This window comes from Streptomyces sp. NPDC094032 (assembly GCF_040303965.1).
Taxonomy (GTDB): Bacteria; Actinomycetota; Actinomycetes; order Streptomycetales; family Streptomycetaceae; genus Streptomyces.
Map to the genome: position 1 here is coordinate 219870 of NZ_JBEOUE010000002.1, position 56646 is coordinate 276515.

General features: G+C 73.8%; 49 protein-coding genes and 1 pseudogene (2 of these 50 running past the window's edge). 28 read left to right on the top strand and 22 right to left on the bottom strand.

Annotation, left to right across the window (positions count from 1 at the left end; translation table 11 throughout):
* On the bottom strand, positions 1–712 hold the 5' portion of the coding sequence (locus ABTZ54_RS04015) for a GntR family transcriptional regulator (protein ID WP_351656942.1). It extends 32 nt beyond the left edge of the window; only the first 712 of its 744 coding nucleotides appear in the window; its start codon is at positions 710–712; its stop codon lies off the left edge, out of view.
* 213 nt (positions 713–925) lie between these two features.
* Here ABTZ54_RS04015 and ABTZ54_RS04020 point away from each other — a divergent pair, with 213 nt between their 5' ends.
* From ABTZ54_RS04020 to ABTZ54_RS04040, 5 genes and pseudogenes are all read left to right on the top strand, one after another.
* On the top strand, positions 926–2110 hold the full coding sequence (locus ABTZ54_RS04020; RefSeq protein WP_351656944.1) for an ABC transporter substrate-binding protein: 1185 nt from the start codon (positions 926–928) through the stop codon (positions 2108–2110).
* Positions 2107–3045, top strand: a complete 939-nt coding sequence (locus ABTZ54_RS04025; protein WP_351656946.1) for an ABC transporter permease — start codon at positions 2107–2109, stop codon at positions 3043–3045. Before ABTZ54_RS04020 ends, ABTZ54_RS04025 begins: the two co-directional genes overlap by 4 nt.
* The gene (locus tag ABTZ54_RS04030; RefSeq protein ID WP_351656948.1) at positions 3033–3875 is read left to right on the top strand and encodes an ABC transporter permease; all 843 of its coding nucleotides are present in this window, start codon (positions 3033–3035) and stop codon (positions 3873–3875) included. Before ABTZ54_RS04025 ends, ABTZ54_RS04030 begins: the two co-directional genes overlap by 13 nt.
* Positions 3872–4936: an ABC transporter ATP-binding protein gene (locus ABTZ54_RS04035; RefSeq protein ID WP_351656950.1), complete on the top strand. Its 1065-nt coding sequence runs from the start codon at positions 3872–3874 to the stop codon at positions 4934–4936. The genes ABTZ54_RS04030 and ABTZ54_RS04035 overlap by 4 nt, the downstream gene beginning before the upstream one ends.
* A gap of 76 nt (positions 4937–5012) precedes the next feature.
* A pseudogene (locus ABTZ54_RS04040) lies at positions 5013–5660 on the top strand (HAD family hydrolase); the annotation flags it as partial.
* Between the two features lie 25 nt (positions 5661–5685).
* On the opposite strand, the gene ABTZ54_RS04045 reads toward ABTZ54_RS04040, so the two are convergent.
* Positions 5686–8238: a helicase-associated domain-containing protein gene (locus tag ABTZ54_RS04045; RefSeq protein WP_351656952.1), complete on the bottom strand. Its 2553-nt coding sequence runs from the start codon at positions 8236–8238 to the stop codon at positions 5686–5688.
* Positions 8239–8279: 41 nt separating this feature from the next.
* On the opposite strand from ABTZ54_RS04045, the gene ABTZ54_RS04050 reads away from it, so the two are divergent.
* Entirely contained in the window at positions 8280–9089 is an 810-nt protein-coding gene (locus ABTZ54_RS04050) for a hypothetical protein (RefSeq protein ID WP_351656954.1), read from the top strand.
* A gap of 4 nt (positions 9090–9093) precedes the next feature.
* Here ABTZ54_RS04050 and ABTZ54_RS04055 read toward each other — a convergent pair whose 3' ends face one another.
* Genes ABTZ54_RS04055 through ABTZ54_RS04065 form a run of 3 tightly spaced genes read right to left on the bottom strand, consistent with a single transcriptional unit; the run spans position 9094 to position 11959 of the window.
* A complete protein-coding gene (locus tag ABTZ54_RS04055; RefSeq protein WP_351656955.1) occupies positions 9094–9900 on the bottom strand; it encodes an ABC transporter ATP-binding protein in 807 nt (268 codons plus the stop codon).
* Positions 9897–10961: a FecCD family ABC transporter permease gene (locus ABTZ54_RS04060; protein ID WP_351656956.1), complete on the bottom strand. Its 1065-nt coding sequence runs from the start codon at positions 10959–10961 to the stop codon at positions 9897–9899. The genes ABTZ54_RS04055 and ABTZ54_RS04060 overlap by 4 nt, the downstream gene beginning before the upstream one ends.
* A complete protein-coding gene (locus ABTZ54_RS04065) occupies positions 10958–11959 on the bottom strand; it encodes a FecCD family ABC transporter permease (RefSeq protein WP_351656958.1) in 1002 nt (333 codons plus the stop codon). Before ABTZ54_RS04065 ends, ABTZ54_RS04060 begins: the two co-directional genes overlap by 4 nt.
* Before the next feature lie 79 nt (positions 11960–12038).
* Between ABTZ54_RS04065 and ABTZ54_RS04070 the strand changes: the two genes are divergently transcribed.
* Positions 12039–12695 (top strand): HAD family hydrolase, encoded by a 657-nt coding sequence (locus ABTZ54_RS04070; RefSeq protein ID WP_351656960.1) that lies wholly within the window; start codon positions 12039–12041, stop codon positions 12693–12695.
* Here the strand turns inward: ABTZ54_RS04070 and ABTZ54_RS04075 are convergent.
* Positions 12683–12970 (bottom strand): hypothetical protein, encoded by a 288-nt coding sequence (locus ABTZ54_RS04075; protein WP_351656962.1) that lies wholly within the window; start codon positions 12968–12970, stop codon positions 12683–12685. The genes ABTZ54_RS04070 and ABTZ54_RS04075 overlap by 13 nt on opposite strands.
* 166 nt (positions 12971–13136) lie before the next feature.
* On the opposite strand from ABTZ54_RS04075, the gene ABTZ54_RS04080 reads away from it, so the two are divergent.
* Entirely contained in the window at positions 13137–13520 is a 384-nt protein-coding gene (locus ABTZ54_RS04080; RefSeq protein WP_132912020.1) for a cold-shock protein, read from the top strand.
* 7 nt (positions 13521–13527) lie between these two features.
* On the opposite strand, the gene ABTZ54_RS04085 is transcribed toward ABTZ54_RS04080, so the two are convergent.
* The 4 genes from ABTZ54_RS04085 to ABTZ54_RS04100 form a co-directional block, all read right to left on the bottom strand.
* Positions 13528–14376 (bottom strand): 1,4-dihydroxy-6-naphtoate synthase, encoded by an 849-nt coding sequence (locus ABTZ54_RS04085; protein ID WP_351656965.1) that lies wholly within the window; start codon positions 14374–14376, stop codon positions 13528–13530.
* The gene (locus ABTZ54_RS04090; RefSeq protein WP_351657726.1) at positions 14373–15134 is read right to left on the bottom strand and encodes a futalosine hydrolase; all 762 of its coding nucleotides are present in this window, start codon (positions 15132–15134) and stop codon (positions 14373–14375) included. Before ABTZ54_RS04090 ends, ABTZ54_RS04085 begins: the two co-directional genes overlap by 4 nt.
* Positions 15131–15610, bottom strand: a complete 480-nt coding sequence (locus ABTZ54_RS04095) for a DUF2771 domain-containing protein (RefSeq protein ID WP_351656966.1) — start codon at positions 15608–15610, stop codon at positions 15131–15133. Before ABTZ54_RS04095 ends, ABTZ54_RS04090 begins: the two co-directional genes overlap by 4 nt.
* 114 nt (positions 15611–15724) lie before the next feature.
* Positions 15725–17104, bottom strand: a complete 1380-nt coding sequence (locus ABTZ54_RS04100; RefSeq protein WP_351656967.1) for an MFS transporter — start codon at positions 17102–17104, stop codon at positions 15725–15727.
* A 335-nt stretch (positions 17105–17439) separates the two neighbouring features.
* Between ABTZ54_RS04100 and ABTZ54_RS04105 the strand changes: the two genes are divergently transcribed.
* Positions 17440–18363 carry a DUF3027 domain-containing protein gene (locus tag ABTZ54_RS04105; protein ID WP_351656969.1) on the top strand — a complete coding sequence of 308 codons (924 nt, stop codon included), beginning with the start codon at positions 17440–17442 and terminating at the stop codon, positions 18361–18363.
* Between the two features lie 141 nt (positions 18364–18504).
* Entirely contained in the window at positions 18505–21789 is a 3285-nt protein-coding gene (locus ABTZ54_RS04110; protein ID WP_351656971.1) for a sacsin N-terminal ATP-binding-like domain-containing protein, read from the top strand.
* Between the two features lie 23 nt (positions 21790–21812).
* Here ABTZ54_RS04110 and ABTZ54_RS04115 read toward each other — a convergent pair whose 3' ends face one another.
* The 3 genes from ABTZ54_RS04115 to ABTZ54_RS04125 form a co-directional block, all read right to left on the bottom strand.
* Positions 21813–22412 carry a hypothetical protein gene (locus ABTZ54_RS04115; RefSeq protein ID WP_351656973.1) on the bottom strand — a complete coding sequence of 200 codons (600 nt, stop codon included), beginning with the start codon at positions 22410–22412 and terminating at the stop codon, positions 21813–21815.
* Between the two features lie 124 nt (positions 22413–22536).
* Complete coding sequence (locus ABTZ54_RS04120; RefSeq protein ID WP_351656975.1) at positions 22537–24948, bottom strand: HAD-IC family P-type ATPase; 2412 nt, start codon at positions 24946–24948, stop codon at positions 22537–22539.
* A gap of 127 nt (positions 24949–25075) precedes the next feature.
* Entirely contained in the window at positions 25076–25366 is a 291-nt protein-coding gene (locus ABTZ54_RS04125) for a DUF2530 domain-containing protein (protein ID WP_351656977.1), read from the bottom strand.
* A gap of 152 nt (positions 25367–25518) precedes the next feature.
* Between ABTZ54_RS04125 and ABTZ54_RS04130 the strand changes: the two genes are divergently transcribed.
* On the top strand, positions 25519–26964 hold the full coding sequence (locus tag ABTZ54_RS04130; RefSeq protein WP_351656979.1) for an NCS2 family permease: 1446 nt from the start codon (positions 25519–25521) through the stop codon (positions 26962–26964).
* Here ABTZ54_RS04130 and ABTZ54_RS04135 read toward each other — a convergent pair.
* Positions 26934–27158 carry a ribbon-helix-helix protein, CopG family gene (locus ABTZ54_RS04135; protein WP_351656981.1) on the bottom strand — a complete coding sequence of 75 codons (225 nt, stop codon included), beginning with the start codon at positions 27156–27158 and terminating at the stop codon, positions 26934–26936. The genes ABTZ54_RS04130 and ABTZ54_RS04135 overlap by 31 nt on opposite strands.
* Before the next feature lie 132 nt (positions 27159–27290).
* On the opposite strand from ABTZ54_RS04135, the gene ABTZ54_RS04140 reads away from it, so the two are divergent.
* The gene (locus ABTZ54_RS04140) at positions 27291–27734 is read left to right on the top strand and encodes a MarR family winged helix-turn-helix transcriptional regulator (RefSeq protein WP_351656983.1); all 444 of its coding nucleotides are present in this window, start codon (positions 27291–27293) and stop codon (positions 27732–27734) included.
* 26 nt (positions 27735–27760) lie between these two features.
* Positions 27761–29098 carry an MFS transporter gene (locus tag ABTZ54_RS04145; protein WP_351656985.1) on the top strand — a complete coding sequence of 446 codons (1338 nt, stop codon included), beginning with the start codon at positions 27761–27763 and terminating at the stop codon, positions 29096–29098.
* A 524-nt stretch (positions 29099–29622) separates the two neighbouring features.
* Here the strand turns inward: ABTZ54_RS04145 and ABTZ54_RS04150 are convergent.
* Entirely contained in the window at positions 29623–30135 is a 513-nt protein-coding gene (locus tag ABTZ54_RS04150) for a GNAT family N-acetyltransferase (protein WP_351656987.1), read from the bottom strand.
* A gap of 33 nt (positions 30136–30168) precedes the next feature.
* Here ABTZ54_RS04150 and thpR point away from each other — a divergent pair, with 33 nt between their 5' ends.
* Entirely contained in the window at positions 30169–30780 is a 612-nt protein-coding gene (gene thpR, locus ABTZ54_RS04155) for an RNA 2',3'-cyclic phosphodiesterase (protein ID WP_351656989.1), read from the top strand.
* 177 nt (positions 30781–30957) lie between these two features.
* Positions 30958–31947, top strand: coding sequence for an aldo/keto reductase (locus tag ABTZ54_RS04160; RefSeq protein ID WP_351656991.1), 990 nt, complete (start codon positions 30958–30960; stop codon positions 31945–31947).
* 27 nt (positions 31948–31974) lie between these two features.
* Here the strand turns inward: ABTZ54_RS04160 and ABTZ54_RS04165 are convergent, their stop codons facing one another.
* Both ABTZ54_RS04165 and ABTZ54_RS04170 read right to left on the bottom strand, forming a co-directional pair.
* Positions 31975–32562, bottom strand: coding sequence for a Uma2 family endonuclease (locus ABTZ54_RS04165; RefSeq protein ID WP_351656993.1), 588 nt, complete (start codon positions 32560–32562; stop codon positions 31975–31977).
* A gap of 111 nt (positions 32563–32673) precedes the next feature.
* Positions 32674–33225: a MarR family winged helix-turn-helix transcriptional regulator gene (locus tag ABTZ54_RS04170; protein WP_502997177.1), complete on the bottom strand. Its 552-nt coding sequence runs from the start codon at positions 33223–33225 to the stop codon at positions 32674–32676.
* 27 nt (positions 33226–33252) lie between these two features.
* On the opposite strand from ABTZ54_RS04170, the gene ABTZ54_RS04175 reads away from it, so the two are divergent.
* Both ABTZ54_RS04175 and ABTZ54_RS04180 read left to right on the top strand, forming a co-directional pair.
* Positions 33253–33672, top strand: coding sequence for a carboxymuconolactone decarboxylase family protein (locus tag ABTZ54_RS04175; protein WP_351656999.1), 420 nt, complete (start codon positions 33253–33255; stop codon positions 33670–33672).
* Entirely contained in the window at positions 33672–34070 is a 399-nt protein-coding gene (locus tag ABTZ54_RS04180; RefSeq protein WP_351657003.1) for a RidA family protein, read from the top strand. Before ABTZ54_RS04175 ends, ABTZ54_RS04180 begins: the two co-directional genes overlap by 1 nt.
* A 79-nt stretch (positions 34071–34149) precedes the next feature.
* Here ABTZ54_RS04180 and ABTZ54_RS04185 read toward each other — a convergent pair whose 3' ends face one another.
* Positions 34150–34830, bottom strand: coding sequence for a GDSL-type esterase/lipase family protein (locus ABTZ54_RS04185; protein ID WP_351657006.1), 681 nt, complete (start codon positions 34828–34830; stop codon positions 34150–34152).
* A gap of 89 nt (positions 34831–34919) precedes the next feature.
* Here ABTZ54_RS04185 and ABTZ54_RS04190 point away from each other — a divergent pair, with 89 nt between their 5' ends.
* The gene (locus ABTZ54_RS04190; RefSeq protein WP_351657008.1) at positions 34920–35903 is read left to right on the top strand and encodes a WD40 repeat domain-containing protein; all 984 of its coding nucleotides are present in this window, start codon (positions 34920–34922) and stop codon (positions 35901–35903) included.
* A gap of 15 nt (positions 35904–35918) precedes the next feature.
* Here the strand turns inward: ABTZ54_RS04190 and ABTZ54_RS04195 are convergent, their stop codons facing one another.
* Positions 35919–36497 carry a peptidase inhibitor family I36 protein gene (locus tag ABTZ54_RS04195; protein WP_351657010.1) on the bottom strand — a complete coding sequence of 193 codons (579 nt, stop codon included), beginning with the start codon at positions 36495–36497 and terminating at the stop codon, positions 35919–35921.
* 212 nt (positions 36498–36709) lie between these two features.
* Here ABTZ54_RS04195 and ABTZ54_RS04200 point away from each other — a divergent pair, with 212 nt between their 5' ends.
* Positions 36710–37762 carry a helix-turn-helix domain-containing protein gene (locus ABTZ54_RS04200; RefSeq protein WP_351657012.1) on the top strand — a complete coding sequence of 351 codons (1053 nt, stop codon included), beginning with the start codon at positions 36710–36712 and terminating at the stop codon, positions 37760–37762.
* Here ABTZ54_RS04200 and serC read toward each other — a convergent pair.
* Positions 37741–38859, bottom strand: a complete 1119-nt coding sequence (serC, locus tag ABTZ54_RS04205) for a phosphoserine transaminase (protein ID WP_351657014.1) — start codon at positions 38857–38859, stop codon at positions 37741–37743. The genes ABTZ54_RS04200 and serC overlap by 22 nt on opposite strands.
* Before the next feature lie 51 nt (positions 38860–38910).
* Here serC and ABTZ54_RS04210 point away from each other — a divergent pair, with 51 nt between their 5' ends.
* Together ABTZ54_RS04210 and ABTZ54_RS04215 are read left to right on the top strand one after the other, a co-directional pair.
* A complete protein-coding gene (locus tag ABTZ54_RS04210; protein WP_351657016.1) occupies positions 38911–41691 on the top strand; it encodes an FAD-binding and (Fe-S)-binding domain-containing protein in 2781 nt (926 codons plus the stop codon).
* Between the two features lie 193 nt (positions 41692–41884).
* Positions 41885–43033: a DNRLRE domain-containing protein gene (locus tag ABTZ54_RS04215; RefSeq protein ID WP_351657728.1), complete on the top strand. Its 1149-nt coding sequence runs from the start codon at positions 41885–41887 to the stop codon at positions 43031–43033.
* 3 nt (positions 43034–43036) lie between these two features.
* Here ABTZ54_RS04215 and ABTZ54_RS04220 read toward each other — a convergent pair whose 3' ends face one another.
* Positions 43037–43948: a LysR family transcriptional regulator gene (locus ABTZ54_RS04220; RefSeq protein WP_351657731.1), complete on the bottom strand. Its 912-nt coding sequence runs from the start codon at positions 43946–43948 to the stop codon at positions 43037–43039.
* A 131-nt stretch (positions 43949–44079) separates the two neighbouring features.
* Between ABTZ54_RS04220 and ABTZ54_RS04225 the strand changes: the two genes are divergently transcribed.
* On the top strand, positions 44080–45021 hold the full coding sequence (locus tag ABTZ54_RS04225; protein ID WP_351657018.1) for an EamA family transporter: 942 nt from the start codon (positions 44080–44082) through the stop codon (positions 45019–45021).
* A gap of 21 nt (positions 45022–45042) precedes the next feature.
* Here ABTZ54_RS04225 and ABTZ54_RS04230 read toward each other — a convergent pair whose 3' ends face one another.
* The gene (locus ABTZ54_RS04230) at positions 45043–47628 is read right to left on the bottom strand and encodes an FtsX-like permease family protein (protein WP_351657020.1); all 2586 of its coding nucleotides are present in this window, start codon (positions 47626–47628) and stop codon (positions 45043–45045) included.
* Positions 47629–47962: 334 nt separating this feature from the next.
* Here ABTZ54_RS04230 and ABTZ54_RS04235 point away from each other — a divergent pair, with 334 nt between their 5' ends.
* The 6 genes from ABTZ54_RS04235 to ABTZ54_RS04260 all read left to right on the top strand — a co-directional run.
* Positions 47963–48784, top strand: a complete 822-nt coding sequence (locus tag ABTZ54_RS04235) for a TIGR03084 family metal-binding protein (protein ID WP_351657022.1) — start codon at positions 47963–47965, stop codon at positions 48782–48784.
* The gene (locus ABTZ54_RS04240) at positions 48781–50493 is read left to right on the top strand and encodes an acyclic terpene utilization AtuA family protein (RefSeq protein WP_351657024.1); all 1713 of its coding nucleotides are present in this window, start codon (positions 48781–48783) and stop codon (positions 50491–50493) included. Before ABTZ54_RS04235 ends, ABTZ54_RS04240 begins: the two co-directional genes overlap by 4 nt.
* A 60-nt stretch (positions 50494–50553) precedes the next feature.
* The gene (locus tag ABTZ54_RS04245) at positions 50554–52152 is read left to right on the top strand and encodes an acyl-CoA carboxylase subunit beta (protein ID WP_351657026.1); all 1599 of its coding nucleotides are present in this window, start codon (positions 50554–50556) and stop codon (positions 52150–52152) included.
* 8 nt (positions 52153–52160) lie between these two features.
* A complete protein-coding gene (locus ABTZ54_RS04250; RefSeq protein WP_351657028.1) occupies positions 52161–54293 on the top strand; it encodes an ATP-binding protein in 2133 nt (710 codons plus the stop codon).
* Complete coding sequence (locus ABTZ54_RS04255; RefSeq protein WP_351657030.1) at positions 54290–55456, top strand: acyl-CoA dehydrogenase family protein; 1167 nt, start codon at positions 54290–54292, stop codon at positions 55454–55456. Before ABTZ54_RS04250 ends, ABTZ54_RS04255 begins: the two co-directional genes overlap by 4 nt.
* A gap of 229 nt (positions 55457–55685) precedes the next feature.
* On the top strand, positions 55686–56646 hold the 5' portion of the coding sequence (locus ABTZ54_RS04260; RefSeq protein WP_351657032.1) for a 4-coumarate--CoA ligase family protein. It continues 632 nt past the right edge of the window; 961 of the gene's 1593 nt are visible here — the first part of the coding sequence; the start codon lies at positions 55686–55688; the stop codon falls past the right edge of the window.

A 56646-nucleotide genomic window follows, 5' to 3' on the forward strand; every position in this document is an offset into this window, starting at 1 on the left:
TGCCGATGGAGTTGTGGACGGTGAAGCTCACCGCGTCCGGGCGGTAGCGGTCGTCGGACCACTCGACGGGGCGGCCGTCGTGGGTGGTGGTCACGCGGCGGACGCGGAGGAGGGGGCTGGTGCGGCGGATGGCGAGGAGGGTGGCGTCGCGGGTGCCGGCGGCCAGGGCGTCGATGACGTGCTCGCCGTGGGCGAAGACCAGGCCCGTGGCCTCGTACAGGCGCTGGGTGACCGAGTCGCAGTCGGGGTCGATGGCCTCGACGGCGGGGGAGATCCAGTCGGCGTAGACGCTGCGCTCGACCAGGACGGGGTCGCCGTCCAGACCCCGGAGCCGGAGGACGTTGAGGAGGGGGGTGCCCTGGGGGAGGTGGAGGCGGGCGGCGTCCTCGGCGGTCGCGGGGCGGTACTCCTGGGCGACCACCCGGCCGGTCGCCGTGCGGCCCATGGACTGGGCCCACTGGGCGAAGCTGCGCAGCTCGGCGAAGCTCTGGCTGCGGCGGCCGGCGAGGACGACCCGGCGGGCGCCCTGGCGGGAGCCGATCAGGCCCTCGGCGGTGAGGGCGGCGAGGGCCTGCCGGACGGTGCCGCGGGAGGCGTCGTGGCGGGCGGCGAGCTCGGCCTCGGCCGGCAGCCGGCTGCCCACCGCGTACTCCTCGCGGTCGATGGCCCGCCGCAGCTCCTCGGCGATCCGCTCGTGGCGCGTGGTCGTCATGCGTTCCCCTTCGTGTGCGCTTCTCAGTGCGCAGTGAGGGCAGCGTAGTTGAGCTTTCGATGGCCGGAAAACGCCGCCAATGTGCAGGGAATGGCGGGCACCCGTTCCCTTCGCGTTCATGTTCACGACACGGACGCCGGGCGTACTGAGGCCAACTTGTTCAGACAAGTTCCTCCCTAGACGCTCCCCCTCGACGCTCCCCCTGGAGAAGCCGTGCCCGTCCCCACGCCCTCGCCCACGCCCTCGCCGAGCGTCCCGAGAACCGCCCTCCTCGGCGGCTCCCTCGCCGTCGTCGCCGCGCTCGCCCTCACCGCCTGCGGCGCGGCCCCCGAGAACGCCGCCACCACCTCCGACGGCAAGAACGCCGCCACCGCGACCTCCGCCGCCGACCTCGGCGGCATGGACGCCCTGGTGAAGGCGGCCAAGAAGGAGGGCGCGCTGCACGCCATCGCGCTGCCCCGCGACTGGGCCAACTACGGCGCCCTCATCGACGGCTTCCAGCAGAAGTACGGCATCAAGGTCGAGGTCGAGAACCCGGACGCCTCCAGCCAGGACGAGGTCAACGCCGTCACCTCCCGCAAGGGCCAGGACCGCGCCCCCGACGTCCTGGACCTCGGCAGCTCCTTCGCGCTCAGCGCCGCCCAGCAGGGCCTCCTCGCCCCGTACAAGGTCACCGCCTGGAACGACATCCCCGAGGGCCAGAAGGACCCGAAGGCCCGCTGGTACAACGACTACGGCGGCTACGTCTCCATCGGCTGCGACGCCAAGCGCGTCAAGACCTGCCCCACCACCTTCAAGGACCTCCTCAAGCCCGAGTACAAGGGCCAGGTCGCCCTCAACGGCAACCCCACCAAGTCCGGCTCCGCCTTCGGCGGCGTCTACGCGGCGGCCCTCGCCCAGGGCGGCTCCTTCGACGACATCCAGCCCGGCCTCGACTTCTTCGCCGCGCTCAAGAAGAACGGCAACTACACCCCCGTCGAGTCCACCCCGGCCACCGTCGAGAAGGGCGAGACGCCCATCAGCATCGACTGGGACTACCTCAACGCCGGTTACGCCCAGGAGTTCAAGACCAAGGGCCTGGACTGGAAGGTCGCCGTCCCCACCGACGGCCGCTACGCCATGTACTACTCGCAGGCGATCAACAAGGACGCCCCGCACCCCGCCGCCGCCCGCCTGTGGCAGGAGTACCTCTACAGCGCCGAGGGCCAGAACCTCTGGCTCAAGGGCTTCGCCCGGCCCGTCCTGATGCCCGCCATGGACAAGGCCGGCACCCTCGACGCGCAGGCCGCGCTCAAGCTGCCCGCCGTCTCCGGCGTCCCGTCCTTCCCGGCCGAGGCCCAGCAGGCCAAGGCCAAGGCGACCCTGGCGCAGGGCTGGGGCAAGGCCGTCTCCGGATGACGAGCACCCTCACCGGACCCGCCGCTTCCCCGAGCACGTCGGGGAAGCGGCGGGTCCGCGCCCCCGGCACCGGGCCCGCCGCCCGGCCGCGCCGCCGCCGCGCCCCCGCCTGGCTCGCCGCCGTCCCGCTGCTCGCCTTCACCGCGCTCGCCTTCGGCGTCCCCGCGCTCGCCATGCTCGGCGGCGCGTTCACCGTCGACGACCCGGCCGGCGGCCCCGCCTCGTACGGTACGGAGAACCTGGCCACCTCCCTCCAGGGCGCGTACCTCACCGCCCTGCTCGGCAGCGTGAAGCTCTCCGCGACCGCCGCCGTCCTCGCCGCCCTGCTCGGGCTGCCGCTCGCCCAGGCCGTCGTGACCTCCCGCTCCCGCGCGCTGCGCGAGGCCGTGCTCACCGCCTCCGGCGTGCTCGCCAACTTCGGCGGCGTCCCGCTCGCCTTCGCCTTCGTCGCCACCCTCGGCAACGCGGGCGTCCTCACCCGCCACTTCGGCCTCGCCGACCAGGGCTGGAGCCTCTACAGCTTCTGGGGCCTGGTCCTCGTCTACCTGTACTTCCTGATCCCCCTGATGGTGCTCACCATCACCCCCGCCCTGGACGGCCTGCGCGTCCAGTGGCGCGAGGCCGCCCGCAACAACGGCGCCACCACCGTCCAGTACTGGCGGCACGTCGCCCTGCCCGTCCTGCTGCCCAGCCTGCTCGGCGGATTCGTGCTGCTCTTCGGCAGCGCCTTCGCCGCGTACGCCACGGCCGCCGCGATGGTCGGCAGCGCCGTCCCGCTGGTCACCCTCCAGATCTCCGACGCGCTCTCCGGCAACGTCCTCGTCGGCCAGGAGAACGTGGCGCTCGCCCTCAGCCTCGACATGGTCGTCGTCGCCGGACTCGTCATGGCCGTCTACCTGCCCCTGCAACGCCGGAGCTCCCGATGGCTCGCCTGAACCCCGCACCCCACTGGCGCCGTTGGGTGCTCGGCCTCGCCGGGCTCTACTTCCTGGTGCCGCTCGCCGCCTCCGTCGTCTTCACCGTCGACGTGCCCGGGCAGGGCCTCACCCTCGACGCGTACACGAAGATCATCGGCACCGAGGGCTTCACCGGCAGCCTGCTGCTCTCGCTCGGCCTCGCCGCCGTCACCATCGCCGTCGTCCTGCTGCTCATGGTGCCCGCCATGGTCGCCCTGCGGCTCGGCGCGCCCCGGCTGCGCCCGCTCGTCGAGACGGTCTGCTCGCTGCCGCTGGTCGTGCCGCCGATCGCCTTCGTCGCGGGCCTCGGCACCGTCCTGAAGTGGGGCCCGGAGCACCTCTCCCGCACCCCCCTCTTCCAGACCTTCGTAGCCCTCCAGAACCCGGACTTCCCCGTCGTCCTGGTCCTCGCGTACGTGGTGATGGCGCTGCCCTTCACCTACCGCGCCCTCGACGCCGGGCTGCGCGCGGTCGACGTCCGCACCCTCGTCGAGGCCGCCCGCAGCTGCGGCGCGGGGCCGGTCAGGGCCCTGGTCACGGCCGTCCTGCCGAACCTGCGCGGCGCGCTGATGAACGCGGCCTTCCTCACCCTGGCCCTGGTCCTCGGCGAGTACACCGTCGCCCAGCTGCTCGGCTTCCGGCCCTTCGCCGTGTGGATCGTGAACATCTCCGGCTCCCAGGCCCAGATGTCCGTGGCCGTCTCCGTCCTCAGCCTCCTCGTCACCTGGCTGCTGCTCCTGGCCCTCGCCGGGGCCGGCGGCCGCGCGCCCGGCGCCCGCCGCACCCGTACCGCCAAGGGATCACCATGACCGCCACCACCGTCCGTACCGAGGCCGCCACCGTCGAATTCCGTTCTCTACGGCGGCAGTTCGGCCCCACGACCGCGCTCGACGGACTCGATCTGACCGTCCGCCCCGGCGAACTGCTCGCCCTGCTCGGCCCCTCCGGCTGCGGCAAGACCACCGCCCTGCGCATGCTCGCCGGCTTCGAGACCCCGGACTCCGGCGCGGTCCTCGTCGACGGCCAGGACATCACGCACGTCCCGGCCCACCGGCGCGACGCGGGCATGGTCTTCCAGTCGTACAGCCTCTTCCCGCACCTCGACTGCGTCGACAACGTGGCCTTCGGCCTGCGCATGGGCGGCACCGGCAAGGCCGAACGGCGCCGCCGGGCCGCCGAACTCCTCGACCTCGTCGGCCTCGGCGACAAGGGCGCCCGCTTCCCGCACCAGCTCTCCGGCGGCCAGCAGCAGCGCGTCGCCCTCGCCCGCGCGCTCGCGCTGCGCCCGCGCGTCCTGCTTCTCGACGAGCCGCTGTCCGCGCTCGACGCCAAGGTGCGGCTCACCCTGCGCGAGGAGATCCGCCGCATCCAGTCCGAACTCGGCATCACCACCCTCTTCGTGACGCACGATCAGGAGGAGGCGCTGTCCATGGCCGACCGGGTCGCCGTCATGCGGGCCGGCCGCCTCGAACAGTGCGCCCCGCCCGCCGAGCTGTACGGGCGGCCCGCGACCGCCTTCGTCGCCGAGTTCGTCGGCACCATGAGCCGGATCCCCGGCCGCCTCGACGGCACCACCGTCGAGGTCCTCGGCCGCCGACTCCCCGTCGACGGCGAGGCGCCCGCGACGCCCGACGTCGACGTCCTCGTACGTCCCGAGGACCTGAAGGTCACCGCGGACGGCGCCCGCTCGGCCCGGATCGTCGCCACGGCCTTCCTCGGCGCGACCACCCGCCTCACCGTCCGGCTCGCCGACGCCACCGAGGTCAAGGCCGACCTGCCCACCCACGAGGCCGCCGCCCTCGCCGCGGGCGACGCCGTGACGGTGACCCCGCGCGAACGCCCGGTCCTCGTCGCGGCCCGCGCCACCTGAGACCGCGGCCCGCGCGACAACTGGACCGGTGGCGCGGGCCGCCCCAGCCGTAGCAGTGAAAGAGAGAGCGACCAGCGTGACCACTGAACTCCCCCTCCAGGCCGTCCTGTTCGACATGGACGGCACGCTCGTCGACACCGAGGGCCTGTGGTGGGAGGCGGTGGAACAGGTCGCGGGCCGCCCGCTGACCGAGACCGACCGCCCGGACGTCCTCGGCCGCCCGGTCGAGCACACGGCGGCCTGGCTGGCGAAAACCGAGGCCCACGCCACCGCCGAAACGCTGGCGGCAGCGTTGCACCGGGAGTTCGCCGAGCGTGTACGGGCCGGGGTCGTCCCCCGCCCCGGCGCCCTGGCCCTGCTCGCCGCACTCGCCCGCGACGGAGTCCCCACCGCCCTGGTCACGGCCTCGCCCCGGGCCGTCGCCGACACCGTCCTCGACGCCCTCGCGGCCCTCGGCGCCCCGGAGTTCACGGTCTCGGTCACCGCCGACGACACCCCCCGGACCAAGCCCGAACCCGACCCGTACCTCGCCGCCTGTCACGCCCTCGGCGTCGACCCGACCCACTGCGTCGCCGTCGAGGACACCCCGACGGGCGTCGCCTCGGCCGAGGCGGCGGGCTGCGCGGTCCTGGCGGTCCCGTCGGTCGAACCGATCGAGGCGGCGCCGGGGCGGACGGTACGGGAGAGCCTCACGGGGGTGTCGCCGGAGCTGCTGTGGTCCCTCAACCCAAGGGGCTGACCCGCCCCCGCTACGCCGTCTCCCCCTCCTCCAGCTCCGCCACCCCCGTGATCCGGTGCAGCGGATACGTCCGGACCTCGTCGGCCGTGTGGTCGTACCCCGTCACGAAGCCGCCCTCGACGCGGACGGGTGCGATGACCCGCTGGCTGGCGGCGCCCTCCGCGTTGACGTAGCCGATCCACACGGCCGAGCCGGTCATGGCGGCGGCCTGGACGGTGGCCAGGGTGTCGGCGGGGGAGGTGCGGGGGAGGCGGTCCGCCGCCAGGGGCGTGGTGGGTTCCTTGCGGACCACCGTGGCGGCGCGGTCGCCCGCCCGGATCGCCCGGACCGCCGCCGTGAGCAGCGTGGCGTCCGGGGCGGGCGGGCCGTCGGGGACGGGCGCCGGGGCGGTGCGGGGCGGGGTGCGGTAGGCGTCGGCGCGGGTGATCAGGACGTCGCCCTCGGCGGACTCCGCGGCCGGGGCGTACCCCATCGACCGCAGCCCCTCCAGGAGCGCCGCCGGATCGGCCTGCGCGGCCAGCACGGTCGGCGCGAGCCGCCGCAGCCGCAGCGGGGCCGAGCGCCGGTCCGCCAGGATCTCGCCGAGCACCGAGTCGTCGTCGCAGCGCACATACGCGGAGGCCGCGCCGATCCGCAGGTGCCCGTGCTTCCGCGCCACGTCGTCGATCAGGTACGAGAGGGGCTGCGGCACCGGCGTGCGCGAGTGCGCCGTCAGGAAGTCCTGGAGGTCGGAGGCGCTGCGCCCGGCGTCGAGGGCGCGGCGCACGGACCCGGGCGTGAAGCGGTAGACGGTCGCGCCGCCCTTGGACTCCACGTCGGCGAGGACCGACAGCACCTCGGCGAGCGGGCGGCGCAGCGGCCCCGGCGCGACGGCCGTCAGGTCGGCCTGGAGCAGCACGTGGTCGACGGCCTCGGGCAGCAGCGGCGCGAGCAGGGTCGCGGCCCGCGAGGCGGCGACGGACGGCTCGCAGTCACCCGGGTGCGCGGCCTCGGGGGCGGCCTCCGCGAGCGGCAGGTTGAGCAGCGCGCGGGCGGGCGAGGCGAGCGCGCCGCGCCCGGTGACACCGAGCAGTTCGGCCTCGTCCAGGGTCCAGGCGGCGATCCGGGCGCGCAGATCGGCGGGGCCACCGGCCTCGGCCGGCGACTCGGTGCCGGGCCCGCCGGACCCGCCCCGCAGCGGCCGGTCCCAGCGCAGCCGCGCCAGCACCGACGCGCGGTCGGCGGCGGCACCGGGCGGGAGGGTCGCCTGAAGGGCGAGGACCCGGTGGCGCACCTCGGGCGCGGCCGCCCGGTCGAGCCCGGGCCCGAACGCCGAGAGTGCGCGGCCCTTGCCGTCCAGGGTGCCGACCAGGCCGGAGGTGCGGGTCGCCGCCAGCCACGGGACGACGAGCCGCACCCAGCGCTCGGCGGGCGGCAGGTCGAGCCAGTCGTCGTACGCGGGCGTCGGCGCGTACCGCTCGTCGGCCTCCCCGTCCGAGGCGAGCAGCCCCGCCCCGTGAAGCAGTTCCAGCCAGAACGCGGTGACCTGCTCGGTCATGTCGAGGGCCGCCGCGGTGCGCTTGAGGTCGCGCACCGCGAGCCCGCCCGCCCGCAGCACCTGCGGACCGCCCTGGTCCCAGGACTTCAGCAGCTCCTCGGCGGTCGCGAGCGCCGTGTACGCCTGCCCGGCCGCCGCGTTGTCCACCACCTGTGGACGGTACTCGTGGGCCGTCCCCACCACCGGCGGCACCGGCTCCGGCGCCCGGTGCGCCCGCCCGCCCCGCAGGTGCAGCGCCGCCTCCCGGGGCAGCACCACCGTCCGCGTCGACACCGGCAGCAGCAGCCCCCGGTCGCGCAGCCAGCGCACCGGCGGCGTCGGGGTCGCCGTCACTTCCCCGTACGGGGGACCCCAGACCAGCCGGTCGAGCACCGTGAGCGCCTCCGGCGGCGCGGTGTCGAGCAGCGCCGCCATCCTCGTACGGTCCGTGAAGAGACCGGTCAGCGCCGCGACCGCCGACACCGGATCGTGCGTCGCGGGCAGCCCGGCCGCCGCGATGATCTCCTGGAGCCGCCCCGGCGACATGCCCGCCGTCGCCTCCGCGACCGTCGGGCCGAGCCCGGTCGGCGAGGGGTGCTGCGCCGACGGCGCGAGCAGCTCCCGGGCCGTCCGCACCAGCCGCAGCCGCTCGTCGTCGCCCCACACCAGCGCCTGTTCGCGCAGCACCGCGACCGCGCGCGGCAGCGCCGCCTCGATCTCCGCGTCCCCGCCGTCGCCCGTCAGGAGCGAGAGGAGTACGGGGTACGGGGCGGGGTCCGGCGTCACGGCCAGCGCCTCGGCGGTCTGCAACGCGAACCGGTCCAGCCGTTCGAGCGCCCGCACGACGGAACCGCGCGTGCCGGCCCGGGTGGCCAGCTGCGTCAGGTCGTTGGGCACCGGCGCGAGCAGGTCCGGGCGGGCCCGCAGCAGCGCGGCGATCCCCCCGTCGTCACCGGCGCGCAGCGCCTCCGCGAGGGTGCGCGGAGCCGCGCCGACTCCTGTTGCCTCGGGCACGTGCGCCTCCCGGTCGAGCTCACCGATCCCCATCCGGACCACGTTAGCCCCTGCGCAGGCGCTACCGTCGTGCCGTGGGGATCGAGAACGACCAGTTGGTCTTCGACTATCTGAGCCGCGTCGGCGACCTGGCCCAGCAGCGCAGGATGCCGGCCGCCGAACGCCGCGAGCTGGTCACGGGGCTGCGCGACGAGATCGAGCGCCGCCGCACGGTGAAGGGGGAGCCCGTGCGGGGGATCCTCGGCGACCTCGGTACGCCGGACGAGGTGGTCGACGGGACGGCGCGCCGCGTCCCGGGCCCGCGCGCGGCGGCCCCGCCGTCCGAGACCCCGTCCGACGCCGCCGTACCGGCGCCGCGGGACGCGGACTGGTGGCGTAAGGACGCCACGGGCGCGGCCCCCGACGTCGTGGACGCCATGGACACACCCGTGGTCCCCGGCTTCTACGGCGGCGTCGAGATCCCCGAACTCCTGGAGCCGCCGAAGGAGGACGAGGAGGACGAGGGGGACGCCGACGAGGACCAGGAGTCTCCCGAGCCGCTCCGCCGCCGCCTCTCCCTCCGCCTCGGCAGCCCCCTCCTCCTCGTCTCCGCCCTGCTCCTCCTGGCCGGCGCCGCCGGCGGCTGGCTGCTCCCGGTCGTCGCCGGCTGGCTCCTCGCCTACGCCTCCCGCGAGCGGCGCGCCGCCGCCCTCACCCTCCCCGGGCTCGTCCTCACCGGCGGCGCCGTCTGGCTGTGGGGCCGCGTCACGGGCCGCTGGGGCGAGGCCGTCGCGCCGGGCGGCGAGGCGATGGGCGCGGCGCTCTCCGAGACCTGGCCCTGGACCGTGCGCGCCGCGGCCGTCGCCTCGGGGCTCTACCTGCTGTGGCGCTCCCGGCGGGGCTGAGGCCCTAGGCCCCGTCCGGGACCCGCGCCGCCCACGGCGCCCCCGGCACCACCAGCGGTGAGCCCGTCACCGGATCCGGCACCACCACCGACTCAAGCCCGAACACCTCCCGTACGAGCTCGGCGGTGACGACCTCGCCCGGCGCGCCCTCCGCCACCACCCGGCCCGCCTTCATCGCGACCAGGTGGTCGGCGTACCGCGCGGCCTGGTTCAGGTCGTGCAGGACGAGGACGACCGTGCGGCCGCGCACGTGGTTGAGGCGGCGGACCAGGTCCAGGACCTCGACCTGGTGGGCGATGTCGAGATAGGTGGTGGGCTCGTCGAGGAGGAGCAGGTCGGTCTCCTGGGCGAGGGCCATCGCGATCCACACGCGCTGCCGCTGCCCGCCCGAGAGCTCGTCGACCGGGCGGTCGGCGAGGGCCGCGACGTCGGTGCGCTCCATGGCGTCCACGACCGCCCGCTCGTCCTCCGCCGACCACTGCTTCCACCAGGCCTGGTGCGGCTGCCGGCCGCGCGCGACGAGGTCGCCGACGGTGATCGCCTCGGGGGCGACCGGTGTCTGCGGGAGCAGGCCGATGGACTGGGCGATCCGCTTGGTGGGGATCCTCGCGAGCTCCTCGCCGTCGAGCAGGACGGCCCCGCCCCTGGGCTTGAGGAGCCGCCCGAGCGCCCGCAGCGTGGTCGACTTGCCGCACGCGTTGGGGCCGACGATGACGGTGACCTTGCCGTCGGGGACCGCCAGGTCCAGCTCGTGGACGACGGTCCGCTCCTCGTACGCGAGGGTCAGCTCCCGCGCCGCAAGCCTGCTCACGATCTGCCTCCTACTCCACGGCTGCGCACGATCAGCCAGATCAGGTACGGGGCGCCGACCGCCGCCGTGAGGACGCCCACCGGCAGTTCGGTGGGGGAGAAGAGCCGCCGGCCGAGGAGGTCGGCGGCGACGACGACCAGCGCGCCCATGAGCGCCGAGCACAGCAGCGGGATCTGCGCGGTCCGGGTGGTCCGGCGGGCGATCTGCGGGGCGAGCAGCGCCACGAAGTCGACCGGCCCGGCGACGCCGGTGGCGACCGACGCCAGGACCACGCCCACCGCCACGAGCCCGAGCCGGACCCGCCCGAGCCGCACCCCGAGCCCGGTCGCCGTGTCGTCGTCGAGGGACACCGTCCGCTGGGCGCGGGCCGCCCACAGCACGGCCGGCAGCATCACGAGCAGCGTGATCCGCAGCGGAAGGGACTCGTCCCAGCCGCGTCCGTTGAGGGAGCCGGTCATCCAGATCTGCGCCTGCTGGGCGACCAGGTAGTCGCCCTTGGTCATGAACAGGGTGGTCAGCGAGCGCAGCGCGATGGCGAAGCCGATGCCGATGAGCACGAAGCGGGTGGCGTGCAGCCCGCCGCGCCAGGCGAAGACGTACACGAGCGCGGCGGCCAGCACCCCGCCGGCGATCGAGAGGTACGGCAGCACGGTGTACGAGGCGAGCCCGAAGGTCATCGCGGCGACGGTGACCGCGCCCGCGCCCTGGCTGATGCCGATGATGTCGGGGCTGGCGAGCGGGTTGCGGGCGACGGTCTGGATGAGCGCGCCCGCGATCCCGAAGGCGGCGCCGACCATGAGCCCGGTGGCGAGCCGGGGCAGCCGCAGGTCCTCGACGACGAACGCGGCGGGCGCCCGCTCACCGGCGAGGATCCGCAGCACCTCGCCGGGGGCGACGAACCGCTCGCCGACGCAGAGGTACGCGACGGAGACGGCCGCCAGGAGCAGCACGAGCCCGGCGGCGACCAGCGCGGACCGCCGGTGCAGGAGGAAGGACGCGCGCCCGGCGCGCACGAGCGCGTACCCGGCGGGGCGTACGGGGGAGGCGGTCGCGGTCGTCATGCCGGCACCGCCTTCCGCCGTACGAGCGTCACCAGGAACGGCACGCCGATCAGCGCCGTCATGACGCCCGCCGGGACCTCGCCCGGCGGGAAGAGGATCCGGCCCAGGACGTCCGCCACCAGCAGCATCACGGGCCCGATGAGCGCGGCCATCGGCAGCACCCAGCGGTGGTCGCTGCCGACGATCGCGCGGGCGATGTGCGGGACGGCGAGGCCGACGAAGGCGATCGGTCCGGCGGCGGCGACGGCGGCGCCGGTGAGCACGGTCGCGCCGAGGCCGCCGAGGATCCGCACGGTCGCGACGCGCTGCCCGAGCCCCTTGGCGACGTCCTCGCCGAGCGCGAGCGCGTCCAGGCCGCGGGCGACGGAGACCACGAGGACGGTGCCGAGCAGCAGGAAGGGCCAGATCTGGGCGACGATCTGGGCGTCCCGGCCGTCGAGCGAGCCGATCTGCCAGAACCGGAACTCGTCGAGGGCGGACGCCTTCGTGGTGAGGACGCCGGTCGTCACGGAGAGCAGCAGCGCGTTGATCGCGGCCCCGCCGAGCGCCAGCTTCACCGGGGTCGCGCCGCCGCGCCCGCCGGAGGCGACGGCGTACACGGCGACGGAGGCGAGCGCGGCGCCCGCGAAGGCGAACCACACGTACCCGGTGAGCGAGTGCACCCCGGCGAAGGCGATGGCGAGGACGACGCCGACCGAGGCGCCCTGGCTGATGCCGAGGATGCCGGGGTCGGCGATCGGGTTGCGGGTGATGCCCTGGAGGGCGGTCCCGGCGAGGGCGAGCGCGGCGCCGACCATGAGGCCGATCAGGGTACGGGGCACCCGCAGCTCGCGTACGACCTCGGCGTCGGGGCTCGTGGCGCCGTGCAGCAGGGCGTCGACGACGGTGGACGGGGGGATGGCGCGGGCGCCGACCGCGAGGCTCAGCAGGATCGCGAGCAGCAGCGCGGCGACGGCCGCGCCGGTCGCGACGGCGCGCCGGGTACGTGGGGCGGTCATGTACACCCATCAGAGGGACGGAGGTTCGGTAAGGCTTGGCTAAGTCTAGACAGCGGGCCTATTCGAACACCCGGGCACAATGGCCCCCATGACGACCTCGACCTCCCCGACGGACCCGCAGACCCCTCTGAGCCCCCTCACGGTCGGCTTCGACCTCGACCTGACGCTGCTCGACACCCGCCCCGGCATCAAGGCCGCCTTCGAGGCCCTGACGGCCGCCACCGGCGTCGCGGTCGACGCGGACCTGGTCGTCCGCCGGCTCGGGCCGCCGCTGGAGCAGGAGCTCGCGGAGTGGTTCCCGCAGGAGCGCGTGCCGGAGATGGCGGCCCTCTACCGGGAGTTCTACGGCGTCCACGCGATCGAGCCGACGCTCCCGATGCCGGGGGCGATGGATGCGATTCAAGCCGTTCACGAGGCCGGTGGCCGGACCATCGTCGTGACCGCGAAGAACGAGCCGCAGGCCAAGGCGCACTTCGCCCACCTCGGCATCGAGCCGGACGCGGTCGTCGGCGGACTCTTCGCCGAGGGCAAGGCGCGGGCGCTGCGCGCCCACGGCGCGGGGGTGTACGTCGGCGACCACGTGGGCGACGTGCGCGGGGCGGCGGCCGCCGGCGCGCTCGCGGTCGCCGTGGCGACCGGACCGTGCGCCCCCGAGGAGCTGCGGGCGGCCGGCGCGGACGTCGTCCTCGCCGACCTGACGGACTTCCGTGCCTGGTGGGAGGGCTACCGGGGCTGAACCGTGGCCGCCTGGACCGCGCGCGCCCGGCGCCGCTGGGCGGCGATCGAGCGGAGCACTCCGGCGCCGGCGACGAGGAATCCGACGCCCATGAGCATGGAGACGAGGTAGGCGACGGTCGGGAACGGCTCGGTCCCCAGGAACAGCGGAGCCACCGTGACCAGCGTCGCCACCGCGCCGACGATGAAGACGATCGCGCCGGCGCGGACCAGGCCGTCGCCCGGCGCGCTGTCGTCCGTGGGTGCCTGGGCGGCGGAGGGGGTTTCACTACGCATTCGGCCAGGGTAGTTCCCAGGCGCGGACAACAGTCCGGCGACGTCTTGTCACCGGGCCTGATCCCATTAGCCTTGGTGCCGGCGGGTCGATGATCGGTGACCCGCTGTATCTCTTTCCCGAGCCGGAATCCCGGCGCCCCCATCGAGTACGAGGACGAGGACGGACGTGCCTACCGGCAAGGTCAAATGGTTCAACAGCGAGAAGGGCTTCGGCTTTCTCTCCCGCGACGACGGCGGCGACGTCTTCGTGCACTCGTCGGTGCTCCCGGACGGCGTCGACGCCCTGAAGCCGGGCCAGCGCGTCGAGTTCGGCGTGGTCGCCGGCCAGCGCGGTGACCAGGCTCTCTCGGTGACGGTCCTCGACCCGACCCCGTCCGTCGCCGCGGCGCAGCGCCGTAAGCCCGACGAACTGGCGTCCATCGTCCAGGACCTCACCACGCTCCTGGAGAACATCACGCCGATGCTGGAGCGCGGCCGCTACCCCGAGAAGGTGCACGGCGCGAAGATCGCCGGCCTGCTGCGGGCGGTCGCCGACCAGCTGGACGTCTAGGGCCTCGTCAGGGGAAGCGCAGCGCGTCCGGGCCGAGGGGCGGTACGAGTCCCTCGGCCGCGGCGCGCGTGAGCAGCCCGCGCACCGCCGCGTAACCGGTCTCGCCGAGGTCCGCGGTGAACTCGTTGACGTAGAGACCGATGTGCTGGTCGGCCACCTTCGGGTCCATCTCCTGCGCGTGCTCCAGCACGTACGGCCGGGACACGGACGGGTCGTCCCAGGCCATCCGGACCGAGGTCCGCGCCGATTCGGCGAGCAGCCGCAGGGTCTCCTCGCCCAGTGAGCGCCGGGCGATGATCGCGCCCAGCGGGATGGGCAGGCCGGTGGTGTGCTCCCAGTGCTCGCCCATGTCGGCGAGCGCGTGCAGCCCGTAGTTCTTGTACGTGAAGCGGGCCTCGTGGATGACGAGTCCCGCGTCGACCCTGCCGTCCCGTACGGCGGGCATGATCTCGTGGAACGGCAGCACCACGACCTCGCCGACCCCGCCCGGGACGACGTCCGCCGCCCACAGCCGGAACAGCAGATAGGCCGTCGAGCGCTCGCTCGGCACCGCGACCGTCCTGCCCGTGAGGTCGGCGCCCGGCTCCCGGGTCAGCACCAGCGGCCCGCAGCCGCGCCCCAGCGCGCCGCCGCAGGGCAGTAGGGCGTAGTCGTCGAGCACCCACGGCAGCACCGCGTACGACACCTTCAGGACGTCGTACGGGGCCTCGCCGTCCGCCGCCCAGCCGTTGGTGAGGTCGATGTCGGCGAAGGTCACGTCCAGGCGCGGGGCGCCGGGGACCCGGCCGTGCGCCCAGGCGTCGAAGACGAAGGTGTCGTTCGGGCAGGGCGAGTAGGCGATCTTCAGCTTGGTCACGACGGGGACTCCGACTCCACGGGGACGGTCTGGGGGGAGGCGCCCGGGTCCCGGAAGACGCTCCGGTCGAGCAGCCCGAAGGCGTCCCGCAGCGCGGCCAGGGCCTCGCCGATGCGCCAGGCGGCGCGGTCGCGCGGGCCGACGGCGTTGGACACGGCCCGGAGCTCGACGACCGGCAGGCCGTACGCGGCGGCGGCCTCGGCGACCCCGAAGCCCTCCATCGCCTCGGCGACGGCCCCGGGGTGGCGCCGTGCCAGCTCGGCGGCGCGGTCGGCGGTGCCGGTGACCGTGGAGACGGTCAGGACGGGGCCGACGGCGCACGGCCGCCCGCCGTCCGCGAGCGCGCCGGAGATCCGGGCGACCAGTGTCTCGTCCACGGGGTGCGCCGAGCGGCCGAAGCCGAGCGCGTCGACCGGCAGGTACCCCTCGGGCGTCTGGGCCCCGAGGTCGGCGCCGACGACGGCGTCCGCGACCACGAGCGAGCCGATCGGGGCGTGCGGGGCGAAGCCCCCGGCGATCCCGGCCGACACGACGAGCGCGTACGGGGCGGGCGCACAGGCCAGGGCCGTCGCCGTCGCGGCCGCCGCGGCCGCGGGGCCGACGCCCGCGACGAGCACGTCGGCGCGCGCGTGGCGGCGCAGCGTGAAGCCGCCGGGCAGCGGGGACTCGCCCTCGCCCGGCCCGGCGGACGCGAGACCGCCGGCGACGGAGTCGGCCTCCGCCGCCACGGCGGTCACGATGAGGATCCGGTGGATCAGGACTTCTTCTTCAGCTCGAAGTGCCAGATGCCGGTCACGGTCTTGCCGGTGTTCTCGACGATCGTCACCTGGGTGCTGTTCGTCGCCTCGCCGGACTGGCTGGAGAAGAAGGCGCTGGCCGGGATGGTCCGGTAGGTCTTCTTGTACGGCTCCGGCTCGGCCTGCTGGCCGCCGAGGAAGATCGTCCAGCCGTTCTCGGCGATCGACGGGTCGACGCCGAAGCGGATCTTGTCGTCGGTGGAGACGGAGATCGACTTCTCGGCCTTCTTGTTGAGGCACTGGGCGATCTGCGCCTCCTTGAGGGCGTCGCCGTCGTTGTAGCAGGCCGCCTCGGAGTTCACCGACTCGGTCCCGACCGTCACGGTCGCGAGCGGCGTCGGCTTGTCGCAGGCGGAGAGAACGAGGAGCCCGGCGGAGACGGCCCCGATGGCCACGACGGCCCGGCGGCGCTGGCGGGTGAGGAACGCAACGGTCATGGGCCGAAGGCTATCGGGCCGCCGCGCCCACGCCACGCGGGGGTACGGCGTGCCGCCCCGCTCGCCCCCCGTTGTAGGCATTCGTTCCCGCGCCATCCCGTGCCATCCCGCGCCCTACGCCACCCGCGCCTTCGCCGTCCCGCCCCGCCCCCTCTGCCGTCGTGCCGCGCCGAGCAGGCCCCGTACGGACAGCAGCGCGCCCACCGCGAGGATCCCGGAGGCCACCGCCATGCCCACCGTCCCGTTCAGCGGCAGCGAGATGCCGATCCCGCCGCCCACCACCCACGCCATCTGGAGCGCCGTCTCCGAACGGGCGAACGCCGACGTGCGGACCAGCTCCGGGACGTCGCGCTGGATCAGGGCGTCCAGGGACAGCTTCGACAGGGCCTGGGTCAGGCCCGCGACCGCGCCGAGGACCGCCACCATCAGCCCGCCGAAGAAGATCGCCGTGCAGATCGCGGTGGCCAGGACCGTCGTCACCATCGTGGCGATGATCACCTCGGGCCCGTGCCCCCGGTCCCGCAGCAGCGAGCCCATCGCCGTCCCGCACGCGTTGCCGACGCCCGCCGCCACGCCCACGATGCCCAGCGAGACCGCCGCGCTCTGCCCCGACAGGGGATGCACCCGCAGCAGGAACGCCAGGAAGAAGATCAGGAAACCGGACAGCATCCGCTGCGAGGCGTTCGCCTGGAGCCCGTGCAGGACCGACGGGCCGACCGTCCGCAGGCTCGGCTTCTTCTCGCCGTGCGTCAGCAGATGCGCCCGCCGTTCACCCTTCGCGGAGTCGACCTTGTGCGGCAGCCGCAGCGCCCAGTACGTGCCCAGCAGGAACAGCGCGCACGCCCCGTACAGCGGCCAGGCGGGACCGATCAGCTGGAGCCCGGCGCCGATCGGCGCGGCGATGCCGGTGGCGAGCAGACCGGCGAGCGTCACCCGCGAGTTCGCCTTCACGAGGGAGAAGTCCGGCGGGAGCAGCCGCGGCACGACGGCGCTGCGCACCACCCCGTACGCCTTCGAGGCGACGAGCACGCCGAGCGCCGCCGGATAGAGCTGGATCCCGCCGGTGGCGACCGCCCCGGACATGGCGATGGCAAGCACCGCCCGGGTCAGCATCGCCCCGGCCATCGCGGCGCGCCGCCCGTGCGGGAGGCGGTCCAGGAGCGGGCCGATGACGGGGGCGAGGAGGGTGAAGGGCAGCATCGTGATGCCGAGGTAGAGCGCGACACGGCCGCGCGCCTCGTCCGTCGGCACGGCGAAGAAGACCGTGGTGGCGAGCGCGACGGTGATCATGACGTCGCCGGCGCCGTTCACGGCGTGCAGCTCGATCAGTCTGCCCAGGCCCGACTCGCCCGCGCCGTGCGCGTGGGTGGCCCGCCGGATGCCCTTGGCCGTACCGGTGAAGGGCAGGTGGAGGGCGCGCCCGACCTTCCGGCCCGCTCGGCTGAGCGGCCCGGCATGATCGTGGGATCGTGCGGAAGACCGTGCGGCTGCCACTCCGTCATAGTGCCCCACGCGCCCCTCGGACAACCCGTGGCGCGGCCCGCGCGGGGTCCGCGATCGTCCGCGATGCGGGCCGTTTGGTACGGGCAGGTGGGCTGGGGGCGGCGGAGAGGGTAGCGTGCGTAGCGCGTCACCGGCGGATGTTCTCGGCCGCGCGCCTCTTCGGCATCCCGCAGAATGGATGGCGATAGGTGTGCCCGAGACGCGCGAGTCATGTCGGGCGTGGACGTCGATGCGGCCCTCTGGTCCGCTCCGCCCACGACCCGGGACTTCGCTCCCGCTCCTCGGCCGGCGCACCCGTGAGACGGCGTAGGAGAGAAGCGAGACCTGTGAGTGCTGCGACGACGCGAACCCCGCGTACCCCGCGAGCCACGCGTACCCCCGACCGCCTCTGCGTCGAGGCCGTAGAGCTCGCCCGCGAGGCCGCCGAGGAGGCGGCCGCCCCCGGCATCGTCGGGGAGCACGTCGAGGTCGTCGCCGAGGGCGACCGGGTCGTCACGCACTTCTTCGAGTGCAAGGAGCCCGGTTACCGGGGCTGGCGGTGGGCCGTGACGGTCACCCGCGCCTCCCGCGCGAAGAACGTCACGCTTGACGAAACCGTCCTGCTGCCCGGCTCGGACGCCCTCCTCGCCCCCGAGTGGGTGCCGTGGAGCGAGCGGCTGCGGCCCGGCGACATGGGCCCCGGCGACCTGCTGCCCACGGAGCAGGACGACCTGCGCCTGGAGCCCGGCTACTCGGGCGAGGACGCGCCGCCGCCGAACTCGGCCGTCTCCGAGGAGCTGGCCGACCACCTGGACACCGAGGACGCGGAGATCGTCTCCCGTACGCCCTCCCGGGGCGCGATCGGCGCGCTCGCCGAGGAGCTCGGGATGCGGCGCGCCCGCGTGCTGTCCCGCTACGGCCTGCACGTCGCCGCCGACCGCTGGGACGAGGCGTTCGGCGCCAAGACCCCGATGGCCCAGGCGGCGCCCGCGACCTGTGTCTCCTGCGCCTTCCTGGTGCCGATGGCGGGCTCCCTGAAGCAGGCGTTCGGTGTGTGCGCCAACGAGTTCTCGCCGGCCGACGGGCGGGTCGTCTCCCTCTCGTACGGCTGCGGCGGGCACTCGGAGGCCGCCGTCATGCCGAAGCCGCCGCGCCCGGCGCCGCCGGTCCTGGACTCCATGGCCACGGACGACTTCCCCCTCCGCCCGGCCAAGGACTCGGGCTCCACGACGGAGCCGGACACCGCGTCGGACGATCTGGGCCACTCGTAGGGCCTGCTGACGGGTGGCGCGTGGCCGCCGCGGGGGCGTGAGCGTGCCCCCGCGCGCCCCCCGCGGCCTGACGCGCCCCCGCGCCGGGGATGGCGCGGGGCGCGGTACCTTCGGGCCCCGGCCAGATCCCCGTACCGCAGAGTGGAGTCAGACGTGAGCGTCAGCGTCAGGACGTCGACCGACGGAACCGATCCCTTCGGTACCGCACGGCTCCGCAGAGGCGTGCTCGACGCGTGGGGCGCCGGACCCGCCCGCTTCCGCGAGGACGCCAACGCCGAGGAGGACCTGGTCCTCGGCGGCTACCGGGACCGGCTCGTCGTCGAACTGGCCCAGAACGCCGCCGACGCCGCCGCCCGCGCGGGCGTCACCGGCCGGCTCCGGCTCACCCTGCACCCGGCCGACGCCGAGGGCCCCGCCGTCCTCGCCGCCGCCAACACCGGCGCCCCGCTGGACGCCACCGGCGTGGAGAGCCTCTCCACCCTGCGCGCCTCCGCGAAGCGGACCGCGAACGACACCACCTCCGTGGGCCGGTTCGGCGTCGGCTTCGCCGCCGTCCTCGCCGTCACCGACGAGCCCGCCGTCCTCGGCCGGCACGGCGGCGTCCGCTGGTCCCTCGCGGAGGCCCGCGAGCTCGCCGCCGACGCCGCCCGGCACAGCCCGGGCCTCGGCGACGAACTGCGCCGCCGCGACGGCCACGTACCGCTGCTGCGGCTCCCGTTGCCCGCCGAGGGCACCGCGCCCGACGGCTACGACACGGTCGTCGTGCTGCCGCTGCGGGACGCCGCCGCCGTCGACCTCGCCGAGCGCCTGCTCGACTCCATCGACGACGCCCTGCTGCTCGCCCTCCCCGGCCTCACCGAGGTCGTCGTCGAGACGGCGGCGGGCGTCCGCTCGCTCGTCCGCGACGAGAGCGACGGTTACGTCCACATCGCCGACTCCGCCGACCGCGCGGCGGGACCGCACCGCTGGCGGACCGTCACCCACGGCGGCCCCCTCGACCCGGCCCTGCTCAAGGACCGGCCCGTCGAGGAGCGGCTGCGCCCCCACTGGTCGGTCACCTGGGCCGTCCCCGTGGACCCCGAAGGCGCCCCGCGCTACCCCCGTACGACCGCCGTCGTGCACGCCCCGACCCCCACCGACGAGCCCCTCGGCATCCCCGCCCTGCTCATCGCGTCCTTCCCGCTGGACACCGCCCGCCGCCACCCCGCGCCGGGGCCGCTCACCGACTTCCTGGTGCAGCGGGCGGGCGACGCGTACGCCGAACTCCTCGCCGACTGGCACCCGGTGACCCCCGCGGGCCTCGACCTCGTGCCCGGCCCGCTCGGCAAGGGGCCCCTCGACGGCGCACTGCGCGCCGCCGTCCTCGAACGCCTGCCGCGCGTCGCCTTCCTGGCCCCCGCGACCGCCTCCGAGGAACTGCCCGCGCTGCGCCCCATCGAGGCGGAGGTCGTGGAAGGCGCGGGCGCCGAGACGGTCGAGGTGCTGGCCGAGGTGTTCCCGACGCTGCTCCCGGCGGGCCTGGAGCGGCGCGTGGAGCTGCGCACGCTGGGCGTCGGCCGGGTGCCGCTGACCGAGGCCGTGGACCGGCTCGCGGGCGTCGACAAGGCGCCGTCGTGGTGGTGGCGCCTGTACGACTCGCTGGCGGGCGTGGACCCCGACCGCCTGACGGGCCTCCCGGTGCCGCTGGCCGCGCCGGCGGGCGCCGAGGGACCGGAGGCAGGGACCGCGCCCGACCCGTACGGGGACGCCGACGCGTACCGGGGAGGCGACCCCGACGCCTACCGGGACGGCGACCCCGACGCGTACCGGGACGCCGAGGCCGCCCCCCAGCCCGCCCGGATCCGTACCACCATCGGTCCCCGCCAGGTCCTCCTCCCGCAGGAGCGCACCCCGGCCGAGCTGACCCGGCTCGGCCTGAAGGTGGCGCACCCGGAGGCCGCCCACCCGCTCCTGGAGAAGCTGGGCGCGCTCCCGGCCACGCCCCGGGCCGTGCTGACGACCCCGCAGGTCAGGGCGGCCGTGGCGGCCTCCCTCGACGCGGGGGAGATCTGGGACGAGGACGCCGACACGCTGGACGCGGAGGAGCTCGCCGAGACGGTCCTCGCGCTCGTCAGGGACGCCGACCTGGCCCCCGGCGACGAGCCGTGGCTCGGGGCGCTCGCGCTGCCCGACGAGGACGGCGAGACCGCCCCGGCGGGGGAGCTCGTCATGCCGGGCTCCGCCTTCGCCGAGGTGATGCGGGAGGGCGAACTGGCCCTGGTCGACCAGGATCTCGCCGACCGCTGGGGCACCCAGCCGCTCGCCGCCTGCGGGGTGCTCGCCGACTTCGCGCTCGTCCGCGCCGCCGACCTGGTGCTCGACCCGGACGAGCTGGAGCCGCGCGAGGGCGACTTCGCGGAGCCCGACGACGCGGGGCTCCTGGACGCCGTCGACGTGTGGTGCGAGGACGTCCTGGACCGGCTGCCGCAGACCCCGGTGCCGCCGGTCGCCACGGAGATCGTGGCCGTACGCGACCTGGACCTGGTCGACGACGACGCCTGGCCGCGGGCGCTCGCCCTGCTCGCGAAGCCGCCGCTGCGGGACGCGCTGACCCAGCCCGTCCGGGTGCTGCTGCCGGACGGCACCACGGAGACCGTCCGCTCGTACACCGCCTGGTGGCTGCGCGACCACCCCGTCCTCGGCGGGCGCCGCCCCGCCGGACTGCGCGCCGCGGGCACCGACCCGCTCCTGATCGGCCTGTACGACTCCGCCGACGCGACCGGCTTCGAGGACGAGCAGGTGCTGCGCGCCCTGGGCGTACGGACGTCCGTCCCGGCGCTCCTGGACGAGCCCGGTGGCGCCGCCGAGCTCCTGGCGCGCCTGGCGGACCGTTCGCGCGAGGTGTCGGGCGCCCAACTCCACGCCCTCTACACGGCCCTGGCCGACCTCGACCCGGACCAGGTCACCCTTCCGGACGAACTGCGCGCGGTCGTGGACGGCGAGGTGAGGGTGGTCGACGCGGCCTACGCGCTGGTCGCCGACGCCCCCGACCTGCTGCCGCTGACGACGGGCCTGCCGCTGCTCCCGGTCGCACCGGCCCGCGCGGCCGAACTGGCCGAGCTGCTCCAGGTGCGCCGGCTGAGCGAGGCGGTGGACGCCGAGGTCACGACGGTGGGCGAGGAGCACGAGGTCCCGTCGGCGGTGCACGCGCTGCTCGGCCCGGCGACCCCCGCCACGTACGTCGAGCACGAGGAACTGCGCGCCGCCGACACGGAACTCGACTGGCGCCGCACCCCCGACGGCGTCCTGCACGCCGCCACGCTGGAGGGCGTCGCGGCGGGCCTCGCCTGGGCGGCGGGGCAGTGGCCCCGCCGCTTCGAGGTGGCGGCCCTCCTGGAGGACCCGTCACGAACGGCGGAGCTCGCGAGGGACCGCTGGTTCGACTGAGGGTCCGTCGGCCTTGGCCGCCGTCAGTACTTGGCGGCCAGGCTGACCTGGGTGCCTCCTCCGGCGCCTTCGAGCCGCCAGCGGAGGTACTTGTGGTCGGGCGCGTTGGTGTTCACCGAGAGCCAGTGGCCCGGGACCACGGCGCCCGACCAGTTCCCGACCCAGAAGCACTCGTGGCCGCCGATGCAGAAGGGGCCGACGCAGATGCACTCCCAGACGTCGACGGAGAGGGTCGCGTTCTGCGTCCCCTCGCTGCCGACCATCGCGATCCCGGTCGCGAAGCCGACGGCGTGGTCGGTCCCGCAGGTCGCCCAGTCCCAACCCTGGACGCAGGCCTGCGCGCCGTTGCAGAACGTGTCGCGGAACCAGGCCTGTTCACCGGCGTCACGGACCACCTTCTCGTCGTAGCCGCTGGCCCGTTCGCCGCTGGCCTGGACGCCCACCTCGGGCGGAGGGTCGGTCTTGCCCTGGGTGGCGGGGGTCTGCTCGATGGCCCGGCCGCCCTCCACGACCGCCTTCATCCCATTGGGGAATTCGAGGATCTGTAGCGCGTGGTCCTTGCCCAGGTCCATCGTGGTGCTGATGCGCGGGGGGAGCCCCCGCCTGATGTTCGTCGTGGTCATCTCGGGTCCTCCCTCTGAACGAGGAACGCGCCGATGACGCGCCCCGCCGAGGCGAGTGTGTTGGGGGGATGCCCCCAGTCTTTCACGGGGTACGTGGCCTGTCGTGCGCAGACGAGCGCCCGCCTCACGCCGGGAACTTGCGCCCGACCCACCGCCACGTGAACTCCAGGACCGCCGCTCCCGCCGCCGCGATGGCGACCGCCGTCCACGGCATCGTCACGCCCACCAGCTTCAGGGCGAAGAAGTTCTGGAGCCAGGGGACGGCGAGCACGAGGAGGAAGGCGCCGCCCATGGTGGCGACCAGGGCGATCCGCCACCACGTGTAGGGGCGGGCGATGATCGCCAGGACCCACATGGAGACCAGGAAGAGCGTGAGGGTGGCCGCGCTGGTCTCGGCGCCGAGGGCGTCGGTGCCCGTGTAGTAGTGGCGGGCCAGCAGGTAGGTGACGAAGGTGGCGGCGCCCGCGATGACGCCGGCGGGGATCGCGTACCGCATCACCCGGCGGACGAAGTGCGGCTTGGCGCGCTCCTTGTTCGGGGCGAGGGCCAGGAAGAAGGCGGGGACGCCGATGGTCAGCGTGGACAGCAGGGTGAGGTGCCGGGGCAGGAAGGGGTACTCGACCTGGAAGCAGACCACCAGGATCGCGAGGAGCACCGAGTAGACGGTCTTGGTGAGGAAGAGCGTGGCGACCCGGGTGATGTTGCCGATCACCCGGCGGCCCTCGGCGACCACCGAGGGGAGGGTCGAGAAGGAGTTGTTGAGGAGGACGATCTGGGCGACCGCCCGGGTGGCCTCGGAGCCGGAGCCCATGGAGACGCCGATGTCGGCGTCCTTGAGGGCGAGCACGTCGTTGACGCCGTCGCCGGTCATGGCGACCGTGTGGCCCCGGGACTGGAGCGCGGCGACCATGTCGCGCTTCTGCTGCGGGGTGACCCGGCCGAAGACGGCGTTGGCTTCGAGGACCTCCGCCATGGGCTCCCGCTCGGCGGGCAGGGTCCGGGCGTCGACCGTGGTCGAGGCGCCGGGCAGGCCCAGCTTGCCGGCGACGGCGCCGACCGAGACCGCGTTGTCGCCGGAGATGACCTTGGCGGCGACGTCCTGGTCCGCGAAGTAGGCGAGGGTGTCGGCGGCGTCCGGCCGCAGCCGCTGTTCGAGGACGACGAGCGCGGTCGCGCGGGCGCCCTCGGCGACGTTCGCGGAGTCGAGGTCGACGGCCGCGCGGGCGAGCAGCAGGACCCGCAGGCCCTGCTCGTTGAGCCGGTCGACCTCGCCGAGGGACGGGTCGCCGGGCGGCAGCAGCACGTCGGGGGCGCCGAGCAGCCAGGTGGAGTTCTCGCCGTCGCCCTCGCTGAAGGCGGCCCCGCTGTACTTGCGGGCGGAGGAGAACGGCAGCGACTCGGTGCAGCGCCAGTCCACGGAGTCCGGGTAGGCGTCGATGATGGCCTGGAGGGAGGCGTTGGGGCGCGGGTCGGACTCGCCGAGGGCGCCGAGCACCTTGCGTACGTAGCTCTCGTCGGCGCCGTCCAGGAGCTGGAGGCCGGTCACGTCCATGCCGCCCTCGGTGAGGGTGCCGGTCTTGTCGAGGCAGACGACGTCGACCCGGGCCAGGCCCTCGATGGCGGGCAGCTCCTGCACGAGGCACTGCTTGCGGCCGAGCCTGATGACGCCGATGGCGAAGGCGACGGAGGTGAGCAGGACCAGGCCCTCGGGGATCATCGGGACGATGCCGCCGACCGTGCGGGCGATGGACTCCTTGACGTCGTTGTTCTTGACGACGAGCTGGCTGATGATCAGCCCGATGGCGGTGGGGACCATCATCCACGTCACGTACTTGAGGATCGTGGAGATGCCGGTGCGCAGCTCGGAGTGGACCAGGGTGAAGCGGGAGGCCTCCTCGGCGAGCTGGGCGGCGTAGGCCTCGCGGCCGACCTTGGTGGCGGTGAAGGCGCCGCCGCCCGCGACGACGAACGAGCCGGACATCATCGGGTCGCCGGGCTTCTTCACCACCGGGTCGGCCTCGCCGGTGAGCAGCGACTCGTCGACCTCCAGGCTGTCGGCCTCGGCGACCTCGCCGTCGACGACCACCTTGTCGCCGGGGCCGAGCTCGATGAGGTCGCCGAGGACGATCTCGGAGGTGGAGATCTCGGTGGCGGCGCCGTCGCGGCGGACGGTGGGTTTGGCCTCGCCGATGACGGCGAGCCCGTCGAGGGTCTTCTTGGCGCGCAGCTCCTGGATGATGCCGATGCCGGTGTTGGCGATGATCACGAAGCCGAAGAGGCTGTCCTGGATCGGCGCGACGACGAGCATGATCGCCCACAGCACGCCGATGATCGCGTTGAAGCGGGTGAAGACGTTGGCGCGGACGATGTCGGCGGTGGAGCGGGAGCTGCGCAGCGGGACGTCGTTGACCTCGCCCCGGGCGACCCGCTCGGCGACCTCGGCGGTGGTCAGGCCCGCGGGCCGGTGCACGACGGGTGGTCCCGCCGCCGGTCCCGTACCCCCGCCGTCCGTGTCGATCTTCGCCCGCTGCGTCATGGTTTCGACGGTACGGCGGGAAAGGGGCGGACACCCGCCGAGACGTCCGAAGATCAGACCGGGGGAGGAGGGGAATGGTCCCGTGGGATTACGGGGTGGGGCTCGGGGTTACGGGGTGGGCTCGGGGTTACGGGGTGGGCGGCTGGTCCGGCTCGGCCGCCTCGGCCGCCTGCTGGGCCGCGTGGCGCTTGATCGCCGCGTCCCGCTTCCGTACGTACCAGATGCCGATCAGGCCGAGTCCGGCCCCGGCCAGGCAGGTCCACACCCACCAGGTGAGGTCCCGGTCGTCGAACCAGCCGTAGAACGGGAGCTGGACGAGGAACAGGACGAACCAGAGGACCGTGCCGCCGGTGATGGTGGCGACGACCGGACCCTCAAGGGGTTCGGGTGCCTCGTGCTTCGGTGTCCACTTCGCCATGCGGCTCAGTCTAGGCGGCCCGTTTTCGTGTCTACGCGCGGAGATAGACGGGTGCTCGTTCATGTGTTCATACTGAAACGGTTTGCCTCTGGCGGGTTCCCTTCGTATGAACCGCCAAAAAGGACTTCTCTGAACCTCCGAAGAGGAACCCCATGAGCTCCACGGCCACCGCCAAGGCCACGCCCCCGGAGACCCCCGAAGGGCCCGTCTCCGGCCTCGACCGCTACTTCAAGATCTCCGAGCGCGGCTCCACCGTCGCCCGCGAGGTCCGCGGCGGCTTCGCCACCTTCTTCGCGATGGCGTACATCATCGTGCTGAACCCGATCATCCTGGGCAGCGCGAAGGACATGTACGGCCACCAGCTCGACGGCGGCCAGCTGGTCACCGCGACGGTGCTGACCGCCGCCTTCTCGACCCTCCTGATGGGCGTCATCGGCAACGTGCCGATCGCCCTGGCGGCCGGTCTCGGCGTCAACACGGTCGTCGCGCTCCAGCTCGCGCCGAAGATGTCCTGGCCGGACGCGATGGGCATGGTCGTGCTCGCCGGTCTGGTCGTGATGCTGCTCGTCGCCACGGGTCTGCGCGAGCGCGTCATGAACGCCGTCCCGGTCGGCCTGCGCAAGGGCATCGCGATCGGCATCGGCCTGTTCATCATGCTCATCGGCCTGGTCGACTCGGGCTTCGTCTCCCGGATCCCGGACGCCGCGCACACCACCGTGCCGCTCCAGCTCGGCTCGAACGGGCACCTCATGGGCTGGCCGGTGCTCGTCTTCATCCTGGGCACCCTGCTGACGCTCGCCCTGATCATCCGCAAGGTGCCGGGCGCGATCCTCATCTCCATCGTCGTGATGACGATCGTCGCCATGGTGATCAACGCCGTCGCCGACATCCCGTCCTGGGGCCTGACCACCCCGGAGTGGCCCGGCAACCCGGTCGCCTCGCCCGACTTCGGCCTGGTCGGCCAGGTCAGCCTGTTCGGCGGCTTCTCCAAGGTCGGCGTCCTGACCGGCATCCTGTTCGTCTTCACCGTGCTGCTGTCCTGCTTCTTCGACGCCATGGGCACGATCCTGGGCGTCGGCGACGAGGCCAAGCTGACGGACAAGGACGGCAACTTCCCCGGCATCAACAAGGTCCTGCTGGTCGACGGCCTCGCCGTCGCCTCCGGCGGTGCCACCTCGTCCTCCGCCACCACCTGCTTCGTGGAGTCCACGGCGGGCGTCGGCGAGGGCGCGCGTACGGGTCTGGCCTCGGTGGTGACCGGCGCGCTGTTCTCGGTCGCGCTGTTCCTCACGCCGCTGGCGACGATGGTGCCCTCGCAGGCGGCGACCCCCGCCCTGCTGGCGGTGGGCTTCCTGATCCTGGCCGGTTCGATCAAGGAGATCGACTGGAGCGACTACACGATCGCCGTGCCGGCCTTCCTGGCGATGGTGATGATGCCGTTCACGTACTCGATCACCAACGGCATCGGCATCGGCTTCATCTCGTTCAGCGTGCTGCGTCTGGCGGCCGGCCGGGGCCGTGAGGTCCCGGTGGCCATGTACGTCGTGTCGGCGGTCTTCGTCTTCTACTACGCGATGCCTGCGCTCGGCCTGATGTGAGCCCGGGGGGCGTCCCGCTCCCCGTAGAACTTCTCCGTCTCGTCGACGGCGGTCTTGAACCGCTCGTCGAAATCCTCGCGAATGAGCGTCCGGACGACATAGTCCTGGACGCTCATTCCGCGTCTGGCGGCGTGCCCGCGGAGCCGTTCGAGCAGCTCTCCGTCGACGCGCAGGCTGAACACGGTCGATTCCATGCCCGCCAGGGTCGCGCCACGCGGGGCCTCCGCGCGTCACTTTCCGGATTCCTCTCACTCGTTCGGGTGACAGTTGGCGGCTACACGTTTTCGATTGGTCTTTAGGAAGAGTAATGAGTTATGCTAAGGACTATGCCTGACCTGTCCCACGGCACCGCCGACGACGCCGCCGCCGTGAACGCGCTCCGCAGTTCCGTGATGCGGCTGAGCCGACGCCTGAAGCACCAGCGCGTCGACGAATCGCTGAGCCCCACCGAGATGTCGGTGCTCGGCACCCTGTCGCTCTGCGGCTCGGCCACCCCCGGTGAGCTGGCCCGCAAGGAGCACGTCCAGCCGCCGTCGATGACCCGCATCGTCGCGCTGCTCGAAGCCAAGGGACTGGTCCGGCTGGAGCCGCACCCCGACGACCGCCGGCAGAAGGTGGTCCGCCAGACCGAGCAGGCCGAGGCCATGCTCGACGAGTCCCGCCGCAAGCGGAACGCCTGGCTGGCCACCCTCGCCGAGGGTCTGGACGAGGACGAATGGGCCAAGCTGCGCGCGGCCGCCCCGGTCCTGGAGAAGCTCGCCCATCTCTGACCCCGAAGCCGAGGAGGCGACGCACTTTGAGTACGGGACCCGGAGCAGACTCCGCACCCGTCCATCAACCCACCCTCAAGACCCGCCGGCGGGGGGAAACCTTCTCCTCGCTCGGTGTCCGTAACTACCGGCTGTTCTTCAGCGGAGCGATCGTCTCCAACACCGGTACGTGGATGGCCCGGATCACCCAGGACTGGCTGGTCCTGAGCCTCACCGGCTCGGCCGCCGCCGTCGGCGTCACGACGGCCCTGCAGTTCCTGCCGATGCTGCTGTTCGGCCTGTACGGCGGCGTCATCGCCGACCGCTACCCGAAGCGCCGGCTGCTGATGATCAGCCAGGCCGCGCTCGGCCTGTGCGGTCTCGCGCTCGCCGCGCTCACTCTCTCCGGCTCCGTCCAGGTCTGGCACGTCTACCTGATCGCCTTCCTGCTCGGCATGGTCACCGTGGTCGACAACCCGGCCCGGCAGTCCTTCGTCTCCGAGATGGTCGGCCCCGACCGGCTGCGCAACGCCGTCTCGCTGAACTCGGCGAACTTCCAGTCCGCCCGGCTCGTCGGCCCCGCCGTCGCGGGCGTGCTGATCGCGGGCGTCGGCAGCGGCTGGGCCTTCCTGATCAACGGCCTGTCCTTCCTGGCCCCGCTCGTCGCGCTCTGGCTGATGCGGCCGGGCGAGCTGCACAAGGTGGAGCGCGCGCCGCGCGGCAAGGGGCAGCTGCGGGAGGGCCTGCGGTACGTGGCCGGGCGGCCGGACCTGATCTGGCCGATCGTCCTCGTCGGCTTCATCGGCACCTTCGGGTTCAACTTCCCGATCTGGCTGACGGCCTTCTCCAGCGAGGTCTTCCACGTCGGCGCCGGCACGTACGGCTTCCTCAACACCCTCATGGCCGCCGGCTCCCTCGCGGGCGCCCTGCTCGCGGCCCGCCGCGGCTCGACCAGGCTGCGGATGCTGGTGATCGCGGCGGGCGTCTTCGGCGCCCTGGAGATCGCGGCGGCCCTGTCACCGTCGTTCTGGCTGTTCGCGCTGCTCCTGCTGCCGATCGGCATGATCGGCCTCACGGTGAACATCACCGCGAACTCGGCCGTCCAGATGGCGACGGACCCGGTCATGCGGGGCCGCGTGATGAGCCTCTACATGATGGTCTTCGCGGGCGGCACCCCGATCGGCGCCCCCCTCCTCGGCTGGATCACCGACACGTACGGCGCCCGAGTGGGCTTCGCGACCGGCGGCCTGGTCTCCCTGACGGCAGCAGCCACCATCGGCCTGATCCTCGCCCGAATCGGCCACCTGAAGCTGTCCTTGCGCTGGCGCCATGGGCATCCCGAGGTCCGCTTCGTACCGAGGGAGAGGCTGGCGACGGCGGCGTAGGGGCGGCGCGCCCCGGGGGCGGGGCCACCTGGACCCGCGCCGGGGCGTTCCGGCCGCGGCGCCGTTCCCGGCCCCGCGCCGCTCCGCGCCCGGGGGCGGGCCCACCCGGACCCGCCCCCGGCGCCGTTCCGCCCCCGCGCCGTTCCGACCCCGGGGCGGCCCGCCCCCTGCCGTCCCGCCCCCTGCCGTCCCGCCCCCTGCCGTCCCGCCCCCTGCCGTCCCGCCCCCGGGGCGTTCCGACCCCGGGGCGTTCCGACCCCGGGGCGTTCCGACCCCGGGGCGTTCCGACCCCGGGGCGTTCCGACCCCGTGCCGTCCCGCCCCCGTGCCGTCCCGCCCCCGTGCCGTCCCGCCCCCGTGCCGTCCCGCCCCCGGGGCGTTCCGCCCCCCCACGCCGTCCCGCCCTCGCCCCCCCCGTTGTGGGCAATCGTTCCGCTGGGGCGGAACGGGTGGGCACAACGGAACGGCGCCCCCTGCCGGGCCTAGGCTTCCGCGCCTGTACGTCCACCCCCGGGGCGGTTCCGTTCAAACTCGCCGCTCCAGCACCTGCCCCGGCCAGTCCCCCACAACGAACGCCTCCGTCCGCGTAAACCCCTGCCCCTCGTAATACGCGACGAGCCGCCCCTCACTCCCCGCGAAACAGTCCACCCGCAGCAGCGAAACCCCCCGCCGCCGAGTCTCCTCAACCGCATGGGCGAGCAGCGCCGCCCCCACACCCCGCCCATGAAAACGCGCATCGGTGGCAAGAAACCGGACATACGACTCCGGCTCGTCGGCGGCAGCCACGTACTCACCCGGATGCGGCGTCAGCGTCAGCGTCCCCACCGGCACCCCACCGATCTCGGCGATCCACGGCACCCCCTCCCCGGCGACCCGTTCGACCAGCTCCACCGTCTTCGGCCGGGAACTGAACGGCTCGGTACCCCACTGCGCAGTGATGCCCTTCCCGTTGAGCCAACCGACCGCACTGTCGAAGATCGCGAGCATCGCGGGAACGTCGTCCGCCCCGCCCTTCCTGATCCTGATCGAGGTGTCCATCCAACAGAGGCTAAGGGCTGCCACACTCGCCCCATGAGGCTCTTCGCCGCCGTAGTCCCCCCACCCCCACAGCTCGCCGAGCTCGCCAGGGAGGTCGACCGCCTCGCCCACCTGCCCGGCGCCGGCCGCCTGCGCTGGACCTCGCGGCCCGGCTGGCACTTCACCCTCGCGTTCATGGGCGAGGTAGACGAGCCCCTGCTGCCGGACCTGCGCACCCGCCTAGCCCGCGCCGCCCACCGCACCGCGCCCTTCCCGCTACGGCTGCACGGCGGCGGCCACTTCGGCCGGGCGGTGCTGTGGGCGGGCGCGGCGGGCGACCTCGACGACCTGCGGCTGCTCGCCGAGCGCGCCGACGCGGCGGCCCGTCGGGCGGGCGTCCCGATGGACGAGCACCGCCGCTACCAGGCGCACCTGACGGTCGCCCGCTCCCGCGTGGACCTGGACCTGCGCCCCTTCGTCGCCGCCCTGGACACCTTCGAGGGCACCCGCTGGCAGGTCGGAGAACTGGCGCTGGTGCGCAGCAACCTCCCCGGCGGCGGCACACCGGGCGAGCAGCCGCGCTACGAGACGCTGGCGACGTGGCCACTGGGCGCGGCACCGGGGCAGGGGCAGGCCCGGGAAAGCGGCCCGACCGGTCCGGGTTAACCTCGAAGGGTGGACCCGAAGACCCGAAACCGCATCATGGCCGGCGTACTCGTACTGATGTTCGCGATCATCGCGGTGGCATCCGTGGTGAGCTGACCCCCCGCACCCCCTGCACCCCCCGCGCCCCCACGAAAGCCCCTTGCTTAGAGCGCGCTCAAAGGCGTTGGCTTGACGCCCATGGAGTACACGCAGCTCGGACGCACGGGACTCAAGGTCAGCCGACTCGTCCTCGGCACGATGAACTTCGGCCCGCAGACGGACGAAGCCACCAGCCACGCGATCATGGACGCCGCCCTCGACGCGGGGCTCAACTTCTTCGACACCGCCAACGTCTACGGCTGGGGTACGGAGAAGGGCCGCACCGAGGAGATCATCGGCTCCTGGTTCGCCAAGGACCCGGCCCACCGCGAGAAGGTGGTCCTCGCCACCAAGGTCTACGGAAACATGGGCCCCGACGGCGAGGCCTGGCCCAACCACGACAAGCTCTCCGCGGCGAACATCCGCCGCGCCGTCGACGCGAGCCTGAAGCGCCTCGGCACGGATTACATCGACGTCTACCAATTCCATCACGTCGACCGCCTGACCCCCTTCGAGGAGATCTGGCAGGCGATCGACGTCCTCGTCCAGCAGGGCAAGATCCTGTACGCGGGCTCGTCCAACTTCCCCGGCTACAAGATCGCCCAGGCCAACGAGACCGCCGCCCGGCGCGGCTCGGTCGGCCTGGTCAGCGAGCAGTGCCTCTACAACCTGTACGAGCGCCGCGCCGAGATGGAGGTGATCCCGGCCGCGCAGGAGTACGGCCTGGGCGTCATCCCCTGGTCGCCGCTGCACGGCGGCCTGCTCGGCGGCGTGATCCGCAAGGAGGTCGAGGGCGGCCGTCGCGCCACCGGCCGCGCGGCCGAGGTGCTCGCCGACCCGGCGGCCCGCGCCCGTCTCCAGTCCTACGAGGACCTGCTCGCCAAGCACGGCGCGGACCCCGGCGAGACGTCCCTGGCCTGGCTGCTCACCCGCCCCGGAGTGACCGGCCCGATCATCGGCCCCCGCACCCCGGACCAGCTCCAGGGCGCCCTGCGCGCCCTGGACGTGGAGCTGAGCGACGAGCTCCTGGCCGGCCTGGACGAGATCTTCCCGGGCCCGGGCCCGTCCCCGGAGGCCTTCGCCTGGTGATCCGAGTCGCCGACGGGTTCCGCCGCGTCAGTCGCGGGGGAACCCGTCGGTCTTGAGGACGAGCTCCAGCGGGGTCTTGGTCAGATCGAGATCCGTACCGAAGGCGACCCGCACCTCCTCGGTGTAGTCGCCGCCCTCAGGCTTGGTGTGGGCGATGCACTTGCCGGTGTAGGGATCGACGATGAGGTAGACGGGCACGCCGGCGGTGGCGTAGGCGGTCTTCTTGGGGCCGTAGTCGTTCATGCCGGTGCCCTTGGAGATGACCTCGGCGATGAACTCCACGTCCTCGTGGTTCCAGTGGCCCCCCTTGCTCATCTCGGCATCGTCTCTCATTTTGGCGACGTCGGGGCAGAACGCGTTCCGGTGGCCCGGAAAGTCGATCCGTACGTCTGACGCCACCTTCACGTCCATCCCGAACTGGTCTTCCATTGCGCGGATGATCCTTCGGGTGATGTCAAAGTGCGTCTGCCTCTGCGGAACCATGAAAACGACCCCTCCGACGACTTCGCTCTTGTGTCCCTCGGGGGCGATCTCGAGCCACTCGAACAGCTTGTCCAAGGGCACTTCGTCATCGCTCATGGCCAGCTCGATCCTGTCGTTCTCTACGACGGTCACCGTGGCGCTCCTCCCCGCTGCCGCACGCTCGCCAGCAGCCGCCGACGACAACGATACGCACGGCCGTGCCGACACGCCGTTGGCGACAACTCGCCATCGTCGGCGGGCCCGTCACGCCCCGCCCAGCCAGCTCGTCGCGTCGAGCCGGGACGTGGTGCCCGGGGGTACGACCGTGCGCAGGGCGTCCTCCAGGTCGCGGACACGGTCGGGGCCGAGGCGGGCGGCCCATTCGGCGCGGAGGGCGTCGAAGACGGCGGCGGAGCGGGTGAGGGCGTCGATGCCTTGGGGAGTGAGGCGGACCAGTTTGCGGCGGGCGTCGGCGGGGTCGTCGGTGCGGGCGGCGTAGCCGAGGGCGAGGAGGCGGTCGACGGTCTTGCCGGCGGCCTGCTTGGAGACGCCGAGGCGGCGGCCGATCTCGCTGGCGGTCGAGCCGCCGGGCCCGATCGCCTGGAGCGCGTAGCCGTGGGCCGGGCGCAGGTCGGGGTGGCCCTGGCGGGCGAGTTCGGCGTGGACGCGGTCGATGAGGGTGCGGAAGCCGGCGAAGAGGAGCAGCGGCAGCTCGAAACCGGGCGGGTCGACGGCGGTACGCGAAATGGCCTCGGGAACCCCCTTGCGCGGATCGACAACCTGGTTTACGTTTTCCTCATCGACATGGTCAACCATGTTGTCCATCGTATCGGGGGAGTCACCATGCCGCAGGACCAGTCCAGTTCCCGTCGTACCGCCGGAGCCATCGCCCTCCTCAAGGAGTCGCCGCATCTCCTCGACGGCTTCCTCAAGCTCAGCGAGATCTTCGAGTCGACCACCCTCGACCCGCACTCCCGCGAGACCGTCATCCTGACCGTCGCCACCCGCAACCAGTGCCATCTGTGCGTCGACATGCACGAGGCGAAGTTCGCGGCCCTCGGCCCGGCCCCCGCGCCCGAACGGCTCGACGCCGTACGCCGCTTCACCCTCCAGGTGCTCGCCGCCTCGGGCGCGGTGTCCGACGCCGACCTTGAGGCCTTCTTCGCCCACGGCTACACCCGTCAGAACGCCCTGGAAGTCGTCCTCGGCATAGGGACGTATACGGTCTCCACCTTCGCCAACCGACTGACGAGAGCGGCCTGATGACCACCACCACACGCCAGAACATCGCCTCCGGATCCCCGCTCGAACCCGAGATCGGCTTCTGCCGGGCCGTCCGCAAAGGCGCGCACGTCGCCGTCGCCGGGACCGCGCCCATCGGGCCCGACGGCTTCACGGTCGGCCCGGGGGACGTCCACGCCCAGACCGTCCGCTGCCTGGACATAGCCGAGGCCGCCCTCAAGGAGGCGGGCGCCTCGCTGGAGGACGTGGTCCGGACCCGCATCATGCTCACCGACGTGACGACCTGGAAGGAGGCCGCCCGCGCCCATGGCGAACGCTTCGCCGGCATACGGCCGGTGACGACCTTCGTGGAGGTCTCGCGCTTCATCGACCCGCTGTGGCTGGTCGAGATAGAGGTCGACGCGATCGTCGGCGACTGACGGCCGGACGGCAACGGCAACGGCAACGGCAACGGCAACGGCAACGGGAGCGGGACCGGGGCCGGGGCCGGGGCCGCCCCTAGCCCCGGTACGGGCCGCCCAGACCCCACGCCTGGTGCATCGCGTCCGCGAAGGCCCCCGCCAGGCTGTGCTCGCCCGTGGGGCCCGGGTGGGTGCCGTCGTAGGTGTCCGTGTGGATGTCGTACGACTCCGGTACCGAGCCGAGGAGCAGCGGCGAGGCCGCCGAGTCCAGGTCCGCGACCGTCTTCGCGAGCAGCTCGTTGAAGCGGACGCACTCGGCGGCGAAGGGCGCGTCCTTCTCGGCCCGGACGTTCGGGATGACGGGCAGCAGCACGGCGCGGACGCGTGGGTTCGCCGCGCGGGCGGCGGCCAGGAAGGCACGGACGTTCTCTGTGGTCTGGTCGCTGTTCGTGTAGAAGCCCAGGTCGATCAGGCCCAGCGAGATCAGCAGCACGTCCGCGCCGGTCGCCGTCACCGTCGGGCCGATCAGCGGGGCCATGTGCAGCCAGCCCTCGCCCCAGCCGGCCAGATGGCGGCGGGCTTCGGCCGGGAAGCCGGGATCGGCGTAGGCGTACGACACGGCCGCGTCGGCCCCGGGCTCGTACAGCGCCGTGCGCGGGCCGACGATCTCGTACGCCCCGGGCAGGACGGACTCCAGGTGCCGCCACATGCGGTAGCGCCAGGTGAAGTCGCCGGCGCGTCCGATGGTCATGCTGTCGCCGACGAACAGAAAACGCATGGCGACCATCATCACCGACCGCGGGCGGCGGCTGCGACGTGATCCCCGACACCCGGCCGGGGCCGCGCCCCCGTGGCACGCTGGAGGGCATGCGATCTGCTCTGTGCGCCCTCGGAACGGCGGCCCTCGTCCTGCTCGCGGCGGTGCCCGCCGCCGCCGCGGACGCCGACCGCGACTTCACCATCGAGGACCCGCGGATCACCGAGTCCAGCGGCCTCGCCGCCAGCCGGGCCCACCCCGGCATCTACTGGACCCACAACGACCAGGACGCCCCGCTCATCTACGGCATCGACTCCCGCACCGGCGAGACCGTCGCGACGCTCACGATGAAGGGCGTCGGCACCCCACGCGACATGGAGGCCATCTCCGTCGGCCCGGACGGCGACATCTACGTCGGCGACATCGGCGACAACCTCGACGGCTCCTGGGACCACGTCTGGATCTACCGCTTCCCCGAGCCGAAGCAGCTGAAGGACCAGACCGTCCGCGCCACCCAGTACGACGTGAAGTACGCCGACGGGGCCCGCAACGCCGAGGCGCTGATGGTCCATCCGAAGACCGGCCGGGTCTACATCGCCAGCAAGAACGAGAAGGGAGGCGGTCTCTACCAAGGCCCCGAGCGGCTCACCACCTCCGGCACCAACGTCTTCCGCCGCATCGGCGAGGTCCCCTGGGTGACCGACGGCGCCTTCTCCCCGTCCGGCGACCGGCTCGTCCTGCGCGGCTACTTCCTGGCCGAGGAGTACGCCTGGAAGGACGGCCGGCTCGACGGCGCGGGCAGGTCCGTCGGCGCCCCCTTCCAGGGCCAGGCGGAGTCCGTGACGTACACGCCGGACGGCTCGGCCTTCCTGTTCGGCTCGGAGGGTAAGAAGAGCCGGGTGATCCGGGTGGACCGCGAGGGCGGGGCCGAAAGCCCGTCGGGGAAGCCGTCGGGGAGCTCGGGCGGTTCGCCCGAATCCCCGTCGGCCTCCCCCTCGGAGGGCGGGAAGGGCAACGTCACCGTCGGCTTCCTCGTCCTCGCCGGTGCCACGCTCCTCGTCGTCGGCGCCAAGCGCCTGAAGCGCCGCGACTGAGCCGGGAGCGGTGGGTCAGCAGGGGCTCACCCACCACACCCAGCGCCAGTCGGCGTGGGGGTCGTAGCTGAACCCGCCGGGCGAGACCCAGCCGACGGCCCCGTTCCTGTCGTAGAACCGGGCGCGCAGCTCCGCGCGCTGGTTGTTGATCCAGGAGCCGGTGGTGTTCCAGGTGATGCGGTACATGTAGTTGCAGGTGAACATGTTGATCTGGGTGCCCGTGTAGTTCTCGCCGTAGTAGGCGCAGACGTACTGGTAGGGACAGTCGCCCGCCGCGAGCCCCCTGTCGAGGTCGCGGGCCTTGCGCTCGCCGGGCAGCGGGAGCAGCATCTCGCCGCCGCCGGGGAGTGCGATCTTGTTGGCGCCGATCTGGGTGCCGTGGGTGCTCGCGAGGGCGCCGTCGACCTGCTTCTGGAGGCCCTTGGCCTCGGCGGTGCTGAGGCCGGCGGTCGCCGCCTGCCCGGAGAAGTCCGCGCGCGGCCCGTCGGCGGCGTTGGCCGCACCCGGTACGGCCACGAGGGCCAGGAAGGCCACGACCAGGGCGGCGAGGATCCTGACCGGCCCGCCGGACCGTAAGATTCCGTGCTTCGTCACTGAGGTGCCTCTCTGCTCACACTTCGGCACGGTGCCGGCCACCACTGTGCGGGGAGCCGTCGAACGGCGTCGTTGGCACCGGACGCACACTCGCTGCGCACCGGGCGCAGACCGGCCGTCGCCGCGCGGGAGTTGACCGACATCCCGCTGTTCCCGCCGTCCCGTCGGCCGCAATCTGGGCGTGTACACATCACCGTGGAGCGGGGGGCTTCGTGGCGGGTGCGCAGACCGTGCGGCTCAGCGCGCGGGAGGGTTTCGAAGCCTGGTCCGGCATGGTCGGCGACCTCGTGATGCCGGTCTCCCTCGCCAGCCCGTACGTGGACGGCTTCCGGGGCGTCGCGACGGCGGTCGACCTCGGCCACACCGACGTGACCGGCTTCGCCTTCTCACCGATGTCCGCCCGCCGGGTCGCCGCGCAGATCCGGCGCGCCGACCCGGAGAACTACTTCCTCTTCCTCGTCCACGGCAGCCCGGTCGGCCTCGAACAGGCCCGTAACACCACGCTGCTGCGCGCCGGGGACATGGCGCTCTTCGACTCCTCGCACCCCATGCGCACCGAATTCCTCGACGAGGGCCGGCTCTCCCGGGTCTCCCTGCTGCGGCTGCCCCGCGCCGCGCTGCCGCTGCCCCAGGACCGGGCCGACCGGCTCCTCGGCACCCGGCTCGCGGCCGGCACCGTCCCGGGCGCGCTGCTCGCCTCGTACCTGACCGGGCTGCGCGCCCACGCCGACCGCTGCGACCCCGCCGAGCTGCCGCGCCTGGGCTCCATCGGCCTCGACCTGTGCGCCGCCTACCTCGCCGCGCAGTCCGGCGGCCCCGCCGCTCTGCCCGCCGAGACCCGCCGCCAGGTCCTGCGCACCCGGATCCTGGCCTTCGTCGACCACAACCTGCCCGACCCGGAGCTCGGCCCGGCCGCCATCGCCGCCCACCACCACATCTCGGTACGCCTGCTGCACACGCTGTTCCGCGAGGAGCCGGAGACCGTCGGCGCCCTGATCCGCAGGCTCCGCCTGGAGCGCTGCCGGGCCGACCTCGCCGACCGGCGGCTCGCCCACGCCAAGGTCGGCGACATCGCCGCGCGCTGGGGCTTCCGGCACCCGGCGGACTTCAGCCGGGCCTTCCGGCGCGCGTACGGGATGGCGCCCAGCGACCACCGCCGGCTGGCCGGCGGCGACCGCGGACACGCCGAGGGCCCGGCGTCGGTGGTGTCCGATGCCGGGCCCTCGCCGCGTGCGTACGCCGGTTACAGCTTCTCGATCACGTAGTCGACGCAGGCCGTCAGGGCCCGCACGTCCGCCGGGTCGATCGCCGGGAACATCGCGATGCGCAGCTGGTTGCGGCCCAGCTTGCGGTACGGCTCGGTGTCGATGATGCCGTTGGCGCGCAGCACCTTGGCGACGGCCGCCGCGTCGACCTCGTCGGCGAAGTCGATCGTGCCGATGACCTGCGAGCGCTTCGCCGGGTCGGTGACGAACGGGCTCGCGTACTTCGACTCCTCGGCCCAGCCGTACAGGGCGTCCGAGGACTCCTTCGTACGGGCCACGGCCCAGTCGAGACCACCCTGGCCGTTGATCCACTTCAGCTGCTCGTTGAGCAGGAAGAGGGTGGCCAGCGCCGGGGTGTTGTACGTCTGGTTCTTCAGCGAGTTGTCGATCGCGGTCGGCAGGGAGAAGAACTCCGGGATGTGCCGGCCCGAGGCGTGGACGCGCTGGGCGCGCTCAAGGGCGGCAGGGGAGAAGGCCGCGAGCCACAGACCGCCGTCGGCGGCGAAGGACTTCTGCGGGGCGAAGTAGTAGACGTCGGTCTCGGCGATGTCCACGGGCAGACCGCCCGCGCCCGAGGTCGCGTCGACCAGGACGAGCGCACCCTCGTCGGCGCCCGCGACCCGCTTCAGCGGGGCGGCGACACCGGTGGAGGTCTCGTTGTGGGTGTAGGCGTAGACGTCCACGCCCGCCTCGGCCACCGGCTCCGGGTGGGTGCCCGGGTCGGAGGAGATCACGGTCGGCTCGGCCAGCCACGGGGCCAGCTTCGCGGCCTTCGCGAACTTGGAGGAGAACTCGCCGAAGGTGAGGTGCTGCGACTTGTTCTCGATCAGGCCGTGGGTCGCGACGTCCCAGAAGGCGGTCGATCCGCCGTTGCCCAGGATCACCTCGTAGCCCTCGGGCAGCGAGAACAGGTCACTGATGCCGGTACGCACCTCGCCGACCAGGTCCTTGACCCGAGCCTGGCGGTGGGACGTACCGAGGTAGGAGGTGCCGGTGGCGGCCAGGGCGTCCAGCGCCTCCGTCCGCACCTTGGAGGGGCCCGCGCCGAAACGGCCATCGGCGGGCTTGATGTCAGCGGGAATCTGGATATCGGCCACGAGGCGGAGCGTATCGGGTCGGTGGAGCGGGGGTTGCGGCATGTCCGCCCGATGAGACGAGGAGTGAGACATCCTGTAGTCGTGGGATCACACGAACGCACGAGACCCGAACTGGCTCAGGCGCTGCGCGCGGCCGTGGCCGGAGACGTCGACTTCTCGGCCACGGCCCGCGCCCTGACCTCGATGGACGCCTCCAACTACCGCCGCGTCCCGCTCGGCGTCGTCGCCCCCAGGGACGCCGACGACGTGGCCGCGGCGCTCGACGTCTGCCGTGCGTACGGGGTGCCGGTCGTCCCCCGGGGCGGGGGTACGTCCATCGCCGGACAGGCCACCGGCACGGGTGTCGTGCTCGATCTCACCCGGCACCTCGACGCCCTCGTCTCCCTCGACCCCGAGGCGCGCACCGCCGTCGTCCGGCCCGGGATCGTCCTCGACCGGCTGCGCGCGGCGGCCCGCCCGTACGGGCTGACCTTCGGCCCCGACCCGTCCACGCACAGCCGCTGCACGCTCGGCGGGATGATCGGCAACAACGCCTGCGGCTCGCACTCGGTGGCCTGGGGCACCACCGCCGACAACGTGCGCGGCCTCGACGTCGTCACGTACGGCGGCGAACGGCTGCGCCTGGGCCGCGACTGGCAGGGCGCGCCCGCCGGACTGCGCGAGCTCGTCGGCCGCAACCTGGCGCCGCTGCGCACCGGTTACCCCGACGGGCTGCCCCGCCGGATCTCCGGCTACGCCCTGGACGCGCTGCTGCCGGAGCGCGGCGCGGACGTCGCCCGCTTCTTCTGCGGCAGCGAGGGCACGCTGGGGGTGGTGACCGAGGCCGAGCTGCGGCTTGTCCCGCTGCCCACGGAACCCGTCCTCGTGGTGCTCGGCTACCCGGACGAGAGCGCGGCGGCGGACGCGGCGGCGGGGCTGCTCCCGCTCGGGCCGCTGACGGTGGAGGGCATGGCGGCGGATCTGGTGCGGGAGGCGTCCGCCGGGCTGCCGCGCGGCGGGGCCTGGCTGTTCGTCGAGGTGGACGGCGCCCCGGCGGCCACCGCGCTGGTCCGCGCGGCCGACGCCCTGGACTCCCTCCTGGTCACGGACCCGGCCGGGCAGCGGGCGCTGTGGCGGATCCGGGAGGACGCGGCGGGGACGGCGACCCGGATGCCGGGCAGCGGGGAGGCCTGGCCCGGCTGGGAGGACTGCGCGGTGCCGCCCGCGCGGCTCGGCGCGTATCTGCGTGAATTCCGCTCGCTGCTGGGGGAGTTCGGCCTCCGGGGCACCCCGTACGGGCACTTCGGTGACGGCTGCGTCCATGTCCGTATCGACTTCGACCTCTATACGGGGGAGGGCGTACGGGACTTCCGGCGCTTCTCGGAGGCGGTGGCCGACCTCGTCGTCGCGCACGGCGGCTCCCTCTCGGGCGAGCACGGCGACGGCAAGGCGCGGGCCGAGCTGCTGCCCCGGATGTACGGGGAGGAGCTCGTCGGCCTGTTCGGCGCGGTCAAGGACCTGTGGGACCCGGCGGGCGGCCTCAACCCCGGCATGCTGGTCCGCCCCGAGCCCCTGGACTCCGGACTGCGCTTCGCGGACCTGCCCGTGGTGGGCCTGGGCCGCGAGGTCGCCCGCTGCGTCGGGGTCGCGAAGTGCCGTACGGCGGGCCCGAGTTCGGGGCCCGGTGTGATGTGCCCGTCCTACCGGGCGACGGGCGAGGAGCGGCACTCCACGCGCGGCCGGGCCCGGCTGCTCCACGAGATGGCGCTCGGCGAGATCATCACGGACGGCGCGCGTTCGGAGGAGGTGCGCGAGGCGCTCGACCTGTGCCTGTCCTGCAAGGGCTGCCGTAGTGACTGCCCGGCGGGCGTCGACATGGCCGCGTACAAGGCGCGGTTCCTGGACGAGCACTACGCGGGGCGGCCCTGGGCGCGGCCCCGCTCGCACTGGACGATGGGCGGCCTGCCGCGCCTCCTCGACCATGTCGGTCCCGCGCTGAACGCGGCGATGCGGCTGCCGTTCGCGGCCCGGCTCGCGGGCGTCAGCCCGGAGCGGGCCATGCCGAGGGTGGCGCGGGAGTCGTTCACGTCCTGGTTCGCCGAACGCGCCTCGGACCGGACCCCGGCCCTCACCCTGTGGCCCGACACCTTCACGGACCATCTGTCCCCCCGTACCGGCCACGCCGCCGTCCGGGTCCTGGAGGACGCGGGCCTGGGTGTCGCCCTGCCGCCCGGCCGGGTCTGCTGCGGCCTGACGTACCTCACGGCGGGCCGCCTGGACGCGGCACGGAAGGTGCTGCGCAGGACGCTGGACGTGATGGTGGGCGGCGACGCCCCCGGCACCCCCGCCCCCCTCCGGCCCGTCGTCGTCCTGGAGCCCTCCTGCGCGGCCGCCCTCCGCACCGACCTCCCCGAACTCCTCCCGGACGACCCGCGCGCCGCCCTCCTCGCCGCCTCCGTCCGCACCTTCGCCGAGGCCCTGGAGGAGCTGGCCCCCGACTGGGCGCCGCCCCGTGTCGCCCGCCCGGTCACCGGCCAGACCCACTGCCACCAGCACGCGGTCCTGGGCGACGCGGCCGACCGCAGGCTGCGGGAACGGGCCGGTATGGAGGGCGACTTGGCGGGCGGCTGCTGCGGCCTCGCCGGCAGCTTCGGCTTCGAGCCCGGCCACGAACAGGTCTCCGCCGCCTGCGCCGAGGACCAACTGCTCCCCGCCCTGCACGCCGCCCCACCCCACGCCCTCGTCCTCGCGGACGGCTTCTCCTGCCGCACCCAGATCACCCACGTACAACCGGGCCTGCACGCCCGCCACCTGGCGGAGATCCTGGCGGAGGCGCTGGAGGAGCGGGGCTAGCCGGACGCGGTTCCCCGCCGACACAGGGTCGTTCGGACCTCGAACACCCCATCCCCACACGGTTGGAGAGCTGTGCCCCCACACATCCGAAGGATCCTCAGGACGAGGATCCCCGTCCTGTCCGGCGGGCTGGCGCTCGCGGCCGCTCTGCTGACGCCGATACCGGCGGCGCAGCGCGCGGAGGCCGCGGAACCTGCCCCCGCCCCCGCCTCGGCGGGGGCGGGGGCAGGTCTACAACTCGTTCGTCACCGCTTCGGACTGCGGCCTCGACCCCGGCCCCTGGCTCGGCGTGTACCGGGTGACCGAACCGTGGGACCAGGCCACCGTCACCTGGGCCGACCAGCCCGCGATCGGCGAAGGCGTCGGCGCCTCCTTCGGCGTCGGCCACCCCGCCTGCGAGGACCGGCCGAACCCGTACCTGCCGGACGAGTCCGTCGGCATCCAGCGCATCGACGTCACCGCGATGGTGACCGCCTGGACGCGGTCCACCGGCGGCGTGCCCAACTACGGGATCAGGCTCAGCACCCACGAGGGAGCGCCGCACCCGACCAACGGGACGACCTGGTACAAGGACTTCTGCTCCATGAACCCGACCACGCCCCAGAACGACCGGGCGGGCACGAGGTCGTACTTCGCGCCCACCCTGGAGGTCGAGTTCAGCAAGGACGCCACCCCGCTGATCACGGGCAACGCGTACGGACCGCCCTACGCCGGGGGCTACCCCGCGGCGGCGGAGGCCCTGGAGTTCCTCGACAGCGGCAAGCCCGCCGTGTGGGAGCAGTCCAAGCCCTACCAACGGTGGCTGCCCGACGCGTACCACTCCGTCGACGACGCCACCCTCAAGGGCGCCGACTGGGCGGGCGGCACCTCCCACAAGCTCCGCCCGGGCGGCCAGGCCTACGGCGACCGGACCCTGCTCGTCACGGGCGACGGAGCCAGCGGCTTCATCGGCGTCGTCCCGTACCCCTCCCTGGCCGGCTACCACTGGGCGATCAACGTCAAGGCCGCCGGCGCGGCGGGCGACCTGCACGGGGTGGAACTGCTCCCCGACGGCTGGGTCGCCGCCGCCTTCGCGGGCACCGACGACGGCCGGTCGCAGGGGCGGATCGAGCTCTACAGCAGGCAGCAGGGCAAGCCCGGCGCGGGGAACTGGAACGCCAGGCCGGTGGAGACGCACTTGCTGGAGTCCGCCCACGAAGTGCTGTACGACCCGGCCGGTCACCCCTGGGCGCTCGGCGGCAAGCAGCTCGCCCGGTACGCCTACGCGAACGGGAAGCTGACGAACCCGACGGTGTTCCCGCTGCCGAAGCAGCCGCCTACCAGTAGCAGTAGGGCGGCGTGAGGGTCAGGGCCCGGCGGTGCCCTCCCGCGCGATCGTGCGCGCCAGTTCCACCAGCGCCCCCACCGCCGGGTGCCGGTCGGCCTCGCGCCAGGCCAGCAGGACCGGGACCGGCGGGGTGCCGGTCAGGGGGCGGTAGGCGACGCCCGGGTGGGGGTGGAGGGTCGCCGTCGAGGCGGAGGTGACGCCGATGCCCCGGGCCGCGGCGATCGTGGTGAGCCAGTCGTCGGTGTTGGCGACCGTGAGGGTGGTGCGGGGGCGGGCGTCGGCGGGCCACAGGTCGAGGGTGGTGGTGCCCGAGACCGGGTTCAGGATCGCGGTCTCGGCCGCCAGGTCCGCCAGCGTCAGCGAGGCGCGCGCGGCCAGCGGGCTGTCCGCCGGGACCGCCGCCACCCGCTCCTCGGTGAGCAGCTCCTCGGTCGCCAGGCCCGGGATCTCCACCGGCCCGCGCAGCAGCGCCGCGTCCACCTCGCCGCGCAGCAGTCCGGCGGTGCGGTCGTCGACGCGGAGGAGTTCGAGCGGCGTCCCGGGGTGCTCGGCCTGCCAGCGGCGCAGCAGGGGAGTCGTGTACGGGCCGAAGGCCGACCAGGCGTGGCCCAGGCGCAGCGGGCGGCGGCGGAGCAGCTCCGGGTCGACGGCCGCGTCGAAGGCGGTGACCGCCGCGGCGGCCCGGTCGTGGAAGGAGCGCCCCTCGGCGGTGAGCGCCAGGTGGTGGGTGCTGCGGTCGACGAGCCGGGCGCCGAGGTGCCGTTCGAGGGCGGCGAGGGTGCGGGAGACGGCGGGCTGGGTGAGGTGGAGGCGGGTGGCGGCGCGGGTGAGGTTGCCTTCCTCCGCGATGGCGAGGAAGCAGCGGAGGTGGCGGAGCTCGATGTTCGTCCGGCTCATGCGTTCGGAGCATAACCGCAGACCAATCGGCATTTCACGCGCCACGCGGTGGCTCGTAGCGTGAGGGTTGGAGCCTTGGGGGTCGGTCCATTACTCTGGACTGGTTGGTTCAGAGTAATGGACTCTTGATCATTCGTGATCGTTTCACTGCAAGGAGCGCGCCGGTGGAAAGCCCGGTCAAGGACATAGCCTCAGCCGCCGTACCCGCCGTCGCACCCGCCACCGGCCCCGCGCCCGCGTCCCGGGCCCCCCGCGCCACCCGGCTCGGGCCCGTCGCCCTCGTCGTCGCGGGCGGCCTCTCCGTACAGTTCGGCTCGGCCGTCGCCGTCCTGCTCATGCCCCGGGCCGGCGCCCTCGGCGTCGTCACCCTGCGTCTGGTGCTCGCCGCGGCCGTCCTGCTGATCGTCTGCCGCCCCAGGCTGCGCGGCCACAGCCGCGCCGACTGGGGCACCGTGCTCGCCTTCGGCGCCGCCATGTCCGGCATGAACATCCTGTTCTACCTGGCCATCGACCGGATCCCGCTCGGCGCCGCCGTCACCCTCGAAGTGCTCGGCCCGCTCGCCCTCTCCGTCATCGCCTCCCGGCAGCTGGCCAACCTGCTCTGGGCCGGGCTCGCCCTCGTCGGCGTCGTCCTGCTCAGCGGCGGCGGCTTCGACCGGCTGGACCCGCTCGGCGCCGCCTTCGCCCTCGGCGCGGGCGCGATGTGGGCCACGTACATCGTCTTCAGCGCCCGTACCGGCCGCCGCTTCCCGCAGGCCGACGGGCTTGCGCTCGCGATGGCCGTCGGCGCGGTCATCAGCCTGCCGTTCGGCATCATCGAGGCGGGCGACCGGCTCCTCGTACCGTCGACCATCGGACTCGGCCTCGGCGTCGCCCTGATGTCCTCGGTCCTCCCGTACACCCTGGAACTCCTCGCCCTGCGCCGCCTCCCCGCCCCCACCTTCGCCATCCTTATGAGCCTGGAGCCGGCCATCGCCGCCACCGCGGGCTTCCTCGTCCTGCACCAGGCCCTGGGCGTGACGGACGCGCTCGCCATCGCCCTGGTCATCGCGGCGAGCATGGGCGCGGTACGGACCCAGGCGAGGCGTTCGGCCGGCGCGGCCTGATCCCGCGCGCGGGCCCTGCCGTCACGCCGCCCGCAGCGCGTCCACGACCACCATCCGCCGCACCCGCCGGGCCGGCAGGACCGAGGCCGCGACGCCCGTGAGGACGGTGGCCGCGAGGATGCCGAGGACGGTCAGGGCCGTGCCGCCCGAGGAGGCGAGGACCTCCAGCGGGGAGACCCGGGAGCCCATCACCGAGCGGGCGGCGAGGGTGCCGTAGACCAGGCCCAGGAGGGTGCCCGCGAGGGCGCCGGACAGGGCGAGCAGGACCGACTCCAGGGTCAGCATCCGGCGCAGCTGGTCGCCCGCGAGGCCGATCGCGCGCAGCATCCCGAACTCCCGGGTGCGCTCCTCCACCGTCAGCATCAGGGTGGCCGCGACGCCCAGCGCGGCGATGGCCATCGAGAAGCCGAGCAGCACGGTGACCACCAGCATCAGCCGGTCCAGCATCGAGCGGACCAGGGTGGCGTCGGAGCCGGTGTCCGCGATCCGGATGTCGGGGTGCGCGGCGAGCGCGCGGTCCACGGCGGCGCGGGCCGCGTCGTGGCCGGTGCCGTCCGCCGGGTTCACCAGGACCGTCGAGGTCCGCGCGGCGCCGCCGGGGGCGAGCCGGTCGAGGGTGGCGCCGTTGACGTACACCGTGGCCTCGGGGAAGAGGGAGAGCGGCAGCGCGGAGCCACCGCCGCCGACGACGGTCAGCCGGACGGGCGCCGCCTCCGGGCCGCCCGCCGGGGTGCCGGCCGAGCCGCCTCCCGGGGTGCCCGCCGAGCCGCCCGCCGGGGTGCCCGCCGAGCCGCCCGCCGGGGTGCCCGCCGGGCCGCCCGCCGGGGTGCCGGTCTTCACCGACAGGCTCCCGTCCCGCCCGCCGAGCGCCAGCGCCTCGCCGTCCTTCAGGGCGCGGGCCTCGGTCACGCCCTCCGCGCCGGGGTTGAGGGCGGCCGGGTCGGCCGTGGCGACGACCGTGCGCCGGCCGTCCACGGTCAGGACGGCGGTACGGACGGGGGCGACCGTGAGTCCGGGCTCGGCGCGCAGGGCGGTGACGGCGTCGGCCGGGACCCGGTCGGTGTCGGTGTCGAGGGCGAAGACGGCCGGCATCCGGCTGGTCAGCATCTCCTCCAGGCCGCCCTTGGTGACGCCGATCGCCGTCACCGCCGAGACGGCGACCGTCACGCCGACCAGCATCGCGGAGGCGGCGGCGCTGGTGCGGCCCGCGTTGGCGCGCAGTTGCTGGACGGAGAGGCGGCCGACGGTGCCGAAGGGGCGGCGCAGGGCGAGCCCGATGAGGGCGACGAACGGCGGCAGCACGTACCGCGCGTACCGCAGCACCGCGAAGAAGGTGAGGATCGCGCCGAGCGTCACCGCGAGGAGCGACATGGGCGAGCCGCCGAGCGCGCCGAGCGTGAGCAGGGCCGCGCCCGCGACCAGCATGAGGACCGAGACCACCTCGCGCAGGGCGCGGCTGCCGGGCTCGGGCAGCTTCGCCGCGCCGCTTGCGGCGAGCGCCGCGACGGGCGCCACGGCGGAGGCGGCCTTGGCGGGCTTGCGCACGGCCCAGAGGGTGAGCAGGACGCCGAAGAGCCCGCCGAGGATGAAGGTCCAGCGGCCCGGCATCAGGGAGATCTCGATCGGGCCGAGGTCGGCGAGCCCGTTGAGCAGGGCGGTGCCGAGGGCGCAGGCGCCCGCGCCGGCCGCGAGTCCGGCGGCGGAGGCGAGCACGCCGAGCATCAGGCCCTGGCGGCGGATGATCCGGCGCACCTGGTCGCGGTCGGTGCCGATGCAGCGCAGCAGGGCCAGCTGGCGGGCGCGCTGGGCGAGCACGACGGAGAAGGTGTTGGTGACGACCATCCGGGCGACGGCCATCGCGATGAGGACGAACGACAGCGCGGCCGTGAGCACGATCGCGTACATCGATTTGCCGTTCTGCTTGGCCTCCTCGACCGCCCCGGCGTGGGTGCGGGCGGTGACGCCGGTGCCGAGCTCCTTCTTGACGTCCTTCGCGACGGCGAGCGCGTCGGCGCCGGGGCGGACGGCCAGGTCGAGGTGGGTGGCGCGCAGACCGGTGGCGTACGTCGCGGTCTGCGCGTACGGGACGCCGATCGCGGGCTGGGAGCCGAGGGCCTGGGAGGCGGAGGTGTCGAGCAGTCCGGTGAGGCGTACGTCGGCGGTGCCGCCGGCGGCCTTGGTGAGCCGTACGGTGTCGCCGACTCCGGCGCCGACCCGTGCCGCGCTGTCCCGGTCGAGCACGATCTCGCCCGCGCGCTCGGGCCACGCGCCGGAGTCCAGGCGCTGCCAGCGCAGGGCCGGGTCGGCGGCGACGGAGGTGACCAGGGCCCGGTCGTCGAGCGGGCGGCCGGCCGGGGTGAGGACGTTGGCGTGGCCGGTGAGGCGCTCGGCGACGGCGGTGACCTGCGGGACCTTCGCCGCGCGGGCGGCGGTGCCGGCCGGCAGCGGGTCGCCGCCGGGGGTGGCCACCTGGACGGGCGCGGTGCCGACGTCGGCCGCCGCCGACTGCTCGTAGGACTGGACGAGCGCGCCCGCACCGCCGACCGACAGGACCAGGAAGGCCACGCCGACGGCGACGGCGGCACCGGTGAGGACCAGCTGGCGCAACTGCGCGCGGAAGTCCTTGACGGTGAACCCGAGCAGGGACGAGGAGGACGAGGGGGATGAGGGGGATGACGGGGATGAGGAAGACGGCGACGACATGCCCTCAACGCTAGGAGCGCGGGCGGCGGTTATCGGCCCCACCAGGCACGATCCGGGGTCAGCCGGAAGTCGTCGGGGGAGGGGCGGGGGCGTACCTCCGGAGGAGGAGACGGGGTCGTTCCGGAGGCGCGTCAGACGGTGTCCAAAAATCATGCAAGCGTGCTTGATTGTTTCTTCGGGTGCTGCCATGCTCCTCCGCAACACGCCCGTGACCGCCGATCCCCGAGGGGAGCGTTCCGTGTCCGACCCCGTCACCGTGCTCGACGACCTGTCCGCCGAGAGCGAGGAAGTCGATTCCCTCGTACGGGAGTTGAGTGCGGAGCGGTGGGCCGCGCCCACTCCGGCGGCCGGCTGGACGGTCGCCCACCAGATCGCGCACCTCGCCTGGACCGACCGGGCCGCGCTGCTCGCCGCCACCGACCCCGAGGCCTTCGCCGCCGAGGCCGCCGCCGCCCTCGCCTCGCCCGGCACCTTCGTCGACGAGGGCGCCGAGGAAGGCGCGGCCCTGCCGCCCGCCGAGCTCCTCGCGGGCTGGCGGGACGGCCGCGAACGGCTCCTGCGCGTCCTGCGCGAGGCCCCGCCCGGCGCCCGCTTCCCCTGGTACGGGCCCGCCATGAGCGCGGCCTCGCTCGCCACCGCCCGGCTCATGGAGACCTGGGCGCACGGCCAGGACGTCGCCGACGCGCTCGGCGTCGTCCGCGCGCCCACGGCGCGGCTGCGGCACGTGGCCTGGATCGGGCTGCGCGCCCGGGACTACGCCTATCTGGTCCGGGGACTCACCCCGCCCGCCGAGCCCTTCCGCCTCGAACTCGTCTCCCCCGAGGCCGAGGGGGAGCTGTGGACGTACGGCCCGGAGGACGCGACCCAGCTCGTCCGGGGCCCCGCACTCGACTTCTGCCTGCTCGTCACGCAGCGCGTCCACGTGGCGGACACCGCCCTCGTCCCGCTCGGCGCGGAGGCGGCCCACTGGCTCACGATCGCCCAGGCCTTCGCGGGCCCGGCGGGGCAGGGCCGCCCGCCGAAGGACGCGGCGGCGGACGCCCCGGGGGAGGACCGATGAGGACCCTCCGTATCGGCAACGCCTCCGGCTTCTACGGCGACCGCTTCGACGCGGTCCGGGAGATGCTGACGGGGGGTTCCGAAGAGGGGTCCCCCGCCGCCCTCGACGTCCTCACCGGGGACTACCTCGCCGAGCTGACCATGCTCATCCTCGGCCGCGACCTCCTCAAAGACCCCGCCACCGGCTACGCCAAGACCTTCCTGCGCCAGATGGAGGAGGGCCTCGGGCTCGCGCACGAGCGGGGGGTGCGGATCGTCGCCAATGCGGGCGGGCTCAACCCGGCGGGGCTCGCCGACGCGCTGCGCGCGCTGGCCGGGCGGCTCGGGATCCCGGCCCGGATCGCCCATGTCGAGGGCGACCGGCTGCCCGCCGGGGACGGCGTGCTCGCCGCCAACGCCTACCTCGGCGGGGCCGGCATCGCCGCCTGCCTCGACGCGGGCGCCGACGTCGTCGTCACCGGCCGGGTCACCGACGCCGCCCTGGTCACCGGGCCCGCGCAGTGGTTCTTCGGCTGGGGCCCCGAGGAGTACGACCGGCTCGCGGGCGCGGTCGTCGCCGGGCACGTCCTGGAGTGCGGCACCCAAGCCACCGGCGGCAACTACGCCTTCTTCACCGGCCACGACCCGAAGCTGCTGCGCCGCCCCGGCTTCCCCCTCGCCGAACTGCGCGAGGACGGCAGCGCGGTCGTCACCAAGCACCCCGGCACCGGTGGCGTCGTCGACACCGGGACCGTCACCGCGCAGCTTCTGTACGAGACGGGCGGCGCGCGGTACGCGGGCCCCGACGTCACCGCGCGGCTCGACACCGTACGGCTCACCCAGGAGGGCCCTGACAGGGTCCGGATCGACGGGGTGCGGGGCGAGGCGCCGCCCCCGACGCTCAAGGCGGGGCTCTGCCGGCTCGGCGGCTTCCGCAACGAGGTCGTCTTCGTGCTGACCGGGCTCGACATCGAGGCCAAGGCGGAACTGGTCCGGGCCCAGATCGAGGACGCCCTCGCGCACGGCCCGGCGCCCCGCCCCGCGCGAGTGCGCTGGGAACTGGCCCGTACCGACCGCGCGGACGCGGGCACCGAGGAGACGGCGAGCGCCCTGCTCCGGCTGGTCGTGCGCGACCGGGACCCGGAGGCCGTCGGCCGGTCCCTGTCAGGGGCGGCGATCGAACTGGCCCTCGCCAGCTACCCCGGCTTCCACGTGACCGCCCCGCCCGGGAAGGGTGCCCCCTACGGGGTCTTCGAGACGGCGTACGTCCCCGTCGGGGAGGTCCCGCACACGGCGGTGCTGCCCGACGGGACCCGCGTCGCCGTGCCCGTACCGCCGGAGAGCCGCGAGCTCGCGCCCGTACCGGCGCCGCCGCTGCCCGCGCCGCTCCCGCCCGGCCCCACGCGCCGGGGGCCGCTCGGCCTGGTCGCCGGGGCCCGCAGCGGCGACAAGGGCGGCGACGCGAACGTGGGCGTGTGGGTCAGGGACGACCGGGCCTGGCGCTGGCTCGCGCACACCCTCACCGTCGACCTCTTCAGGGAACTGCTCCCGGAGACACGGGAGTTGGCGGTCGAGCGACACGTCCTGCCCGGCCTCCGGGCCCTCAACTTCACCGTGACCGGACTGCTCGGCGAGGGCGTCGCCTCCCAGTCCCGCTTCGACCCCCAGGCCAAGGGCCTCGGCGAATGGCTCCGCTCCCGGCACGTGGACCTACCGGAGGAACTGCTGTGACCGTCCTCGATCCACGGGAGCCACTCGCATGACCGTCCTCGATCCACAGGAGGCACTCGTATGACCGTCCTAGCCTCCGCCCTCGACATCGGCGGCCCCGACTACGCGACGCACCGCTCCGCCATGCTGGAGAAGCTGGCCGGGCTCGACGCCGAGCACGCCAAGGCCTGCGCGGGCGGCGGTGAGAAGTACGTCGAGCGGCACCGCAAGCGCGGCAAGCTGCTGGCCCGGGAGCGGATCGAGCTGCTCGTCGACCCGGACACCCCGTTCCTTGAGCTGTCCCCGCTCGCAGCCTGGGGCAGCGACTACCCCCTGGGCGCCTCGCTCGTCACCGGCATCGGGGTGATCGAGGGCGTCGAGTGCCTGATCACCGCCAACGACCCGACCGTGCGCGGCGGCGCCTCCAACCCCTGGACGCTGAAGAAGGCGCTGCGGGCCAACGAGATCGCCTTCGCCAACCGGCTGCCGGTCGTCTCGCTCGTCGAGTCCGGCGGCGCGGACCTCCCCTCCCAGAAGGAGATCTTCATCCCCGGCGGGGCGCTCTTCCGCGACCTCACGCGCCTGTCCGCCGCCGGCATCCCCACGATCGCGGTCGTCTTCGGCAACTCGACGGCGGGCGGCGCGTACGTCCCCGGGATGTCCGACCACACCGTGATGATCAAGGAGCGGTCGAAGGTCTTCCTCGGCGGCCCGCCGCTGGTGAAGATGGCGACCGGCGAGGAGAGCGACGACGAGTCGCTCGGCGGGGCGGAGATGCACGCCCGGGTCTCCGGGCTCGCCGACCACTACGCCGTCGACGAGCCCGACGCCCTGCGCCAGGCCCGCCGGATCGTCGCCCGACTCAACCACCGCAAGGCGCACCCCGATCCGCTCCCGGCGGCGCCCCCGAAATACGCCGAGGACGAGCTGCTCGGCATCGTCCCCGGCGACCTGAAGACCCCGTTCGACCCGCGCGAGGTGATCGCCCGGATCGTCGACGGCTCGGAGTTCGACGAGTTCAAGCCGCTGTACGGGCCGAGCCTGGTGACGGGCTGGGCCGCGCTGCACGGCTACCCGGTCGGCGTCCTGGCCAACGCGCAGGGCGTGCTGTTCAGCGCCGAGTCGCAGAAGGCGGCGCAGTTCATCCAGCTCGCCAACCAGCGCGACATCCCGCTCCTCTTCCTGCACAACACCACCGGCTACATGGTCGGCAAGGAGTACGAGCAGGGCGGCATCATCAAGCACGGCGCCATGATGATCAACGCGGTGTCCAACTCGAAGGTCCCGCACCTCTCGGTCCTCATGGGCGCCTCGTACGGCGCCGGGCACTACGGCATGTGCGGGCGGGCCTATGACCCGCGCTTCCTCTTCGCCTGGCCGAGCGCCAAGTCGGCCGTCATGGGCCCGCAGCAGCTCGCGGGCGTCCTCTCCATCGTGGCGCGCGCCTCGGCGGAGGCGAAGGGGCAGCCGTACGACGAGGAGCAGGACGCCGGGATGCGCGCCTTCGTCGAGGCGCAGATCGAGGCGGAGTCGCTGCCGATGTTCCTCTCGGGACGGTTGTACGACGACGGGGTCATCGACCCGCGCGACACCCGCACCGTCCTGGGGCTCTGCCTCTCCGCGATCCACAACGCACCGGTCGAGGGCGCGCGTGGCGGCTTCGGCGTCTTCCGAATGTGAGGCCTCTCGTGATGACGACTGTTCTGGTGGCGAACCGGGGCGAGATCGCCTGCCGGGTCTTCCGCACCTGCCGTGAGCTGGGCATCGCGACCGTCGCCGTGTACTCCGACGCGGACGCCGACGCCCTGCACGTACGGGAGGCGGACGCGGCCGTACGGCTGCCGGGGGCGACGCCCTCGGAGACGTATCTGCGCGGCGACCTGGTGGTGAAGGCGGCGCTCGCGGCGGGCGCGGACGCGGTGCACCCGGGGTACGGATTCCTCTCCGAGAACGCGGAGTTCGCCCGTGCGGTGACCGAGGCGGGCCTGCGGTGGATCGGCCCGCCGCCCGCCGCGATCGAGGCGATGGCCTCCAAGACCCGCGCCAAGGAACTCCTCGGCGTCCCGCCGCTCGCGGCCGCCGAGGTCACCGCGGCCGACCTGCCCGTCCTGGTGAAGGCGGCGGCGGGGGGCGGCGGGCGCGGCATGCGCGTCGTACGCGAACTGGCAGCTCTGGAGGGCGAGTTGTCTGCCGCCTCCGCCGAGGCGCTGAGCGCCTTCGGGGACGGCGAGGTGTTCGTCGAGCCGTACGTGGAGGACGGCCGGCACGTCGAGGTGCAGATCCTCGCCGACGCGCACGGCACGGTCTGGACGCTCGGCACCCGCGACTGCTCCCTCCAGCGCCGCCACCAGAAGGTCATCGAGGAGTCCCCGGCCCCCGGCCTCCCGGCGGACCTGCTCGACTCCCTGTACGCCGCCTCCGCGTCCGCCGCGAAGTCCGTGGGCTACGTGGGCGCGGGCACGGTCGAGTTCCTGGTCGCGGACGGCCGCGCGCACTTCCTGGAGATGAACACCCGCCTTCAGGTGGAGCACCCGGTGACGGAGGAGGTCCACGGCGTCAACCTGGTCGCGCTCCAGTTGGCGGTGGCGGAGGGGGAGGCGCTCCCGCCGGAGGCGCCCGCGCCCAGGGGGCACGCCATTGAGGCGCGCCTCTATGCGGAGGACCCGGCGGGCGGCTGGACGCCGCAGGCGGGGGTGTTGCATGCGCTGGAATTCGGGGAGGCGGCCGGGGCGGCAGGGGTGCCGGGGGTGCCTGGCGCCGCTTTCGGAGCACACGGGACGCCCGGAGCACACGGGACGCCCGGAGCACACGGGACGCCCGGGACGCCCGGGGTGCCCGGGGTGCCCGGGGTGCCCGGGGCGCACAGGGCGCCCGAGACGCCCGAGACGCCCGGGACACCCAGGACGCCCTGGACTCCCGGCGTCTCCCCGGGCGGGGCCCCGCCCCGTACCCGGGTCCGCGTCGACACCGGCTACGTCTCCGGCGACACCGTCGGCGTCCACTACGACGCCATGCTCGCGAAGATCGTCGTCCACGCCCCCACCCGCGCCGAGGCCGCCCGCAGGCTGGCCCACGTCCTGGAGCGGGCCCGCGTGCACGGCCCGGCGACCAACCGGGACCTGCTCGTCGCCTCCCTGCGGCACCCGGACTTCGCCGACCCGGCCCGCCTCGGCACCGGCTTCTACGAGCGGCACCTGGCCGCGCTGACCGAGCCGCCCGCCGGGGAGGACCGGGCCGCCGTGGCCGCCGCGCTCGCGACGGCGGCGCGTGGGCGGAGCCGCTTCGGCGGCGGCTGGCGCAATGTGCGCTCGCGGGACGAGATCCGTACGTACGAGGGGCACGGCAGCCACGAGGTCCGCTACCGCCCGACCCGTACCGGCGGCTACGAGGTGACGTCCCCGCCCGGGATCCGCGCGGTGGCCGTGGCCCCCGACCGGGTGAGCCTCGAAGTCGACGGCGTCGTACGCCACTTCGAGGTCGCCCGCCACGGCGACGCCACGTACTTCGTCGGCCGCCACCGCCTCACCGAGGCCCCCCGCTTCCCCGACCCGCGCGAGCAGACCGCCCCCGGCTCCCTGCTCGCCCCGATGCCCGGCACCGTCGTCCGGGTCGCCGAGGGCCTCGTGGTCGGCGACCGGGTCGAGGCCGGGCAGCCCCTGCTCTGGCTGGAGGCGATGAAGATGGAGCACCGGGTTACCGCGCCCGCCTCCGGCACGCTCACCGCGCTGCACGCCGCCCCCGGCCGCCAGGTCGAGGTGGGCGCCCTGCTCGCGGTCGTACAGCCCGTTCCGACGGAAGCCCAGGAGGAGAAGCCCGCATGAGCAGCAGCAACAGCAGTAACAGCACCAACAGCAGCAGCATCATCGAGTCCCCGGAGCACACCGCGCTCCGCGCCGCCGTCGCCGCCCTCGGCCGCCGGCACGGCCCCGGCTTCGACCGGGCGACCCTGTGGGCGGAGGCGGGCAAGCTGGGCTACCTGGGCGTCAACCTGCCCGAGGAGTACGGCGGCGGGGGCGGCGGCATGGCCGAGCTGTCGATCGTCCTGGAGGAGGCGGGCGCGGCCGGCGCGCCGCTCCTGATGATGGTGGTCTCGCCGGCCATCTGCGGCACGGTGATCGCCCGCTTCGGCACCGAGGAGCAGAAGCGCGCCTGGTTGCCGGGCCTGGCCGACGGCAGCCGCACGATGGCCTTCGGCATCACCGAGCCGGACGCGGGTTCGAACTCGCACCGGATCACCACCACCGCGACCCGCACGGAGGACGGCTGGGTCCTGAACGGCCGCAAGGTCTTCGTCTCGGGCGTCGACATCGCCGACGCGACCCTGATCGTAGGCCGCACGTCGGACGCGCGCACGGGCACCCTGAAGGCCTGCCTGTTCATCGTCCCGCGCGACGCCCCGGGCTTCGGACGCCGCCAGATCGAGATGGAACTGGCGGCGGACGAGAAGCAGTTCGAGCTCACGCTCGACGACGTGCACCTCCCCGCCGACGCGCTCGTGGGCGACGAGGACGCGGGCCTGCTCCAGCTCTTCGCGGGGCTGAACCCGGAGCGGATCATGACGGCCGCGTTCGCGATCGGCATGGGCCGGTACGCGCTCGGGCAGGCGGTGAGGTACGCCAAGGAGCGCCAGGTCTGGAAGACCCCGATCGGCGCCCACCAGGCCATCGCGCACCCCCTGGCGCAGGCCCACATCGAACTCGAACTGGCCGCCCTGATGATGCGCAAGGCCGCCGCGCTCTACGACGCGGGCGACGACATGGGCGCGGGCGAGGCGGCGAACATGGCCAAGTACGCGGCGGCGGAGGCCTGTGTCCGGGCCGTCGACCAGTCGGTCCACACCCTGGGCGGCAACGGCCTCACCAAGGAGTTCGGCCTGGCCCGCCTGATCACGGCCGCCCGGGTGGCCCGAATCGCCCCGGTGAGCCGCGAGATGATCCTCAACTTCGTGTCCCACCAGTCACTGGGCCTGCCGAAGTCGTACTGACGGACGTATGACACGGAAGGTGGCTGCGCGGTGCGATGCGGACGGGCGCGTCCACGACGTCCTTCCCGTCCGGGGAGAACACCCGCGCCCGCAGCCCGATCCGCCCGCCCACCAGAAAATCATGCATGCGTGCTTGATTGTTTCCCCCGCTGCTGCGAAGGTCTCCCCAACTCCGTACCGCACAAGTGATCCTGTCGCGACTACCCACCGACCAGGGAGCCACGCACGCATGGTGTTCCACAGCGAGTTCGCGGATGTTCCGGCAGTCTCCCTCCCCATCCATGACGCCGTCCTCGGCCGGGCCGCCGCGTTCGGTGAGCTGCCCGCGCTGGTGGACGGGGCGGGGGAGCTGACGCTCACGTACGGGCAGGTCGATGGCTTTCATCGGCGGATCGCCGCCGGGCTCGCCGAGGTGGGGGTGCGGAAGGGGGATGTGGTGGCGTTGCACAGTCCCAACACCGTGCTGTTCCCCGTCGCCTTCTTCGCCGCCACGCGCGCCGGCGCCGCCGTCACCACCGTGCATCCGCTGGCCACGGCTGAGGAGTTCGCCAAGCAGCTGTGCGACTCCTCCGCGCGGTGGATCGTCACCGTGTCGCCGCTGCTCGCGACCGCTCGCGCGGCGGCCGAACTCGCGGGTGGTGTCGAGGAGATCTTCGTCTGCGACACCGCCGAGGACTGCCGCTCGCTCCAGTCGTTCCTGGGCTCCAGCGCGCCCGAGCCGGTCCTGGACGTCGACCCGGACGAGGACCTCGCCGTCCTCCCGTACTCCTCCGGCACCACCGGCGTCCCCAAGGGCGTGATGCTCACCCACGCCTCCGTCGCCACCAACCTGGCCCAGCTCGAACCGCTGATGCCGATGGGGCCGGGGGACCGGATATTGGCCGTTTTGCCCTTTTTTCATGTGTACGGGCTTACGGCTCTGATGAACGCTCCTCTGCGGCTCGGCGCCACCGTCGTCGTGCTGCCCCGCTTCGAGCTCGACGGCTTTCTCGCCGCCATCGAGAAGCACCGGATCAACGCCCTGTACGTCGCCCCGCCGATCGTCCTCGCCCTCGCCAAGCACCCGGCGGTCGCCGACTACGACCTGTCCTCCCTGCGCTACATCGTCTGCTCCGCCGCCCCGCTGGACGCGGCCCTCGCCGACGCCTGCTCGGCCCGGCTCGGGCTGCCGCCGATCCGCCAGGCGTACG

What these genes read in the sequence shown, in the direction of transcription:
- ABTZ54_RS04025 (WP_351656946.1), top strand. Translation starts at nt 2,107, where the DNA reads ATGACGAGCACCCTCACCGGACCCGCCGCTTCCCCGAGCACGTCGGGG.
- ABTZ54_RS04030 (WP_351656948.1), top strand. Translation starts at nt 3,033, where the DNA reads ATGGCTCGCCTGAACCCCGCACCCCACTGGCGCCGTTGGGTGCTCGGC.
- ABTZ54_RS04035 (WP_351656950.1), top strand. Translation starts at nt 3,872, where the DNA reads ATGACCGCCACCACCGTCCGTACCGAGGCCGCCACCGTCGAATTCCGT.
- ABTZ54_RS04045 (WP_351656952.1), bottom strand. Translation starts at nt 8,238, where the DNA reads ATGGGGATCGGTGAGCTCGACCGGGAGGCGCACGTGCCCGAGGCAACA.
- ABTZ54_RS04060 (WP_351656956.1), bottom strand. Translation starts at nt 10,961, where the DNA reads ATGACGACCGCGACCGCCTCCCCCGTACGCCCCGCCGGGTACGCGCTC.
- ABTZ54_RS04065 (WP_351656958.1), bottom strand. Translation starts at nt 11,959, where the DNA reads ATGACCGCCCCACGTACCCGGCGCGCCGTCGCGACCGGCGCGGCCGTC.
- ABTZ54_RS04070 (WP_351656960.1), top strand. Translation starts at nt 12,039, where the DNA reads ATGGCCCCCATGACGACCTCGACCTCCCCGACGGACCCGCAGACCCCT.
- ABTZ54_RS04075 (WP_351656962.1), bottom strand. Translation starts at nt 12,970, where the DNA reads ATGCGTAGTGAAACCCCCTCCGCCGCCCAGGCACCCACGGACGACAGC.
- ABTZ54_RS04095 (WP_351656966.1), bottom strand. Translation starts at nt 15,610, where the DNA reads ATGACCGTTGCGTTCCTCACCCGCCAGCGCCGCCGGGCCGTCGTGGCC.
- ABTZ54_RS04115 (WP_351656973.1), bottom strand. Translation starts at nt 22,412, where the DNA reads ATGACCACGACGAACATCAGGCGGGGGCTCCCCCCGCGCATCAGCACC.
- ABTZ54_RS04120 (WP_351656975.1), bottom strand. Translation starts at nt 24,948, where the DNA reads ATGACGCAGCGGGCGAAGATCGACACGGACGGCGGGGGTACGGGACCG.
- ABTZ54_RS04125 (WP_351656977.1), bottom strand. Translation starts at nt 25,366, where the DNA reads ATGGCGAAGTGGACACCGAAGCACGAGGCACCCGAACCCCTTGAGGGT.
- ABTZ54_RS04130 (WP_351656979.1), top strand. Translation starts at nt 25,519, where the DNA reads ATGAGCTCCACGGCCACCGCCAAGGCCACGCCCCCGGAGACCCCCGAA.
- ABTZ54_RS04135 (WP_351656981.1), bottom strand. Translation starts at nt 27,158, where the DNA reads ATGGAATCGACCGTGTTCAGCCTGCGCGTCGACGGAGAGCTGCTCGAA.
- ABTZ54_RS04140 (WP_351656983.1), top strand. Translation starts at nt 27,291, where the DNA reads ATGCCTGACCTGTCCCACGGCACCGCCGACGACGCCGCCGCCGTGAAC.
- ABTZ54_RS04150 (WP_351656987.1), bottom strand. Translation starts at nt 30,135, where the DNA reads ATGGACACCTCGATCAGGATCAGGAAGGGCGGGGCGGACGACGTTCCC.
- thpR (WP_351656989.1), top strand. Translation starts at nt 30,169, where the DNA reads ATGAGGCTCTTCGCCGCCGTAGTCCCCCCACCCCCACAGCTCGCCGAG.
- ABTZ54_RS04160 (WP_351656991.1), top strand. Translation starts at nt 30,958, where the DNA reads ATGGAGTACACGCAGCTCGGACGCACGGGACTCAAGGTCAGCCGACTC.
- ABTZ54_RS04170 (WP_502997177.1), bottom strand. Translation starts at nt 33,225, where the DNA reads ATGGTTGACCATGTCGATGAGGAAAACGTAAACCAGGTTGTCGATCCG.
- ABTZ54_RS04175 (WP_351656999.1), top strand. Translation starts at nt 33,253, where the DNA reads ATGCCGCAGGACCAGTCCAGTTCCCGTCGTACCGCCGGAGCCATCGCC.
- ABTZ54_RS04180 (WP_351657003.1), top strand. Translation starts at nt 33,672, where the DNA reads ATGACCACCACCACACGCCAGAACATCGCCTCCGGATCCCCGCTCGAA.
- ABTZ54_RS04185 (WP_351657006.1), bottom strand. Translation starts at nt 34,830, where the DNA reads ATGCGTTTTCTGTTCGTCGGCGACAGCATGACCATCGGACGCGCCGGC.
- ABTZ54_RS04190 (WP_351657008.1), top strand. Translation starts at nt 34,920, where the DNA reads ATGCGATCTGCTCTGTGCGCCCTCGGAACGGCGGCCCTCGTCCTGCTC.
- ABTZ54_RS04210 (WP_351657016.1), top strand. Translation starts at nt 38,911, where the DNA reads ATGAGACGAGGAGTGAGACATCCTGTAGTCGTGGGATCACACGAACGC.
- ABTZ54_RS04220 (WP_351657731.1), bottom strand. Translation starts at nt 43,948, where the DNA reads ATGCCGATTGGTCTGCGGTTATGCTCCGAACGCATGAGCCGGACGAAC.
- ABTZ54_RS04240 (WP_351657024.1), top strand. Translation starts at nt 48,781, where the DNA reads ATGAGGACCCTCCGTATCGGCAACGCCTCCGGCTTCTACGGCGACCGC.
- ABTZ54_RS04245 (WP_351657026.1), top strand. Translation starts at nt 50,554, where the DNA reads ATGACCGTCCTAGCCTCCGCCCTCGACATCGGCGGCCCCGACTACGCG.
- ABTZ54_RS04255 (WP_351657030.1), top strand. Translation starts at nt 54,290, where the DNA reads ATGAGCAGCAGCAACAGCAGTAACAGCACCAACAGCAGCAGCATCATC.